Annotated in this window: 46 protein-coding genes (2 of these 46 cut by a window edge); 28 read left to right on the top strand and 18 right to left on the bottom strand. The window is 72.1% G+C overall.

Annotated elements, in window-relative coordinates; genetic code table 11:
• A protein-coding gene (locus WMF26_RS00635) for a class I SAM-dependent methyltransferase (RefSeq protein ID WP_437998707.1) crosses the window boundary here: on the top strand, positions 1-638 show its 3' portion. 223 nt of this gene lie to the left of the window's left edge; only the last 638 of its 861 coding nucleotides appear in the window; the start codon falls outside the window, past its left edge; the stop codon is at positions 636-638.
• Positions 639-917: 279 nt separating this feature from the next.
• On the opposite strand, the gene WMF26_RS00630 is transcribed toward WMF26_RS00635, so the two are convergent.
• The 4 genes from WMF26_RS00630 to WMF26_RS00615 form a co-directional block, all read right to left on the bottom strand.
• Entirely contained in the window at positions 918-1,613 is a 696-nt protein-coding gene (locus WMF26_RS00630; RefSeq protein ID WP_437998706.1) for an acetoacetate decarboxylase family protein, read from the bottom strand.
• A 69-nt stretch (positions 1,614-1,682) separates the two neighbouring features.
• A complete protein-coding gene (locus WMF26_RS00625; protein WP_437335300.1) occupies positions 1,683-3,344 on the bottom strand; it encodes an amidase in 1,662 nt (553 codons plus the stop codon).
• A 230-nt stretch (positions 3,345-3,574) separates the two neighbouring features.
• The gene (locus WMF26_RS00620; RefSeq protein ID WP_437998705.1) at positions 3,575-4,852 is read right to left on the bottom strand and encodes a hypothetical protein; all 1,278 of its coding nucleotides are present in this window, start codon (positions 4,850-4,852) and stop codon (positions 3,575-3,577) included.
• Positions 4,849-8,931, bottom strand: a complete 4,083-nt coding sequence (locus tag WMF26_RS00615) for an RHS repeat-associated core domain-containing protein (protein WP_437998704.1) — start codon at positions 8,929-8,931, stop codon at positions 4,849-4,851. Before WMF26_RS00615 ends, WMF26_RS00620 begins: the two co-directional genes overlap by 4 nt.
• 247 nt (positions 8,932-9,178) lie before the next feature.
• On the opposite strand from WMF26_RS00615, the gene WMF26_RS00610 reads away from it, so the two are divergent.
• The 5 genes from WMF26_RS00610 to WMF26_RS00590 all read left to right on the top strand — a co-directional run bounded on the left by WMF26_RS00610 (position 9,179) and on the right by WMF26_RS00590 (position 13,747).
• Positions 9,179-9,406: a hypothetical protein gene (locus WMF26_RS00610; RefSeq protein ID WP_437998703.1), complete on the top strand. Its 228-nt coding sequence runs from the start codon at positions 9,179-9,181 to the stop codon at positions 9,404-9,406.
• 382 nt (positions 9,407-9,788) lie between these two features.
• A complete protein-coding gene (locus tag WMF26_RS00605; protein ID WP_437998702.1) occupies positions 9,789-10,772 on the top strand; it encodes a TauD/TfdA dioxygenase family protein in 984 nt (327 codons plus the stop codon).
• Positions 10,769-11,626: a dienelactone hydrolase family protein gene (locus tag WMF26_RS00600; RefSeq protein ID WP_437998701.1), complete on the top strand. Its 858-nt coding sequence runs from the start codon at positions 10,769-10,771 to the stop codon at positions 11,624-11,626. The genes WMF26_RS00605 and WMF26_RS00600 overlap by 4 nt, the downstream gene beginning before the upstream one ends.
• A 301-nt stretch (positions 11,627-11,927) precedes the next feature.
• Complete coding sequence (locus WMF26_RS00595) at positions 11,928-12,740, top strand: dienelactone hydrolase family protein (protein WP_437998700.1); 813 nt, start codon at positions 11,928-11,930, stop codon at positions 12,738-12,740.
• 146 nt (positions 12,741-12,886) lie between these two features.
• Complete coding sequence (locus WMF26_RS00590) at positions 12,887-13,747, top strand: alpha/beta fold hydrolase (protein WP_437998699.1); 861 nt, start codon at positions 12,887-12,889, stop codon at positions 13,745-13,747.
• A 30-nt stretch (positions 13,748-13,777) separates the two neighbouring features.
• Here WMF26_RS00590 and WMF26_RS00585 read toward each other — a convergent pair whose 3' ends face one another.
• The 3 genes from WMF26_RS00585 to WMF26_RS00575 all read right to left on the bottom strand — a co-directional run bounded on the left by WMF26_RS00585 (position 13,778) and on the right by WMF26_RS00575 (position 16,375).
• Complete coding sequence (locus tag WMF26_RS00585) at positions 13,778-14,254, bottom strand: DUF2059 domain-containing protein (RefSeq protein WP_437953366.1); 477 nt, start codon at positions 14,252-14,254, stop codon at positions 13,778-13,780.
• Positions 14,255-14,384: 130 nt separating this feature from the next.
• Positions 14,385-15,212 (bottom strand): MOSC domain-containing protein, encoded by an 828-nt coding sequence (locus WMF26_RS00580; protein ID WP_437998698.1) that lies wholly within the window; start codon positions 15,210-15,212, stop codon positions 14,385-14,387.
• Between the two features lie 179 nt (positions 15,213-15,391).
• Positions 15,392-16,375, bottom strand: a complete 984-nt coding sequence (locus tag WMF26_RS00575; protein WP_437998697.1) for a hypothetical protein — start codon at positions 16,373-16,375, stop codon at positions 15,392-15,394.
• Positions 16,376-16,454: 79 nt separating this feature from the next.
• On the opposite strand from WMF26_RS00575, the gene WMF26_RS00570 reads away from it, so the two are divergent.
• The 3 genes from WMF26_RS00570 (at position 16,455) to WMF26_RS00560 (ending at position 19,363) form a co-directional block, all read left to right on the top strand.
• Positions 16,455-17,111, top strand: a complete 657-nt coding sequence (locus WMF26_RS00570) for a ferritin-like domain-containing protein (protein ID WP_437998696.1) — start codon at positions 16,455-16,457, stop codon at positions 17,109-17,111.
• Between the two features lie 396 nt (positions 17,112-17,507).
• Positions 17,508-17,846 (top strand): four-helix bundle copper-binding protein, encoded by a 339-nt coding sequence (locus WMF26_RS00565; protein ID WP_061625178.1) that lies wholly within the window; start codon positions 17,508-17,510, stop codon positions 17,844-17,846.
• Positions 17,847-18,241: 395 nt separating this feature from the next.
• Positions 18,242-19,363, top strand: a complete 1,122-nt coding sequence (locus tag WMF26_RS00560; protein ID WP_437998695.1) for a DUF4185 domain-containing protein — start codon at positions 18,242-18,244, stop codon at positions 19,361-19,363.
• 518 nt (positions 19,364-19,881) lie between these two features.
• Here WMF26_RS00560 and WMF26_RS00555 read toward each other — a convergent pair.
• Positions 19,882-20,802: a transposase gene (locus WMF26_RS00555; RefSeq protein WP_437998694.1), complete on the bottom strand. Its 921-nt coding sequence runs from the start codon at positions 20,800-20,802 to the stop codon at positions 19,882-19,884.
• Positions 20,803-21,378: 576 nt separating this feature from the next.
• Between WMF26_RS00555 and WMF26_RS00550 the strand changes: the two genes are divergently transcribed.
• The 3 genes from WMF26_RS00550 to WMF26_RS00540 all read left to right on the top strand — a co-directional run bounded on the left by WMF26_RS00550 (position 21,379) and on the right by WMF26_RS00540 (position 24,092).
• Positions 21,379-22,092 (top strand): helix-turn-helix domain-containing protein, encoded by a 714-nt coding sequence (locus WMF26_RS00550; RefSeq protein ID WP_437998693.1) that lies wholly within the window; start codon positions 21,379-21,381, stop codon positions 22,090-22,092.
• Positions 21,978-22,346: an AraC family transcriptional regulator gene (locus WMF26_RS00545; protein ID WP_438002502.1), complete on the top strand. Its 369-nt coding sequence runs from the start codon at positions 21,978-21,980 to the stop codon at positions 22,344-22,346. The genes WMF26_RS00550 and WMF26_RS00545 overlap by 115 nt, the downstream gene beginning before the upstream one ends.
• A 201-nt stretch (positions 22,347-22,547) precedes the next feature.
• The gene (locus WMF26_RS00540; RefSeq protein ID WP_437998692.1) at positions 22,548-24,092 is read left to right on the top strand and encodes an IMP dehydrogenase; all 1,545 of its coding nucleotides are present in this window, start codon (positions 22,548-22,550) and stop codon (positions 24,090-24,092) included.
• 92 nt (positions 24,093-24,184) lie between these two features.
• On the opposite strand, the gene WMF26_RS00535 is transcribed toward WMF26_RS00540, so the two are convergent.
• Complete coding sequence (locus WMF26_RS00535) at positions 24,185-25,099, bottom strand: LysR family transcriptional regulator (RefSeq protein WP_437335286.1); 915 nt, start codon at positions 25,097-25,099, stop codon at positions 24,185-24,187.
• Between the two features lie 210 nt (positions 25,100-25,309).
• Here WMF26_RS00535 and leuC point away from each other — a divergent pair, with 210 nt between their 5' ends.
• The 4 genes from leuC to WMF26_RS00515 all read left to right on the top strand — a co-directional run bounded on the left by leuC (position 25,310) and on the right by WMF26_RS00515 (position 30,679).
• Positions 25,310-26,719, top strand: a complete 1,410-nt coding sequence (leuC, locus tag WMF26_RS00530; RefSeq protein ID WP_437998691.1) for a 3-isopropylmalate dehydratase large subunit — start codon at positions 25,310-25,312, stop codon at positions 26,717-26,719.
• Positions 26,720-26,746: 27 nt separating this feature from the next.
• Entirely contained in the window at positions 26,747-27,364 is a 618-nt protein-coding gene (leuD, locus tag WMF26_RS00525; RefSeq protein ID WP_020464811.1) for a 3-isopropylmalate dehydratase small subunit, read from the top strand.
• An 823-nt stretch (positions 27,365-28,187) separates the two neighbouring features.
• The gene (locus WMF26_RS00520; RefSeq protein WP_437998690.1) at positions 28,188-29,468 is read left to right on the top strand and encodes a hypothetical protein; all 1,281 of its coding nucleotides are present in this window, start codon (positions 28,188-28,190) and stop codon (positions 29,466-29,468) included.
• Positions 29,469-29,740: 272 nt separating this feature from the next.
• Complete coding sequence (locus WMF26_RS00515) at positions 29,741-30,679, top strand: fibro-slime domain-containing protein (protein ID WP_437998689.1); 939 nt, start codon at positions 29,741-29,743, stop codon at positions 30,677-30,679.
• 33 nt (positions 30,680-30,712) lie between these two features.
• Here WMF26_RS00515 and WMF26_RS00510 read toward each other — a convergent pair whose 3' ends face one another.
• Genes WMF26_RS00510 through WMF26_RS00495 form a run of 4 tightly spaced genes read right to left on the bottom strand, consistent with a single transcriptional unit; the run spans position 30,713 to position 34,188 of the window.
• Complete coding sequence (locus WMF26_RS00510; protein ID WP_437998688.1) at positions 30,713-31,567, bottom strand: lycopene cyclase domain-containing protein; 855 nt, start codon at positions 31,565-31,567, stop codon at positions 30,713-30,715.
• A gap of 16 nt (positions 31,568-31,583) precedes the next feature.
• Positions 31,584-32,492, bottom strand: a complete 909-nt coding sequence (locus WMF26_RS00505; RefSeq protein ID WP_437998687.1) for a prenyltransferase — start codon at positions 32,490-32,492, stop codon at positions 31,584-31,586.
• Complete coding sequence (locus tag WMF26_RS00500; protein ID WP_437335281.1) at positions 32,489-33,232, bottom strand: ferrochelatase; 744 nt, start codon at positions 33,230-33,232, stop codon at positions 32,489-32,491. The genes WMF26_RS00505 and WMF26_RS00500 overlap by 4 nt, the downstream gene beginning before the upstream one ends.
• The gene (locus tag WMF26_RS00495) at positions 33,229-34,188 is read right to left on the bottom strand and encodes a UbiA family prenyltransferase (RefSeq protein WP_437998686.1); all 960 of its coding nucleotides are present in this window, start codon (positions 34,186-34,188) and stop codon (positions 33,229-33,231) included. Before WMF26_RS00495 ends, WMF26_RS00500 begins: the two co-directional genes overlap by 4 nt.
• A 399-nt stretch (positions 34,189-34,587) precedes the next feature.
• Here WMF26_RS00495 and WMF26_RS00490 point away from each other — a divergent pair, with 399 nt between their 5' ends.
• The 6 genes from WMF26_RS00490 (at position 34,588) to WMF26_RS00465 (ending at position 41,600) form a co-directional block, all read left to right on the top strand.
• The gene (locus tag WMF26_RS00490; RefSeq protein WP_437998685.1) at positions 34,588-38,358 is read left to right on the top strand and encodes a UvrD-helicase domain-containing protein; all 3,771 of its coding nucleotides are present in this window, start codon (positions 34,588-34,590) and stop codon (positions 38,356-38,358) included.
• 181 nt (positions 38,359-38,539) lie between these two features.
• The gene (locus tag WMF26_RS00485; protein ID WP_437998684.1) at positions 38,540-38,734 is read left to right on the top strand and encodes a hypothetical protein; all 195 of its coding nucleotides are present in this window, start codon (positions 38,540-38,542) and stop codon (positions 38,732-38,734) included.
• Positions 38,735-38,743: 9 nt separating this feature from the next.
• Positions 38,744-39,127: a hypothetical protein gene (locus WMF26_RS00480; protein WP_437998683.1), complete on the top strand. Its 384-nt coding sequence runs from the start codon at positions 38,744-38,746 to the stop codon at positions 39,125-39,127.
• Between the two features lie 188 nt (positions 39,128-39,315).
• Positions 39,316-39,870 (top strand): hypothetical protein, encoded by a 555-nt coding sequence (locus WMF26_RS00475; RefSeq protein ID WP_437998682.1) that lies wholly within the window; start codon positions 39,316-39,318, stop codon positions 39,868-39,870.
• Between the two features lie 147 nt (positions 39,871-40,017).
• Complete coding sequence (locus WMF26_RS00470; RefSeq protein ID WP_437998681.1) at positions 40,018-40,761, top strand: hypothetical protein; 744 nt, start codon at positions 40,018-40,020, stop codon at positions 40,759-40,761.
• Entirely contained in the window at positions 40,758-41,600 is an 843-nt protein-coding gene (locus WMF26_RS00465; RefSeq protein ID WP_437998680.1) for a GNAT family N-acetyltransferase, read from the top strand. The genes WMF26_RS00470 and WMF26_RS00465 overlap by 4 nt, the downstream gene beginning before the upstream one ends.
• 52 nt (positions 41,601-41,652) lie before the next feature.
• On the opposite strand, the gene WMF26_RS00460 is transcribed toward WMF26_RS00465, so the two are convergent.
• Entirely contained in the window at positions 41,653-41,970 is a 318-nt protein-coding gene (locus tag WMF26_RS00460; RefSeq protein ID WP_020464800.1) for a hypothetical protein, read from the bottom strand.
• Between the two features lie 591 nt (positions 41,971-42,561).
• Here WMF26_RS00460 and WMF26_RS00455 point away from each other — a divergent pair.
• Both WMF26_RS00455 and WMF26_RS00450 read left to right on the top strand, forming a co-directional pair.
• Entirely contained in the window at positions 42,562-43,563 is a 1,002-nt protein-coding gene (locus WMF26_RS00455; RefSeq protein WP_437953340.1) for an N-acetylornithine carbamoyltransferase, read from the top strand.
• A gap of 5 nt (positions 43,564-43,568) precedes the next feature.
• Positions 43,569-44,909, top strand: coding sequence for an acetylglutamate kinase (locus WMF26_RS00450; RefSeq protein WP_437998679.1), 1,341 nt, complete (start codon positions 43,569-43,571; stop codon positions 44,907-44,909).
• A gap of 76 nt (positions 44,910-44,985) precedes the next feature.
• Here the strand turns inward: WMF26_RS00450 and WMF26_RS00445 are convergent, their stop codons facing one another.
• Together WMF26_RS00445 and WMF26_RS00440 are read right to left on the bottom strand one after the other, a co-directional pair.
• Positions 44,986-45,759 carry a GNAT family N-acetyltransferase gene (locus WMF26_RS00445; RefSeq protein WP_437998678.1) on the bottom strand — a complete coding sequence of 258 codons (774 nt, stop codon included), beginning with the start codon at positions 45,757-45,759 and terminating at the stop codon, positions 44,986-44,988.
• A 351-nt stretch (positions 45,760-46,110) separates the two neighbouring features.
• On the bottom strand, positions 46,111-46,719 hold the full coding sequence (locus tag WMF26_RS00440) for a superoxide dismutase (RefSeq protein ID WP_061626602.1): 609 nt from the start codon (positions 46,717-46,719) through the stop codon (positions 46,111-46,113).
• Between the two features lie 366 nt (positions 46,720-47,085).
• On the opposite strand from WMF26_RS00440, the gene WMF26_RS00435 reads away from it, so the two are divergent.
• The 3 genes from WMF26_RS00435 to WMF26_RS00425 all read left to right on the top strand — a co-directional run bounded on the left by WMF26_RS00435 (position 47,086) and on the right by WMF26_RS00425 (position 54,753).
• The gene (locus WMF26_RS00435; protein WP_437998677.1) at positions 47,086-48,912 is read left to right on the top strand and encodes an OmpA family protein; all 1,827 of its coding nucleotides are present in this window, start codon (positions 47,086-47,088) and stop codon (positions 48,910-48,912) included.
• Positions 48,913-48,926: 14 nt separating this feature from the next.
• Positions 48,927-53,192 carry a hypothetical protein gene (locus tag WMF26_RS00430; protein WP_437998676.1) on the top strand — a complete coding sequence of 1,422 codons (4,266 nt, stop codon included), beginning with the start codon at positions 48,927-48,929 and terminating at the stop codon, positions 53,190-53,192.
• Positions 53,193-53,886: 694 nt separating this feature from the next.
• Positions 53,887-54,753 (top strand): Hsp33 family molecular chaperone HslO, encoded by an 867-nt coding sequence (locus tag WMF26_RS00425; RefSeq protein WP_061629864.1) that lies wholly within the window; start codon positions 53,887-53,889, stop codon positions 54,751-54,753.
• Between the two features lie 43 nt (positions 54,754-54,796).
• Here WMF26_RS00425 and WMF26_RS00420 read toward each other — a convergent pair whose 3' ends face one another.
• Entirely contained in the window at positions 54,797-55,432 is a 636-nt protein-coding gene (locus tag WMF26_RS00420) for a TetR/AcrR family transcriptional regulator (RefSeq protein WP_437998675.1), read from the bottom strand.
• A gap of 155 nt (positions 55,433-55,587) precedes the next feature.
• Positions 55,588-57,213, bottom strand: a complete 1,626-nt coding sequence (locus WMF26_RS00415) for an FAD-dependent monooxygenase (protein ID WP_437998674.1) — start codon at positions 57,211-57,213, stop codon at positions 55,588-55,590.
• A gap of 416 nt (positions 57,214-57,629) precedes the next feature.
• On the opposite strand from WMF26_RS00415, the gene WMF26_RS00410 reads away from it, so the two are divergent.
• Positions 57,630-57,671, top strand: the beginning of a protein-coding gene (locus tag WMF26_RS00410) for an SRPBCC family protein (protein WP_437335266.1). The gene runs 423 nt beyond the window's last position; 42 of the gene's 465 nt are visible here — the first part of the coding sequence; its start codon is at positions 57,630-57,632; its stop codon lies off the right edge, out of view.

The raw sequence follows: 57,671 nt of genomic DNA, 5'->3' as shown, positions 1-57,671 counted from the left end.
GCGCCGTGCTCGGCGTGGACGTCTCGGCGCCGATGCTGGACAGGGCGCGCGCGGCGGCGCAGGCAGCGGGCGCCGCGAACGTGGCCTTCGAGAACGCGGACGCGCAGACCGCGGCGCTGCCCGGGCCGTTCGATGTCCTCTACTCGCGCTTCGGGGTGATGTTCTTCGCCGACCCCGCGGCGGCCTTCGCGAACCTCCGGAAGGCGCTGCGGCGCGGCGCGCGGCTCGCGTTCGTCTGCTGGCGACCGCTCCAGGAGAACCCCTGGCTGCTGGTGCCGACCCTGACCGTGGGCAGGCACCTCCCGCTGCCGCAGCCCGATCCGCACGCGCCCGGCCCGTTCGCGCTCGCCGACGCGGCGCGCGTCGTCGACGTCCTCTCGCGCGCGGGGTTCGTCCGGGTGCATTGCGAGCCGATCGACCAGGAGCTCTCGGTCGCAGGCGGGAGATCGCTCGACGAGACCGTCGATTTCCTCCTGAAGATGGGTCCGGCGTCCGCCGCGCTGCGCGAGGCGAACGCCACGCCGGAGCTCGTCGAGCGCGTGCGCGCCGACCTGCGCGAGGCCATCGCGCCCCACGCGGGCCCCGAGGGCGTGCGCATGGGCAGCGCCGTGTGGGTCGTGACGGCGGCCGCGGAGTGACGGAGCGGCGAGGCGGACATTCCCCTCCTTGCTTCCAACATCCTGTTTTGAGGTGACTATCTCGCTACCGGGGCCGAGTAGTGGTCAAAATTGAACATGAAGGCGGGAAGGCGGGAAGAAAACCTTAATGATCTTCCCGCCTTCCCGCCTTCATGTGGACTCTCTCTGGGCAAAGTTGACCACTACCCCGCCGAGGTGGCGCCGCGCCGGGGCGCTGAGCGCGCCGCGCCGGGGCGCTGAGCGCGCCGCGCCGGGCGCGAACGTCGCGCGGCCTCGGGCTCAGGCGACGTCGGGGAGCTCGACGTCGGCCGCCGGGAACTCGGCCCGGAAGCCGGAGAGCCGGACGGCGAACACGACCCGCCCGGCGTCGATGGGCGGCATGCGCGCCGGGTCGACGCGCGCGTCGAGCAGGCGCGCGCGGCGGACGCGCCCGGACGCGGTCGGCGTGCAGAAGTAATCGTGCCCGTCCCGGTGGTGCACGAGCCCGCGGAGGCGCGCGGGCACGAGCGCGCTCGAGGCGGGCAGGCTCGGGCCCGCGGCCGCGAAGCGCACGTCGGCGAAGACGTCGCCCCCCTGCGACGCCCGGAGCCGCTCGGCGCCGTCGGCCTCGCGCGCGAGATCGAAATCGGCGCGCTCCTTCGGGATACCCCAGTTGACCTGGCCGCCCACCACGCTCTCCCACGAGCTGACGTAGATCTTGCTGATCGACCAGCGCAGGCCGCGGCGCGTGCGGTAGCGCCCGGGGATGAACAGGAGCTCGCGATAAGGCCCCACGTTCGACGACGTGTAGTCGAGCGCCATGAGCAGGCTGTAGCGCCCGTCGAAGCGCGGGCGGAGCGCCTCCGGGATGAAGCACCGCTCCCGGAGCAGGCGCTCCGGGAGCTCGAGCATCGCGATGTAGGCGTCGCCGGTCAGCGTCCACGGCGCCGGAGCACTCTCGACGTCAGGAGGATGACTTCCGGCGCTCTGACCCATTCCAGATCTCCGTGGACTCGATGGAACGAGGCGACACTCTATCACGGTCGAGCAGCGTCAGCGGTGCCGCTACCCGAGCAGGTCGATGCCTCCCGGGGGCCGCGGGGCGACGGCGAGCTCGGACCGCTCGAGGTGGGCGAGGACGGCGAGGACCGCCGCCTCGTCCCAGGCGTCGCCGATGATCTGCAGGCCGATGGGCAGGCGCTCGGCGTCGATGCCGACGGGCGCGGTGCCGGCGGGGAGGCCGGTGAGGTTGGCGAGGAAGGCGAAGCGGCACACCCCGTCGAGGGCCGCGGGATCGAGGAAGGCGCGCCCCTCCTCGGCCTCCTGGTAGCGGGGCGCGGTGATCGCGGTCGTCGGGAGCGCGAGCACGTCGACGCCGGCGAGGGCCCGCGCCACCTCGCGCCGCATCCCCGCGCGGAGCCGCGCGGCGTCGCGCCGCTCGCGCTCGGTGACGCCCGAGAGCACGCTGAAGGTGACGCGCAGGTCCTCGCTGATGAGGTCGCGCTGCTCCCGAAAGGCGCGCTGGTGGGCCTCGAGCGACTCGGGGCCGATGACGAGGTAGCCGATCTGCGCCGCGTACCGGGCGATCGGGATCTGCACGTCCACGAGGACGGCCCCCTCGCGCTCGAGCGCGCGCAGCGCGCCCCGGCACGCGCTCGCGATCGGGACGCTGGCGTCGCGCCACTCCGCCTCGTCCACGCCGATGCGCAGGCCGCGCACGCCGGCGCCGAGGAGCGCGCCGAAGCCGCCGGGCGGCGGCGGGGGCGCCCACGCGGTGAGGTCGTCGTCGGGGTCGGGCTCGCTCGCGACGGCGTCGAGGAAGAGGGCGAGGTCGGCCGCGCTGCAGGCGATCGGGCCGGCGTGGGCGACCGAGCCCTTGAAGCCGTCGCCGGCGCGGCTCACGCGGCCGAAGGTGGGCTTGAGGCCGAAGACGCCGTTCAGCGCGGCGGGCGTCCGGATCGAGCCGCCGCCGTCGCCGCCGGCGGCGAGCGGCGCGAGCCCGAGCGCGACGCCCACGGCGGAGCCGGTGGAGGAGCCGCCGGCGGCGCGCTCGCTGTGGTGCGGGTTGTGGGGCATGCGCTGGTGGACGTTGTTGCCGAGCGGCGACATCCCCCACTCGGTCAGCACCGTCTTGCAGAGGAGCACGGCGCCCGCCTGGCGGAGCCGGGCGACGACGGCGGCGTCGCGCGGCGCGGGCGCGAGCGGGCCGCAGCGCGAGCCGAGCGTGGTCGCGAGGCCCTCGACGTCGAACTCGTCCTTGACGAGGAAGGGCACGCCGTCGAGGGGGCCGCGCGCCCTGCGGGCGGCGTGGCGCGCGGCCGCCGCGTCGGCGTCGCGGAGCGCCGCCTCGCGCGCGGCGGCGACGGCGATGTTCATGCACGGGCGCTGCGCGGCGAGCGCGTCGATCTCGGACAGGGCGCGCTCGACCACGCGGCGCGGGTCGGCGGCGCCCTGGCGGTAGGCCGCCGCGTAGGCGAGCGAGGTCCTGGGCCAGTCGCGGCGCGGGAGCGCGCCGAGCGCGGCGTCGCCCCAGCGCCGCGGCGCCGCGGCCTGGATCGGGCGGGCCTGCGCGGGGATCTCGTCGCGCCATGCTTCCGGGAGCGACGCGAGGCGGTCGATGCCCAGGGTGCGCTTCAGCACCTTCCGGAGCGCGGCGGACGATCCGGGCGCCTCGGCCGCGAGGCGCGCTGCGGTGAGCGCGCGGCCCGTGAGTCGGGGTACCTTCATGCGGCGCAGCTTACTCGACGGACCCCGTCGCGCGGCGGGCCGCGATCGCGGTGCGCGTCGAGATCGCGCCGGGGGCGGCGGGGGCGCGGCGGCGGGGGCGCGGCGGCGGGGGTGCGGCGGCGGGGGTGCGGCGGCGGGCCGGTTCGGCGCGGCTCGTGGCGGCACGTGCACCCAGGTGCGAGGGGGACGTCGTGGGCTCCGGCCGTCCGGCAGGTCCGAGATGTCTGAGGTCATCCCCCGAAGCGTCCTGCGATCGCCAGCACGTCCGAAACGCTGGGCACGCGGCGGGACATCCGCTGAATGCCGCACTCCTCCACGAGCCACACGGCATCCCCGTCCACGAAGACCTGCGCAGCGGCGTCGGAGAGGTCTTCGCGGAGGCTGAGCCCGGGCGGCAGCGCCTCCTCCGATTGGCACGTGGCCTCCGACGCATAGCCGTTCTCGAGGAGGTAGATCTGACGTTCGAACCATCGATCGACGCTCGTGCCCACCAGGCGCACTTGCACTTCGTCGTCGTCTGGCTCCTGCCACGAGGCCCACACCCCGACCGCCTCGTCCACGTAGATGCCCGTGCGCACCGAGGTATTCTCGGTCCAGCCGACGAACCAGGCTCCGTTGTACGGGTGAACCGGCGCAGACCAGATGCCGGACGCGGTCCGTTCACGGATCACGCTCGCCGCCCACGGGGCGAGGATCGAAATCCCTCGCTGCCCGCGGAACCCGCCCACGAGCTCGTCCACGGCGAGCACCGCGTTCGTGAGCGCCTCCGATGCCCGGAATCTCTCGAGCTGGGCGCGTAGGCCATCCTGCTCCCGCAAACCCGGCTGCCACTCGCCGAACGAGCTGGCCCGCGCGAATCGATCGGGGTGGCGCGGCGCCGTGGCGATGCACCCGCCGGGCTTCACCTGGAACTGCGTCTCGAAAGCGCCCTGGAGCACCCCGCGAACCCAGCAGCCGCCCTCCGCCTCGTGAAGCGCGAACGCCTCCGGGAAGTATCGGTCCGTGGAGTCTAACGACCCGAGCGGCGCTCGGGGCTGCGGAAGGCCGGCGATCGCGCCGTAGGAGTACCTCGCCGGCGCGGGCGAGAGCCCAGACGGCAGAGGGTGTGCGAGCAACGCCCGGAGCCGCTCGGTGGTCGCGCACGCCACGGTCAAGGCGTCGGCCAGCAGCAGGACGATCGCGCCGTCGAACCAGAGCAGCTGCTCCGAAGGCCCGATCGCGCGAGCCACGCGCGGCGGCCCCAGCGCCCCTGCGACCCACCCGGTCAGGTGCGCGGCCTGCGCTCCGTGGTTGTGGCGCTGGCGGAGGACGAGCCCTTCGGAGACCAGCCGCGCCGCCTCGCGGAGGGCGGCAGGATCGTCGGCTGGCAGCGGAGGTCGCGGTTCGAACGGGTTTCCGGAGCGCGGAATGCGCACCACCGCTCCCTCGTGCGATGCAAGCGAGCCCAGCGGCCCCAGATCCTCGAGCCCCGGGGCACTCGGCAGATCGTCGCGCATTGCGATGCTCATGGGCGGGGTCCCCAGGTTCCGGACGAGTTGTCGAAGACCCCTGGATTAAGCCCCGCCACCGAGCCCGTCCCGCCGGCTCGTCGGTATGCGTCATCATTGGCCGCCCTCATCGCGGGGTCGTTGATGTTCTGTGCGAGCGGCGAAGCGGGAAGCGTGATCGGCCCGGGCGCGCCGGCCGGGTTCACGACGCGTGGCCCCTCTGGGTTCTGGAGCCCACCCGGCACGTTGGTCGCATCTCTCGTCGACGCGCGGCCTCCCGCGACCGTGGGTGACGGCGGGCGCGGATCGGCGAGCGCCCAGAGCCGGGAGATCGTCTGCGAGCAGTTCGGGCACGCCGCGAGGTCCTTCGTTCCCGCTCGGCTTGAGATGCCACCGATCTCCGAAAGCGCCCTGCTGAGGTTCTGTCGTCCCTGCGGCGTGCCGGGGTCGCAGCTCTGCCCGGGGTTGCGGCCTTCCCAGTTCCGAAGGTGCGACGAGAGCGCCGCAGGCTCCGAGCAGGACGCGGCGTCCGTGTCGCCGCCGCGCGCGTTCCGGATCGGCAACGCCGCCGCCACGGCGGGGTGCAGGTCCGCCTCGCGGGAGGACGTGCCCGTCCCGATCGCGTTGCCATTGCGGTCGGTGAGTGTTGTCACGCTCCGCGCGAGGCCGTCGCGGTCGATCCAGACGAGCGGCCGCCCGTTCACATACCCGTACGCTTCGAGCCCTCCCTCGAGCCCCAGCGGCTCCGGGCTCAGGTATGTCGCACTCGCCGGATCGAAGTACCGCCACCGGTTGTAGTGGAGCCCCGTCTCCGGCTCGTACCAGTGCCCCGGGAATCGGCTCAGCGTGGCGGTAGCGTCGCCCACGATGACCCGGCCGTACGCCCCGGTCTCGAACACTTGGTCGACGGTCCCGTCGGCGTCCACGAGCGCTAGCGGCACAGGCGCCCCGTCCCGGTGCACGAGGTACTTCCACGCGCCGGGGCCGGCCTCGGTATCGATCGCCTGCGCGATCGGCGCCGGCGAGCCCGGCGCGTACGCGTAGCGCCGACGCTCTACCAGCGTGAACGGCGCTGCCGCGCCGGGGGTGCTCGCCGCGCGCTCCACCGTCTCTTCCAGGAGGTCCTCGCCATCCCAGCGGTAGCGGTGCCTCACGAGCGCCGCGTCTCGCCGCACGACGCGCTTCTCCAGGCGCCGCGCGAACCCGTCGTACACGAACTCGACCCGGGTGCCGTCGGGCAACGTCACGCCCGAGAGCAGGCCGAGCACGCTCCATGCGTAGGTGGTCACCGCGGCGCCCTCCACCTTCTTCACGAGCCGGCCGCGCGCGTCGTACGTGAGCATCGCGCCGTTCGCGGTCACGAGCCGACCGCCGCCCACGTGGGACTGCGCGCGGCCGTCGATCCAGCGGACGTCGCCGCGCGGCGAGAGCACGTAGTCCTCGGTCCCGGCCCGCCGCTCGTGCCGTTTCTGCGCGATGCGGCCGCGCGCGTCGTATGCGAACGACTGCGCCCCGCGATCGCGATCCGCGAGCACCAGGAGCTCGCTCGCGGGCGACCATCGGTAGTCGAACCGCAGGGTCTCCGGGCCCCCGAGCTTCCCGACCCACGCGGGCTCACCCGGGCGGACGGCGGCGGCGATGCCACGGCCGACGACGGACGAGCGGACGACGTTGCCGTGCGCGTCCCTCGTGAGCTCGAGCCCGCCCCCGCCCGCGAAGAGGCGCCCCGCCTCGGCGCCCGCCGGGTCGTACGCGAACGCCGCGATCGGCTGATGCGCGCCGCTGGCATCGGAGAAGAAGAGCGCGGAGCACCGCCCCGCAGCGTCGCGCGGCGTGGCGATCGAGAAGCCGCCAGCCACGCTCATCGCCGTGCGGTTCAGCCCGGCGTCGTAGAGGTGCCGGATGGACGTCGCGGACGACGGCTCGCTCACCAGCTCCGTGTCCTCGCGGGTGCAACGCCCTCGCGCGTCGTACGTGTACTGCGTGCGGACCGCCTCCGTCTCGAAGAGCAGGACGCGCCCGCGTTCGTCGTACTCCAGCTTGTGGAACGTGTCGTCCGAGAAGGAGCGGCCGATGACCCGATCGAGCTCGTCGTAGGAGAGCTCGACGAACTCGCCGTCGTCGAAGGTGATCCTCGACAGCCGCCCAGCTTGGTCGTTCCTGTACCGCAGCGTACGGCCGTCGAAGGTACGCTCGGAGCGGATCCGCCCCTCGAGATCCCGCTCGATGGTGTGCACGTCGCCCTCCTCGTTGACGATGCGCACCATGTCGAGCTCGCGATCGTAGGCGTACGACACGCGCGAGCCGTCGCTCCGCTCGACCGCGATCACCTCGCGGAGGCCTGCGTAGACCAGCCGGAACCAACGGCCGTCCGCGTCGCGCTCGCCGTTGAAGCGGCCGGCCTCGTCGTAGCTCATGAACGTGCGAGCACCGAGCGGCGAGCAATGCTCCACCACGCGCCCCATCGCGTCGTAGATCCACCGGTGGACCCCGCCCTTCTCGTCCCGCATCTCCACGAGTCGCCCGAGGAAGTCGTAGCGCAGCGCGCGCGTGCCGCCGTCCGGCTCGACGATCTCGACGCGGTTGCAGAGCGCGTCGTACTTCATCGACGTCGTGCCGCCGCCTTCAGTCCCGGCGTGGATCAGGCAGCCGCGCTCGTCATAGCGGAAGCTCGCGACCAGCCCCATCGCGTCCGAGAGGTAGATCAGGTTGCCGTTCGGATCGCGCGCGTGCTGCGTCTCAAGGCCGTCGGGGCCGCGCGTGGTCACGACGTTGCCGCGATCGTCGTACACGTACTCCGTCGCCCGCCCCAGCGGGTCGACCACGCGGTACACGCCGTCGGCCTCGCCCATCCTCCACGCGCGCCCGAGTCCGTCGCGGTATCCCACGAGCTCGCCCGACTCGTCGAACGCGTTGTCGTGCACCTGCCCCGCCCAGACGATCCGGTCGGCCTTGCCGAAGGCGTTCACCTCGACCCTCCGCAGCGCGCGCGAGGTGATGACGTTGTTCTCGCCCGCGCCGTACTCGACCTTCGCATGCAGGAATCCCTTCGCGCGGCTGCCGTCCGCGAGCACCTCGGGCACGCCCTCGGCCAAGAGCGCGCGCTCGTTGGGATCGTTGCACCACGTCTCCACGCAGCGACCGTGGTTGTCGTAGCAGTAGTGAACCTCGAGGCCGGTGGGCCAGCGCTCCAGCACGAGCCGGTGGTCAGCGTCGTACGCGAAGGTCATCGCGTGGCCCAGGGCGTCGCGCGCGGCCACGAGATCTCCGCGCTCGTCGTATTCATACGTGCGAAAGGACGTCCAGGCGCCCCTCGCGGACGCGTTCTTCACCTCGAACGCGGCGATGCGGCCGTCGCGGTGCCGGCGCACGCGGAGCAGCCGGCCCACGCTGTCGTTCACGAACTGGAGCGGACCGGTCCCGTTCTCGTAGAAGAGTCGGGCCTGGTTGCCGTTGCGATCCAGGAGCGCGCTGAGGCGGAATTCGTTGTCGATGGCAAAGCCGTCCTCGAAGACCCGCGTGATCCCGTCGTCGGCCTTGAGGAAGTAGCCTGCGCGCGTTCGCGTCAGCAGCCCGATCGGGAGCTTCACGGTCTCGCCCTCGTCGGGGCAGCGGCCCTCGCACGCGAGCGCGGTGGCCGTGACGACGCGCACCCGGCGGCGGCGGAGCTCGATGACGCGCCAGCCGAGCGAGTGGTTCCAGCCGTGGCCGAGTCCGTAGTCGAAGTCGCGCTGCGCGGAGCTGTAGGCGCGCTCGATCACGAGCGGAAACGCTCCCGGCAACGCCATGTCGGTGACTGCGAGGGTGTAGACGCGGCCCGTGACCGGATCGATGGGGTGTCCGGCCTGCGTTCCTCCGCCGCCCCCGTGCGCCGGGTTGGGGCAGCCGCCGCCGCTGCCCTGGCCGCAGCTACCCGCGTTGCGGCCGCCGCCCTCGGCGCCGTTGCCGCCGTTCTTGCCCCCTGCGCCCTGATCTCCCCCACGTCCGTTGCCGCCGCGCCCGCCAGGGCCTCCGCCCCCGGCGCCGCCGCCCATGATGAAGACACCGGGGTTCATTCCGGGGATGGCGGGGATGTTGGGGACCGGAGCCGTGCGCGCCATGACGCGATGGTCGCGGATCGAGCCGCGGTGTCAATAGCCGTCGCGAGGAGGGATGATGCTCGGAAGGGGCGGCGCGCGAGGTGGTGACGGGATGGGCGCGGCGAGCGGTGAACGGCGGAATCCGTCCAGCGCGCGACGCCGCATTCGCGACATCTGTACGGAGAGCGTCGAGGACGACGCCGGCCGCGGTGAAGCGTGGTGAGGCCGGAACCGACGTGCGGTGCGCCGTAGGGCGCGCCTCAGCAGCATGTATGTGTTGCGCGGCGAGCTCGACGGAGCTGTCGCGCTGTGCGATCGAGGGCTGCGCGTGTTCCGAGAGCTCGGCGATCGCTCGGGCGAGGCGGAGGCGCGCGGCATCCTGGGGAACGCCCATGCCGGCCTCGGGGATCCCCTGCTGGCCATCGAGCATCACGACCGACAGATGGCGATCGCCTGTGAGATCGGCGATCGGGAGGCGGAAGCTGCGTCGAGCTGAAACATCGGGATCGTGCATGAGGCGCTGGGCAACATCCCTCGAGCCGCCGGTGCGATGCGCAATTACGTGGAGTATCTCCGGTCGATTGGCCACACGGCCCTGCAGCATCATGAGGCTCACTTGAATCGTCTTCGAGCGAGGTTGGGCCGCAGCGCACGGTGAGGGCGAGTCGGTCGCCGCACCTTGAGGACGCGAACGGAGGCGCGGTGGCCTGCGTGAAGCCGCCATCCGCGTCCCGCATCCACACGTTCACGCTGCGCGCTCGGCGCGTGCCCTCGCCTCGCCGTCTCCAGGTGCGTACCCCGCGGATCGCTCCCTGGCACGGCGCGCGCATACCCGACCCCCGTAACCGCGACGGGGGGGGACCACGCGGAGGAGACCCATGAGCCAGAGACCATCCGATTCATCCATCCAGGTGAAGCCGCTCGCAGGGCACATCGGCGCCGAGATCCACGGCGTCGACATCTCCAGGCCGCTGCCTGACGAGTCCGTGGCGGCCATCCGCGCGGCGCTGCTGAAGTGGAAGGTCGTCTTCTTCCGGGACCAGCCGCTCGGCCACGCCGAGCAGATCGCCTTCGCCGCTCGCTTCGGCGAGGTGACCTACGCGCACCCGCACGAGGACGAGCCGTTCGACGAGCACCCGGAGATCCTCGCCATCGACAGCCGCCGCTACGATCGCCGCTACGGCAAGCGCTTCAGCTATGAGAACCGCTGGCACACCGACGTCACCGCGGCCGTGAACCCGCCGGCGGCGTCGATCCTGCGGGCGCACATCCTGCCGCCCTACGGCGGCGACACGACCTGGACCAACCTCGTTGCGGCCTACGAGGGGCTGTCCGCGCCGCTGCGCGCGCTCGTCGACGGCCTGCGCGCCGAGCACCGCTTCGGGCTGAGGTTCGCCCCGCAGGACCAGGACAGCCCGTACCTGCGCAAGGTGCGGGAGAACCCGCTCATCTCGATCCACCCCGTGGTGCGCGTCCACCCCGAGACCGGCGAGCGCGCGCTGTTCGTCAGCCCCGGGTTCACCAGCCACATCGTCGGCCTGTCGCCGCGCGAGAGCAGCGCGATCCTCGACCTGCTCTTCGAGCAGATCAGCCGCCCGGCGTACACCGTGCGGTTCCGGTGGGAGCCGGGCAGCGTCGCGTTCTGGGACAACCGGGCCACCGCGCACCTCGGCCCGCAGGACCTCGGGCACCTCGACGTCGAGCGCGTGCTCTACCGCGTGACGCTGACCGGGGACATCCCGGTCGGGGTCGACGGGGTGCGCTCCGAGATCGTGGCCGGCGAGTCGTTCGGCACGCGGCCCCCGAGCAAGCTGAAGCCCGTCCGAAAGGAGAAGACGCCCGAGGCGGAGGTGCAGGCGTGACCGCCGCGAGCGCGGGCGTCGAGAGGACGTCGTTCCGGGGTCCCCACGGGCCGGTCGAGGCGGTGCAGGTCCGCCCGTCGTCGGCCGGGCGCGCGCCGGCGCCGGCGGTGCTGATCCTCCACGAGGGGCTGGGGCTCACCGCCCACATGGTCGAGCTGGCGAGGCGCTTCGCGCAGGAGGGTTACCTCGCGTTCGCGCCGAACCTGTACTCGCATGACGCGGTTCACCGGACCTTCACCGAGGCGGAGGTGGCCCGCGGCGTCGGGCTGCTGCGCGCTCCGGACCGCGACGAGGTGGTCGCGCGGCTGCCGACGGACGAGCAGGAGCGGCTGAAGGCGGTGTTCGCCTGGTTCAGCGACCGCGATACGTCGACGTACCTGCCTGACGCCAGGGCGGCGGCGGCGCACCTGGCTGGGCGGTTCGACGTGCGCCCGGGGGGCATCGCGGCGGTCGGATTTTCGCTGGGCGGAGGGCTGGTGGGACAGCTCGCGGTTGCGGGCGTGGAGCTCGCGGCGGGCGCGGTCTTCTACGGGCAGGCGCCGCCGCTGGACCAGGTGACGAGCGTGCGCTTTCCGCTGCAAGTGCATTATGCGGAGGAGGATCCGGCGATCACGCCGAAGGCGCGCGCGGTGCAGGAGGCGTTCCGGGCTGCGGGGCGGGAGCTGATCTCGTTCGTGTATCCGGGGACGCGGCACGGGTTCTTCAACGAGACGCGGCCGGCGTACCACGCCGATGCGGCGCAGCTCTCGTGGCGGCGCACGCGGGAGCTCTTCGCCGAGCGTCTCGGCGGCGGCGTCGCCGCGCAGCCGCGGCCGTATGCGGTCGCCGGCGAGGGCGTCCGGGCAGCGGGGTAGCTGCACAGAAGCGCGGCCGCGGGGATATGCCGCCTCGGACGTAAGGCGGCTGTCTCGGTTAGCTAGCTAGCTACCTCAACCTGGGTCGGCTACCTCAACCTGGGTCGGCTACCTCAACCTGGGTCGGCTACCTCAACCTGGGTCGGTCACCTCAACCTGGGTCGGTCACCTCAACCTGGGTCGGTCACCTCAACCTGGGTCGGTCACCTCAACCTGGGTCGGTCACCTCAACCTGGGTCGGTCACCTCAACCTGGGTCGGTCGCTCCCACCTCTGGCACGGCCGCTGCTCAGGCCCAGGCCATGACCGCCTCCACGCCCATCGCCGAGAGCAACGCTCCGAGCCCCATCCGCACCGACGACGCCGGCCTCATCGCCGGCGCCGTCACCGTCCCCGCGCCGGCCGGCGACCTCCCCGGTTACCGCGCCCACCCCGCCTCCGGCGGGCCGTTCCCGCTGGTGCTCGTCATCCAGGAAATCTTCGGCGTCCACGAGCACATCCGCGACGTCGTCCGCCGCTTCGCGAAGCGCGGCTACTACGCCCTCGCCCCGGATCTGTTCGTCCGCCAAGGCGACCCGAGCCGCCTCAGCACCATCGACGAGCTCCGGGCGCTGGCCGGCCGCGTGCCCGACCAGCAGGTGCTCGCCGACCTCGACGCCAGCATCGCCTTCGCCCGCGCCTCCGGCCAGGCCGACGCCACCAAGGCCGCCGCGGTGGGCTTCTGCTGGGGCGGGCGCATCACGTGGCTCTACGCCGCGCACAACCCCGCGCTCAAGGCAGCGGTCGCCTGGTACGGACGCCTCACCGGCGACCGGACCGAGGCGCAGCCGAAGCATCCGATCGACGTGGTGAGCGCGCTGCAAGTCCCCGTCCTTGGCCTCTATGCCGGCCAGGACCAGGGCATTCCCCTGTCGACGGTCACCGAGCTGCAGCAAGCGCTCCGTGCGGCCCCCGAAGCCGGCGGCGCGCCCGGCGCCGCGCGCTCCGACATCCACGTCTACCCCGACGCCCCGCACGCCTTCTACGCCGACTACCGGCCGAGCTACCGTCCCGACGCCGCCGCCGACGGCTGGGAGCGCCAGCTCGACTGGCTGACCCGACACGGCGTCGCCTGACCGCGCGCCAGACGCGACCGCGCCTCGGCGCCCGCTGCTGCCCCGGCACCACGCTGCGCCTCCGCTGTTCCTCCGCACGCACCCGAGCTCCCTCGCTCCGACGCCCCCGCGCCCCCGGCGCGCCGCCGATCGGCTACCCTGACGCCGTGCGCGCGAAGATCCGAGACACCGAGATCTACTTCGACGTCGAGGGAATGGGCCTCGTCCCCGACGGCCCCGAGATGCGCGAACGTCCGGTGATGTTCGTCGTGCACGGCGGGCCGGGCGCCGATCACTCCTCGCACAAGGGCGGGATGACCCCGCTCTCCGACCGGGCGCAGCTCGTCTACTTCGATCACCGCGGCCAGGGGCGCTCGGCGCGCGGCCCGAAGGAGACATATACCCTCGAGAACAACGTCGAGGACATGGAGGCGCTCCGCCAGCACCTCGGCCTCGATCGCATCGTGGTGATGGGCACCTCCTATGGCGGCATGGTGGCCATGGCCTATGCGCTCCGGTACCAGCAGCACATCACGCATCTCATCCTCGTGGCCACGGCGGCCAGCCACCGCCTCATCGACCGATCGAAACAGATCGTGGCGAGCCGCGGCACCGACCAGCAGAGGGACGCATGCGAGCGCCTCTGGGCCGGCAAGCTCGAGAGCGACGAGCAGTTCGCCGAGTTCCTCCGGATCATGGGGCCGCTCTACTCGACCACGTTCGACCCGCCGAAGGCAGCCGAGGCCAGCGCGCGCGCCATCTACAACGTCGAGGCGTGGAACGTGGCCCTGGAGCGGTTCATGCGGACATTCGACTTCACGCCGCGCCTCCCCGAGATCAAGATCCCTACCCTCGTCATCGCCGGCCGGCACGACTGGATCTGCCCGCCCGATCTGTCGGAGGAGATCGCGCGCCTCATCCCGGGCGCCGATCTACGTATCTTCGAGCGCAGCGGCCACTCGGTGCGCGCCGACGAGCCGCGGGCGCTGCTCGACGCCATCGCCGGCTTCCTGGTCTACAGGCGGTAGCACGGTCGATGACGCCGAGCGCGGCGCGCGCTACTGAATCCCAGCCTTCTTCATCGCCGCGGGCATCCGCTGCATGATGACCGACCCGACCTTCTTTCCCACCTCCCCGCTGATTTCGGGGAGGAGCTTCGCGGCCTTCTTGCCGACCGGCGTGCCGTAGAACTTGATGAGCTCCTTCAGCTCATCGGCGGTGAACTTCCCCGCGTAGATGTCGACATTCCACTGGACCAGCTCGTCGTACGGCAGGACCTCGGCGACGACCGCCTTCAGCTTGCCGGTGTCCTTGGCCGAGATCTTCGCGCCCGCTTGCTGCATCGACGCCCCCATGTTGGTCATCAGCTGATCGATGAGGGCGTTGTAGACCTCCCTCGGCATGACGAGGTGCGTGAGCTCCAGGGCGAGCTTCTTCTCGGCCTCACCGGCGTGGGCGTCGCCGAGCGACACGAGGGAGAACAGGGTCACGAAGGCGAGCGAGACGATCCAGGAACGCGACGCGTGCTTTCTCATGATCCATGTCTATCACGGACGCGCCGCGGTCCGCGTCGCCCCGGCGAGCCCGCCGCCTCCCGTCGCTCGAGCCGCCGGGGCGCCCGTGGTGCGGGCGCGCGCGAGCCGCGCGGGCGACCCACGCTCCCCGTCATACGATCGTCACCTCGTCCCCCACCCGCAAGGCGCCGGACTTCGTCTCGTGGATGTAGTTCTGACCGAAGTTCACGTCGCCGGGCTTCTGCGGATCGCGCCGGTACGTGGCGAGCGTGCGGAGCGGCTCCGTGCCGCGCTCCGCGGTGCGCTGATCGGTGGTGGTGACGACGCATCGGGCGCACGGGCCGCCGGCGCGGAGCACGAGCTCGCCGATGCGGACGCGGCCCCACCGGTCCTCGTCGAAGGCGGCGCAGCCGCTCACGACGAGGCTGGGACGGAAGCGATCCATCGGCAACGCCGCGGCGCCCCGGTCCTCGAGGTGAGCGTTCAGGTCGGCGAGGGAGGCCTCCGAGATCACCAGCAACGGGAACTCGTCGGCGAACGACACCACATCTTCCGGGCGCGCCACCGAGTCCTTGAGGACGGGCCGCCGGAACGCCTCGCCGGCCCGGACGAGCCGCGCCGGGTGATCCAGGAAGTCGCTGAGCCACGCGGCGACCTCGTCGCCGCAGTCCTCGGCCAGGAGGCCGGTGCTGCTCCAGACCTCGACGGTGAGCAGGCGCGCGCCTTGCGCCGCCTGCGACGCGCGCGGCACGGAGATCGGCGAGCGGCCGGCGGCGCCGAGCGTGAGCTCGCCCTCGGAGAGCTGCGTCTCGATGAGCGCCATGCGCGGCAGCGGGCGCTGGGTGAGGGGCTTGCCCTCGGGGTCGATGATCATGAACCGCCGGTCGCCGACGAGGCCGAGCTCGTCGACGGCCGCCGCGTCGAGCGCGAGGCCACGGCAGCCTTTGACGGGATAGATGTGGATGGCGGAGAGGCGCATTCAGGACTTATAACACTCCTCGGCTCCGCCGAGGGCTCGGGCGTCGCGCGCCCCCGCGCCGGCGGGCGACGCCCTCCTCGGACGGCGTCGTCGCTCGGCCGGCGCAGCCTCGGCGGCGCTTTCATGGGCCCCCTCCGCGGCGACCGCGCGTCGGGAGCGGCTCCCTCCGCCGCTCCCCCTCACGCCACGCCGCCGTCCTCCGGGATCCCGAGCACCTGCCGCAGGTCCATCCCCACGATGATCTCGGCGTTCTGCCGCACCCAGTCGACGAGCGCCGGGCGCAGGGCGCGCGCGATCTCTTCCTTGACGAGCCCTTCGACGGCGCTGGGCCCGAGGTGCTTCGGGTCGAACGCGACGCCGCCGCCCGCGGCCAGGGCGCTGAACAGGCGCACGAGCGACTCGACGCCCGCCGCCTGACCGGCCGCGCCGAGCGGCTCGACCCGCTCGACGGCGATCTCCCCGCCGCGGCTCACGACGAAGCGGCGGAGGTCGGCCTGCTCGACGCCGCGCTTGAGCAGCACCGCCGAGGAGCAGTCGACCTCGATGCGCTGCACGCGCGGCGCCGTCTCGATCTCCTGCCGGGTGCCCTCGACGTCGACGCTGGCCGCGATGGTGGCGCCCGCCGGGATGCGGAACCCGTCCGAGCCCACCGCGCCCGCGAGCGCCTCGCGCAGCGTCAGCCGCGCGGACACGCGGGCGCCGCGGACGGCGGGGCCGCCGCCGTCGGACTCCAGGTTCAGGAGCACCTGACGCACGGTCACGACGAGATCGGGATCGCTCGTCGGGTCGTACGGGGGTATGGCCATGGGCGTCGAGGTGACGAGTCCGCGCATGAAGGCGCGGGCCTCGTCCTCGGCCGAGTCCTTCCCGACCCGGACGAGCCCTCCCGTGTAGAACACGTTGGGCGTCATGGCGCCTGTGCGGAGGTCGTACTCGACTTGCTGCAACCCCATGTCGCCGAGCGGCGGCGGCAGGTCGATGACGAGGTAGGGCTCGAAGGCGACGCGCAGGAGCGTCGGCGCGAGCGTCAAGCGCAGCGCCGTGGCGCTCGAGGTGGCGAGCGCGGCTATCCCGGTGCGCTTCAGGACGGTGCGCGCGGGGAGGTCGAACGAGATCGAGACCAACTCGAGATCGAGCCACGGGGGCAGGAAGCGCCAGGCCATTCAGGGAGGGTACACCCATCTCGCCCCCGGGAGGGCGGCCTATTGACCTGCCGCCCGGGGCGCGCCCATCATGCCACCCATGAAGCCAGAGGAATTCCTGGGCGAGCTCGACCGCAGGGTGGGAGAGCGCCTCGCCCGCATCGGGGCCGCGGCCGGCGCGGCGGAGCCAGGGAGCGGGATCGGCGTCCCGGAGCTGCTCGCGACCGCGCTCAAGAAGGAGCTCGAGGCGACCGAGGAGGCTGCGCTCTGGCTCACCACCGAGACGGACGTCGAGGTGAAGCTCGCCCTCGCCCGCCAGTGCGGCGATGAGGCGAGGCACTACCGTCTCATCGCCGAGCGCCTCCGCGCGCTCGGCGTCGATCCGACGTCGATCCCGGCCAGGTTCGGGCCGCCCACGCCGATGTTCGGGTACCTGAAGGGGCTCGGCTCGACGGTCGAGCGCGTCGCAGCGGGCCAGTTCACGCGCGAGGCGCTCGCCAAGGTGCACAACCAGGCCTTCATCGAGTACTGCGAGTCGCAGGGGGACGCCGAGACGGCGCGCCTCTACCGCGACGTCATCCAGCCCGACGAGGGTCATCACCACGAGATGGGCCGGCGGCTCCTGGCGCGCCTCGCGACCACCGAGGAGGCCCAGGCGCTCGCGCGCGCCGCCGCGATGCGCACGCTCGAGATCGCCGAGGAGCTCCAGGAGATCGCGCGCATCAAGATGGGGATCTGCCGCGCGCCCGGGTGCTAGCGGCCCAGCCCGCGACGCGGCTCTGGCGGATGACCGCGGGCTCTCGCCGCCCGCGGCGAACTCGCGAACGCGAGGGTGGGCTCAGGCTCTCCCGGTCGACGCCTGGACGTCGTTCGAACGGCGCCGCGTCAGCCATCGCGCGGAGCGGGCGACCAGGGCGGGCGCGGCCGTTCGGTCGCGCGCTCGCATGCGCCCCCTGGGCGTCCGAGCCGTTCGCGCGGCGCGTTCGGGACACGAGGGCTCGCGCGCGTCGGTCGCCGCTCCGAGGCCTATATGCGGGATGGCCCGACGTGCGAAGATCGCTCAATCCATTCAACCTCTGGATACCAAGGTTGCCTCGTTGTCGCGAGATATCCTCGAGGCGAAGAGCGGCCCAGTTGACCGAGGGGGATTGTCATGAGCAGGTTTCCGGGGGACAGATCGTTCCGGGAGGTGGCTCGGTTCACCCAGGATTGTGGCTCGATCTGCACCCATGCAAGCCAGTACTGCCTCGAGATGGGAGGCGGGCACGCCGACGCCACGCACGTGCGGCTGCTCCAGGACTGCGCTGACATCTGCGAAGCGGCCTCGAAGCTCCTCCTGCGCAGCTCGCCGCAGCGCGCCCAGATCACGAGCGTGTGCGCGAGCCTCTGCGACCTGTGCGCGGCGAGCTGCGACAAGTTCGCCGGCGACACGCAGATGAAGACGTGCGCGGACGAGTGCCGCCGCTGCGCCGCTGCGTGCCGGCAGATCTGAGGCGACGGGGCGTCGGATCGCTCTGACCGCGCGGGTCGCGCCTTCCGGCGCATGCGCGCTCGCGCGATGCACTGTCGGGAACAGCAGGGCGGCCAGCGGATACCATCGACTCTTTTGGTGCTGCACCTGAATTAACTTACGGCTCTGATTACCGGAGCGCTTCGACGAAACAGGTTGTTGGATGCTCTTTTCGCCCTGGCGGTCTTTCCCTTGAGACGAGCAGCGTTATCGCTTCCTGGCCTCCCTGCGGCCCCTGTCGTTCCTCATCGCCCCATCCCTTGAGCACGCGGCCTCTGCGCGCGGCGGCCGGGTCGCGCTCGCGGTCGCGTGCGGTCCGGCCGCGGAGCGCGACGCATGTGGCGGCGGCCCTCGGCTGCCGTGATATTCTCTCGCGCATGCGTTATCGAAGGGCGACGGGGGCGGCCGGGGTCGCACTCCTGTGCGTCGGGTGCGGCGCGGACGCGCCCGAGGTTCGGGTGCGCGCGGTGCGCGACCTGGGCGCGCTGACGTTCGAGCCATCGATTCGAGGGCGGGACGGCGGGTACAGCGCGCGGTGGGGTGATCGCTCGGTGTGGGTGTTCGGCGATACGACCCTGGAGGCGCCGGGGGCCGACGGCTCGCTCTGGAGATCGAGCACCTTCTGCTCAACCGACGACCTGGACGCGTCGGACGGGCTCTCGTCGCTGACCGAGCCGCTTGACGCGGCCGGCGCGCCTGGGGAGTTCCTGCCGTTCACGGCGGAGGAGCTCGAGTTCAACTCCGCGCACGTTGGCCCTCAGGCGGAGGAGACGTGCAAGGAGGACTGCGGGGCGCGCTACGCGCTGTGGCCGGGGCCGATCGTCGTCGATGAGGCGACGGGCCGCGCGCTGGTCTTCTACAGCAAGCTGATGGGGCGTGCCGGGGGGTTCAACATCGACGCGCTGGGCTCGTCCATCGCGGTCTGGGAGGGCCTCGACGCGCCGATCGTGCGTCCGGCGGCGCGCCCGGGCGCCGCGGATCCCACGCTGATTTTCGGCGCGGACGAGCCGTCGTTCACGGCGGCGGCGCTCGTACGCGAGGGGCTGCTCTACGCGTATGCCTGTGCGTGCTCGGGGCTCACGTGCCCGTGCCTCATCGCGCGCGTGCCGCTCGCGCAGGCGACGGAGCGCGGGGCGTGGCGGTTCTTCTCGGACGGCAGCTGGGTGGAGGGTCATGACGAGGCGGCGCCGGTCATGGCGGGAGCGCCGATGATGTCGGTGCACTGGAACGAGCACGCCGGCAGGTACGTCGCGATCTACAGCGAGCCGATGTCGTCGGAGATCTCCGTGCGGACGGCCCCGGCGCCGGAGGGCCCGTGGTCGGACAGTGAGGTGGCGTTCACCGCGGAGGCGCCCTCAACCCCGGAGGCATGGCCGTACGCTGGCCTGGGGCACGCGGAGCTCGCTCAGGAAGGAGGCCGGGTGGAGTACGTGACCTATTTCCGGGAGACGGGTTTCTTGGAAGGAGAGCTCCGACTCGTGGAGCTAGAGCTCGAGTGAGGGACCGAACGACCTCGGACGACCTCACCCGGGTTGACTGACCGGACGACCTGACCCGGGTTGACCGCGGCCGACCTGACCCCGGTTGACCGGGACGACCTGACCCCGGTTGACCGGGACGACCTAACCCGGGTTAGCCGAGAAGACGACCTGGCCCCGGTTGACCGACAAGACGACTTAACCCAGCTGACCGGGCCGCCACCCGGGAAACCTGAGACGATCCGGCCCTGGTTGACGGCCAGCAGCGAACCCGACCCGGGTTGTCCGAGCGCCACCCCATCTGCGCCACTCCACGCGCGTCGGGCTGCTCCCCGGTTGGCGGAGCGGCCCAATCCGGGTCGATCTGGCGATTGGACCCAGCTACCCGTAGGTACGCTCCTGTTCGGTCAAGCCGATCCTGCAACAACCTGCGTCTTGAGTCGCCTCGCTCCGCCATCTTGAGACGCACGTGCCCTCCGGCGACGTGTCGCCCCCGGTGGCCTCTCCGACCTACTCACCGTGCGCCGCCGGCGCAGCAACTACACCGTGAGCACGGCGTCCGTCACGGCGACCCCGTGAAACGCGCGCATCCACCACGTCCCCGCGGGGAATACGGCGCTGCGCACCCCGCTGCGCCACCGTTCGAGCGCCGCGCGGTACGACGCACGAAACGCGCGCACGGCGGCAGCAGCGATTCGCCATGCATCACCCTGCTCGCGCCCGACCGCAAACGTCGGACTGCAGCCGCGCAGCGGCTCGAAGCTCGTGGCACGCTCGTAGGGGGACACCCGGCTGGCGCCCTCCGCGCCAAGGACGTGTTGCCCTCGCCGCCCCACCTCCTCACGGGCCTGCGCTTCCTGGCGCTCCAGCTCGGCGGCGACCTCGCCGCGAAAGCCGTCGCCGCCATCCTGTTCGATGACAGGCGGCAGCGCGAGCGCGAGCGTTACTTCTTCTGGCCACTGCGGATTTTTCGGATCGAGATATGCCGCGGGTCGCGTCGCGCGCAGCACGCCGCAGCCGAGCTCGTTCACATCCACCTTGGCGCCCGGCCACTCGCGCGCATGTCGGACCAGGCCGGCGGCCACAGGATTCGCGAGCACGTAGGCGATCTTCTCCACCACCGCCGTCCGCGTCAGCAGCCGCACCACGCTCGTAGCCTCGTGGTCCCACACTGGCCCTTCCCACGTGCGGAGCACCTTGGTCCCGAGCGCGACGAGGCGATGGAAGAATTGCAAAAAACGCGGCAGGACGCCCATCGTATCGGTCACGACGAGGTGCAGGTGCGACGACATCGCGCAGAGCGCGTGGACCTCGATGCCGAAGCGGCGCGTCGAGACGGTGAGGGTGTAGACCAAGAGCTGGGTGATGGCAGCGTCAGGGCGGAAGAGCAGATGCCTGCGCAGGACGCGACGGGTGATGAGGTAGGTGGCGCCTGCGGCAATTTCGCGGGGCTGGCTCATGGCTGGCGTGCAATGGCAAACGCCGTGCCGGCTGGTGGGGTGAATGATTTCAAGGCATTGGCTCGCTCCTTGGGGTGGCGCCGCCAGGGCGCCAGGTGGTCCGCCACCTGGATAGTCCTTGAATCCACCTCAACCTGAATCCACCCCAACCTGAGTCGGGTCCCTTGAGCCACCCCAACCTGATCCATGATCCTGATCCAGCTCCACCCCAACCTGGGTGATCCACCCCAACGTGGGTCGCAGATCCACCCCAACCTGGGTCGAGTCGCTTAACCTGGGTCCGGTCGCGCCCAACGTGGGTCCGGTCTCAACCTGGGATCCGATCGCATCCAACCCGGGTCCGGTCGGCATCGGCGTCGGCATGCCAACCCGGGACCGGTCGCGAACCTGGGTCCGGTCGCGCGAACCTGGGTCCGGTCTCAACCTGGGTCCGAACCTGGGTCCGGTCGCGCGAACCTGGGTCCGGTCGGCACCCAACCTGGGTCCGGTCGCGGTCGAGCGCGCGAACCTGGGTCCGGTCTCAACCTGGGTCCGGTCGCGGTTCTTCTCAAACCGGCCATCAGGTAACCTCCCCCTGTGGCGACCAGCGACAGGAGCCGAGCCGAGTACCAGAAGCGGGTCAACCGCGTCATCGACTACATCCAGGCCCACCCCGGCGAGGAGCTCTCCCTCGAGACGTTGGCCGCGGTGGCGGCGTTCTCGCCGTTTCACTTCCACCGCGTCTTCAAGTCCATGACCGGCGAGAACCTCCGCGAGTTCATCCAGCGGACACGCCTCGAGACCGCGGCCAGCCATCTCACGTTGCGGCCGCGCGCCGACGTCCTCGAGATCGCGCTCGAGAACGGCTTCAGCTCGGCCAGCGCCTTCGCCCGCGCGTTCAAGGAGCGCTTCGGCATGAGCGCCTCCGCCTGGCGCAACGGAGGCGCCGCGGCCGCGCGCAAGGCGCGGCAAGCGGATCGCAAGCCGGGTGAAGTCGACCGCAACCCCGGCAAAGCAGCGGCGTGCGCGGTCGCCCAGGATGACGCCTCGTCGGGCACGGACGCCCGCCAAGACGAGGAGAAGATCATGAACGTGACCGTGAAGACGCTGCCGAGCTACCACGTGGCCTACGTCAGGAGCGTCGGCCCCTACGGCCCCGGAAGGAGCGTCGCCGAGGCCTGGCAGCGCCTCGTCCGCTGGGCGAGCGCGCGCGCGATCTGTGGACCCCGGACCGCATCTGCCTCGGCATCGCGCACGACAACCCCAAGGTCACCGACCCTTCCAAGTGCCGCCACGACGCCTCGATCGTGATCCCGGACGGCTTCAAGGCGGACGGCGAGGTCAACGTGACCGACATCGCCGGCGGGAAGTACGCCGCGAGCCTGTTCGTCGACGAGGCGAGCACGATCGGCGCCGCGTGGGACCGGCTCTTCGCCGAGTGGCTCCCGCAGAGCGGCTATCAGCCTGACCACCGGCCCTGCTTCGAGCTCTACCAGGGCGAGTTCCACGATCCCAAGACCAACACCTACCGCTGCGAGCTCTGCCTGCCCGTGCGCCCGCTCTAGCTGTGCTCGCCCGACGCCCGGCGCTCCCTGGCCGGACCTCTGCGCCGCGCCACGCGCGCCGGGCGCGGGCGCCGACGGCCCTGCCCGGTCGGGGCGCGCCGCCCCTCCGCGCACCCATAACTGCCCGATTTTGCTCACTTTTCACCCGGCTCCCGCCCCGGCTGCATTTGACAGCGCGAAACGCGTGCACTACGAGCCGACATGGCATTCATCTACGATGAGCCGAGCAGGACCTTTGGCGAGTACCTGCTCGTCCCGAATCTGACGACGAAGGACTGCGTCCCTGCGAACGTCGACCTCACGGCCCCCGTCGTCCGGTTCAAGGCCGATCGGGGCGCGGGGCCGCCGGACCCGAAGCTCGCGCCGCTCACGATCAACGTGCCCATCACCAGCGCGATGATGCAGTCGGTCTCGGGCGCCGATCTCGCGATCGCGCTCGCGCGCTGCGGCGGCCTGTCGTTCGTGTACGGCTCGCAGGGCATCGAGGAGGAAGCCGCCATGGTGCGGCGCGTGAAGAACTACAAGGCCGGGTTCGTCGTGAGCGACTCGAACCTGCGCCCCGACGCCACGCTGGGCGACGTCCTCGCGCTGACCGATCGCACGGGCCACTCCACCATCGCCATCACCGAGGACGGCACCCCCACGGGTCGGTTCGTCGGCATCATCACGAGCCGCGACTACCGGCTCGGCAAGACGCCGCTCAGCACGCCGGTGCGCGAGATCATGACGCCGTTCAAGTCGATCCACTGCGGCAAGGTCGGCATCGATCTCCAGGAGGCGAACGAGCTCATCTGGCGCCACAAGCTCAACACCCTCCCGGTCATCGACGAGCGGCAGCACCTGCAATACCTGGTGTTTCGGAAGGACTACGAGTCGCACCAGGCGCACCCGCTCGAGAACGTCGACCACGAGAAGCGGCTGATCGTCGGGGCCGGCATCAACTCGCGCGATTACCGGGACCGCGTGCCGGCGCTGGTGGAGGCGGGCGCCGACGTGCTCTGCATCGACTCGTCGGACGGCTACTCCGAGTGGCAGCGCGACACCATCGCCTTCGTGAAGTCGCAGGGCAAGCCGATCTACATCGGCGCCGGCAACGTCGTCGATCGCGAGGGGTTCCTCTACCTCGTCGAGTCCGGCGCCGACTTCGTCAAGGTCGGCATCGGCGGCGGCTCGATCTGCATCACGCGCGAGCAGAAGGGGATCGGCCGGGGCCAGGCGTCGGCCGTGATCGAGGTGGCCAAAGCGCGCGACGAGTACTTCCAGCGCACCGGCGTCTACGTGCCGATCTGCTCCGACGGCGGCATCAGCCAGGACTACCACATCACGATCGCGCTCGCGATGGGCGCCGACTTCGTGATGATGGGCCGCTACTTCGCGCGCTTCGACGAGGCGCCCGGGCGCAAGGTCCGCGTGAACAACCAGTTCATGAAGGAGTACTGGGGCGAAGGGAGCAACCGCGCGCGCAACTGGCAACGCTACGATCACGGCGACTCCAGCAAGAAGAAGGACCAGCTGGAGTTCGAGGAGGGGGTCGACAGCTACGTTCCCTATGCCGGCAAGCTCAAGGACAACCTCGACGTCACGCTCGCCAAGGTGCGCTCGACGATGTGCAACTGCGGCGCCATCTCGCTGCGCGATCTGTACATGCGCGCGCGCCTGACCGTCGCCTCGGCGGTCAGCATCCACGAGGGCGGCGTCCACGACGTGATGCTGAAGGACACGCGCAGCAGCCCGCGCGAGGCCTGACCTCCGGAACGTCGCTGAGCCCGGCGGCGCTCGGCGGACAAGCTGTGCCCCCGGGCGGGCCGCGGCGACGCTCGCCGCGCGCTGCGATCTCGCTACGCCCGGAGGAGCGCCCGCGTCCGCTGCTCCGCGCGGCGCCCCTCGGCCGTAAGGCGCTCGATGAAGCGCTCGATGATCGGATTGCGTCGGAAGTTCTCGCGCATCATCAGCTCGACGGGCAGCGGCTCGACCTCCTCGGCGACCTCGACGTCCAGCCGCGAGCGCGCGACCTCGGTCAGCGCGAGCGCCGGCGCGAGGCCGACGCCGAGCCCACCCGAGACGTACGAGACGAGGAGCGACACGCTCGACACGTCGATCGTCGAGATCGGCCGGATCCGCTCGCGATCCAGGTAGGCGTCGAGCAGCCGCCGCCCCACGCTGCCGGGCGCCAGCCGGAGCAGCGGCTCGTGCCGGAGCCGCTCGCGCAGCGCCGGCGCCTTGCCCTTGAGCCGCGGCCCCACCCAGAGGAACGGCTGCACGAACAGCGGCTGCTTCACGAGATCGCCGCCCGCCGAGGACGCCGACGCGAGGCCCAGGTCCACCTCCCCGCGCTCGACCCACCGCGCGGCGTCGATCGAGTTCGCCGTCGTGATCGCGAACCGCACCGGCGCGCGCTGCTCGAGCATCTGCCGGATGACCGGCACGAGCAGCCCCTTGCCGAGGTAGTCGCTCGCCGCGAGGCGCAGCGTCGTCGACGGCTCCCCCGCCAGCTCCGAGAGCAGCTCGAACACCCCTTCCGCCTGATCGAACAGGCGCGTGATCGCGCCGAGCGCCGCCTCGCCGGCCGGGCTGAGCCGCACGCCGCGCCCGTCGCGCTCGAACAGCGCCACCCCGAAGTGCTCCTCCACCCGGCGCACCTGCTGGCTGATCGCCGACGGCGTCTTGTGCAGCCGCCGCGCCGCCTCGGCGACCGAGCCCGACCGGGCCACCAGGAGGACATCCTCGAGCGCGGGGAGGAGCGACGCGTCCATGTAGCGTTACTTAACCCATCGTGAAAAAAGTTTCATTCGACTTAATGCTCGCGGACCCGCATAGTTCTACCGCCGCCCGACGCCGGACCGCCGGATCGGGGGCGCGCCGGCCGCCTCCCTGGAGCCAGCTGGCGCGCCCCGGCGCTCGGGCCGGTCCGCTTCGCACGCCGTCCCCTTCAGCCGCGTTCAGTTGCACCGCGAGAGGCCATCATGGGTAAGAGTCTCTATGACAAGGTTTGGGACCTCCACAAAGTCCGCACGTTGCCGAACGGCGAGGATCAGCTCTTCATCGGCCTTCACCTGATCCACGAGGTGACGAGCCCGCAGGCGTTCGGGATGCTCCGCGATCTCGGCCTGCGCGTGCGCATGCCCGATCGGACGTTCGCGACGCTCGACCACATCGTCCCCACCGACAACCGCAAGCGGCCGTTCAAGGACTCGCTGGCCGAGGGGATGGTCGACGCGCTCAAGAAGGCGTGCACCGAGCAGGGGGTCACCTTCTTCGATCTCGAGTCCGGGCGGCAGGGCATCGTGCACATCATCGGCCCCGAGCTCGGCCTGACCCAGCCTGGCATGACGATCGCGTGCGGCGACTCGCACACGTCGACGCACGGCGCGTTCGGCGCGATCGCGTTCGGGATCGGGACGACGCAGGTGCGCGACGTCCTCGCCACGCAGACGCTGAGCCTCCAGCGGCTCAAGGTCCGGCGCATCCAGGTCGAGGGCAAGCTCGGCCCGGGCGTCTACGCGAAGGACATCATCCTCGAGATCATCCGCCGGCTCGGCGTGTCGGGCGGCACGGGCTACGCGTACGAGTACGGCGGCTCGACCATCGAGGGGTTCTCGATGGAGGAGCGGATGACCCTGTGCAACATGTCGATCGAGGGCGGCGCCCGGGTCGGGTACGTCAACCCGGACCAGACGACGTTCGATTACATCAAGGGTCGTCCGTACGCCCCGAAGGGCGAGGCGTGGGAGAAGGCGCTCGAGTACTGGCGCTCGATCGCGTCGGACGAGGACGCGCGGTACGACGATGTCGTGCGGATCGACGCGAGCGCGATCGCGCCGACGGTCACGTGGGGCATCACGCCGGGCCAGGCGATCTCGGTGAAGGAGAAGGTGCCGGCGGCCGAGGACGTGGCGAACGAGTCCGAGCGGGCGCTGATCCGCGAGGCGCTCGAGTACATGCGGCTCGAGGGGGGCAAGCCGATCGAGGGGACGAAGATCAACGTGGCGTTCATCGGCAGCTGCACGAACGGCCGCCTCTCGGATTTCCGGGAGGTGGCGCAGCGCCTGAAGGGGCACAAGGTCGCGCCGCACGTGCGCGCGCTGGCGGTCCCGGGATCGATGGATGTGGCGCGGGCGGCCGAGGCCGAGGGGCTGGATCGGATCTTCCGCGAGGCGGGCTTCGAGTGGCGCGAGCCGGGCTGCTCGATGTGCCTGGCGATGAACCCGGACAAGCTCATCGGCGATGAGCTGTGCGCGTCCTCGTCGAACCGCAATTTCAAGGGCAGGCAGGGGAGTCCCACGGGCCGCACCGTGCTCATGAGCCCGGTGATGGTGGCCGCCGCCGCGGTCCGCGGCGAGATCGCGGATGCTCGTGACGTGTTCGGACTCTGACGACGCTCGCACCCGAGGGAGATTTCCATGGCACTCGACTTGATCCAAACCGTCACCGGTCGCGCCGTTCATGTTCCGGGGGACGACATCGATACGGACCGCATCATCCCGGCGCGCTTTCTCAAGTGCGTCACCTTCGACGGCATCGGCGAGCACCTCTTCCGGGACGTGCGCTTCGACGAGCGCGGCGAGAAGCGGGAGCACCCGCTGAACGACCCGCGGTTCGCGGGGGCCACGATCCTGATCGCCGACCGCAACTTCGGCTGCGGGTCGTCGCGCGAGCACGCGCCGCAGTCGATCGCCAAGGCGGGGTTCAAGGCGGTCGTCGCTGAGAGCTTCGCCGAGATCTTCTTCGGCAACTCGACGACGCTGGGCATCCCCTGCGTGTCGGTGAGCCGCGAGCACCGCGCCGCGCTCGCGGCGCGCGTGAACGCGGATCCGTCGACGCTCGTCACGGTGGACCTGCAGGAGCAGGTCGTGCGGGCGGGGGGCGATCTCGCGGTGCCGTTCACCATCAAGCCGGGGGCGCGCGAGTCGCTGCTCCGGGGCACGTGGGATCCGATCGCGCAGCTGCTCGAGGGCGCCGAGGAGGTCCAGAAGGTGGCGGCACGGCTGCCGTACGTGCAGCGCGCCGCCGCGCAGTAGCCCGCGCTCGACCGGCGCCGCCGCGCTGGCGGCTCGCCGGCAAAGCACCTCAAGCTGAAAGCAGGTCGAGCACCTCAACCTGCGGGCACCTCGACCCGAGCACCTCAACCTGGGTCGAGCACCTCAACCTGGGTCGAGCACCTCAACCTGGGTCGAGCACCTCAACCTGGGTCGAGCACCTCAACCTGGGTCGAGCACCTCAACCTGGGTCGGGTCGCTGGGCCAGGTTGCCGCCGAGCACCTCAACCTCGAGCACCTCAACCTGGGTCGGGCACCTCACAGGTTGCCGCCGCAACCTGGGTCGGGTCGCCGGGGTCGGGTCGCCGCAACCTGGGTCGGGTCGCCGCAACCTGGGTCGGGTCGCCGGGGTCGGGTCGCCGCCGCAACCTGGGTCGGGTCGCCGCAACCTGGTCGCCGCAACCTGGGTCGGGTCGCCCCGCAACCTGGGTCGGGTCGCATCGCCGGGTCGCCACCGCAACCTGGGTCGGGTCGCTCCGCAGAATGCCCACCGGCGCATCTGGCCCAACATGGCACGCTTCCAGCTCCGTCCGTCACACTGTGGCCCTACCGCGCTCGGCGTTGACACACAGGCCAGCCCACCCCTCTCGCAGCCCCAGAACTCCCCGCCTCACGCCGCGCTCCGGCTGGCAGGAGGTGTCGCCGAGCAGCCGAACGGGCGTGGCATGTCCAGTGCTCTGTCTCCCCTCGAGCTCTCGGACTGGCGCTGAGGAGCCGCGGAGCAGCAGCGCTCCGCATGCCGCGGCGCAGCGCCATCGTTCCTTGATCGCGTGTCTCTCACAGGCGCGCAGGACGGAGTATCCCCATGCGATTCGCATTCTTCTCTTCTCTTATCTTGCGTTCGTCGACCGCTCGCTCCTCGCTCCAGGGGCTCGTCGCGCTCTCTGCGCTGGTGGTGCTCACCGGCGCAAAGGGGCAGGGCTGTGGCTCCGCGGACGTGCCAACGACGCCGCCCGAGCCTGACTGTGGGCCTGGCTTCCACTGGGAGACGGTCTGTTCCCCGTGCGAGATCGGCGATGTGTGCGAAGACCAGTGTGTGCCCGATAAAGTCTGTCCTCCTGGATGGGGCCAGCAGACCTTTTGCGGCGCCAGCAGCACCAGCATCACCACCTCCGCGGGCCAGGGCGGCATGGACGGCGGCGTCGCCATGCCGATGCCTCCCGATGAGTGCTGGACCGACTGCGTGCCGCCGCAGCCGCTCTGCCCGCCCGGCACCATCGAGCAGACCGCGTGCAGCGGCGGCGTCACCCCCACGACTGCCACCGTCGGCTCCGGAGGCTGGACCGGCAGCAGCGTCGGTGTCGGCGGCACTGGCGGCACGGACGGCGGCGTCGCCATGCCGATGCCTCCCGGTGAGTGCTGGACCGACTGCGTGCCCGTCGAGCCCTACTGCCCGCCGGGCACGCAGGCGCAGACCGTCTGCGGTGGCACCACCGTCGCCGTCAGCAGCAGCGTCGGCGTCGGCGGCTCCGGCGGCTATGCTGGCGCTGGCGACGCTGGCGCCTGGGAGGGCACCGGCGGGTCCGGCGGGGTCACAACCCCGCCGGACCCCGGCGATTGCAGGACCGACTGCGTGCCCGTCGAGCCCTACTGCCCGCCGGGCACGCAAGCGCAGGAGATCTGCTACGACGGCATCCCCGAGACGACCGTCAGCGCCGGCACGGGTTACGGCAGCGGCGGCGCCTGGGGCGGCTGCTTCATCGAGTGCGTGCCCGCGGAGCCCCCCTGCCCGCCGGACACCATCCCGCAGACCGTCTGCGAGGACAGCTTCCCCGGCACGAGCGGCAGCAGCGGCACCGGCTACGGCGGCGGCGCCAGCCCGTACCCCGGTGGCGGCTGCCGGACCGAGTGCATCCCGGTGGAGCCCTACTGCCCGCCGGGCACCCTCGAGCAGAAGGTCTGCTCCGGCGCAGGCAGCACCGGCACCGGCATGGACGATGCCGCGTACCCCGGCGAGTGCTGGACCACGTGCGTGGAGGGCTCCATCTGCCCCCCCGAGGCGATCAAGCGGACCATCTGCGAGGAGCCGGCCGGCGGCGGCTCACCCCCGGTCTGCCGGACCGAGTGTGTCCTGATGCTGCCGTGACGCGGCGGGCGCGAGCGCCCCCTCGCGGCCACGGGAGGTGTCAGCAACGCGTCAACATCGCCCGCCCCCTGGAGCGTCATCGCTCCGTTGAAGAAAAGCGCCAAAAACGCCCTGGGAGATTCCACCCCTGCGACGCTTTTGGCGCATCAGCGGTCCGAGCGGGCGCCGCGGCGGCCTGGCGCGGCCGCGCCCTCTTGGAATGACGCCGGCCGGTGCGATTTCGCGAAGGGCAACCAGGCCCGACCGCATCCAGGGGAGCAGGAGGCGGCTCCATGACCCTGGCCCACCCAGAAGCATCTTTCTGCCCGGCCTTTCGACGGCCCCTGGCCCTGGTGCTCCTCTCGTGCGCGGCGCTGCCGCTCGCGGGGTGCCCCCTCCAGACCGCGTCCATCGGCCGTCGCAACGAGGATGCCTCGCACGTCGCGACGCCCGATCCATCGGACCAGGAGATCGGCAGCGAGACGCCGAACGTCGGCGGCGGTCCGCCCGAGGACGACGACGGCGGCGGCGGCAGCGCCGGTGCCGACGCCTTCATCGACGACGGCGACGGCGGCAGCGCCTCGGCCAAACCGCCTCCCCGCGACGCGAGCCTCTGCACGGCGAGCTTCCCCATGACCGTGCGCGACTTCTCCGAAAAACATCAAGATTTCGGCCCTTCTCAGACCACCGGCGGGAAGAAATTCGAGCCCGAGACCGAGCTCCAGAACGGCAAGCCGGTCGTCGCGGACCCGCCCGAGCAAGGCGCCAGCGCGGGCGACAGCTTCGACGAGTGGTTCCAGGACGATCCGGCCGTCAACAAGACGCTCCACCAGCTCATCCACCTCGATATCCGGAACGGCCGCGGACAGCTGGGCAACCGGAGCTTCTATTACGTCGATGGCCGCGGCTTCGGCAACGAGGGTTACGCGCACAACTTCGGCTTCACCGTCGAGTTCGAGGTGCCGTTCATCTACGCGCAGGGGAGCTCGTTCTCCTACGAATCGAGCGACGACGTCTGGATATCCGTCGACGACACGATCGTGGCCGAGCACTCCGTGAGCGACGGGGTGAACGGGGGAATCGTCCGTCTGGACGCGTGGGCCGATGCGCTCCACCTGAAGCCCGGGTCGTCCCACAAGCTCAAGGTCTTCTACGCCGAGCGAAACTTCGTGGCCTCGGTCTTCCTGCTGGAGACCGCGCTCAACGTCGAGTGCGTCGAAGCCATCGATTGAGCCGCCCGCGGCGCGGAGGGGCGCGTCTCCGGGTCAGCCCGCTGGTCGGTCGGGGCGCGGCGCCTTTGCGTACCTGAGCTCGAAGGCCCACGCCGGGAACACCGTGGCCGCGAGGCCCGCGCCGAGCCCGTAGAGGATCTCGTCGACCGGCACGCCGAGGAGCGTCCGGCCCGGCAGCAGCACGCTGGGCCGCCAGGTGCGCTCGAACACGCCGGGCACGAGCGCCGCGAAGGCGAGGCACAGGCCGAGGTAGAGGGCCGCCGACAGGAGAGCTCCGAGCAGGCCTGGCACGAGCAGATCGCGGCGCGCTCCGACGAGCGCGGCGGTGACCGCGATCATCGCCGCCACCGCGGCGTAGAGGACGGGCACCCCGGCCGCGAGGAGCGCCCCGGCCGTCGCGAGCGCGAGCGCGACCCCCGCCGCCGCCCGCAACCACGGTCGCGCCGCCGCCAACCCAGGTCGGGCCTGCGCCGCCGCCAACCCCGGTCGGGTCCGCGCCGCCGCCCGCAACCCCGGTCGGTTCTGCGCCGCCGCCAACCCCGGTCGGGCCTGCGCCGCCGCCAACCCCGGTCGGGTCCGCCGCGGCGCGCCCGGCGCGGCGCAGGGCACCAGCGCGCGGCGGAACGCCACGGCGTACGCGGTGGAGGAGAACGCGCTGAGCCCGACGATGAACAGCACGTCCTCGACGCCGAACCCGACCCGATCGGCCAGGTCGAACAGGAACTTGGGCGTCCAGTACGTCGGATAGAACAGCCGCTCGGTCGCCGCGAACGGCAGCGAGGCGACCGCCGCGCGCTTCATCAGCGAGCGCAGATCCGGGCGCGCCACCCAGATGGCGATCCCCGGCAGGAGAAAGAGGAGCGAGAGCAGCAGGAACTCGTGGGTCACCGCCCCGCCCTCCTCCTCAGCGCGCGGCGAGCGCGACGGCGGTTGCGGCCAACAGCGACAGCGTCGCCGCCCCCGCGGCCGCGACCCGGACCAGGAGCAGGCGCGAGCCCGGCGGCGCCGGGCGGGCCAGCAGCACGACGAGCGTCGCCGCCGCCGGCACGAGCAGACCCGGCGCCGGCCGCAGGCCCACCGCGCCCAGGCCGATCGGCGCGAGCAGCAGCGAGAGCCCGTTCAGGAGCGCCACGCACAGCGCGGCCCGCTCTCCGCCCACGCGCACGGCCAGCGTCCGCTTCTCGCTCTCCCGGTCCGACGGCTCGTCGGGGAGCGCGGTGGCGATCGCGCAGCCGAGGTGGCTCGGCAGCAAGCACGCGAGCAGCGCGAACGGGAACCGCCCGAGGTCGCCCCCCTGCGCCAGATACCCGTAGAGCGGCAGCACCACGCCGACCCCGACCATCTGGAGCAGCGCCCCGCCCCCGCGGTACGAGAGGCGGAGCGGCGGGTAGCTGTAGGCCCAGAGGAGCACGAGCGCCGCGATCGCGAGGAACACGAGGAGCGGCGCGCCGACCGCAGCGGCGAGCGCCGCCGAGACGGCCACGAGCGCCGCGGCGCAGGCCACGGCCGCGGCGCCGAGCGCGCGGGGCGAGAGGCGCCGCTCCACCAGCACGCGCGAGCCGCCCGAGAACGGCGTGGCGGTCCGGTTGAGGCGATCCGTCTCCTGATCCGCGACGTCGTTCGCGTAGACGATGAAGAGCTGGTCGAGGAGGCCGAAGAGCTGGACCGCCGCGAGCGTCCCGAGATCGAGCGGGCGGCCCGCCGCCCGCGCGCCGAGCAGTTGCCCGAGCAGCAGCGGGAGCGCGATGGTCGGCTGCGAGGCGAGCCGCGACGCCGCGAGCCAGGCCCGGAGCGCCCCCGGCCGGGCGCTCATCGCCCGCCGCCCCGCGACAGGCCGAGGCGCTCGGCCAGCTTGGCGCGCAGGTCGGTGAACGGCAGGTCCCAGCGGCGCTCGCCGTCGAAGCGCCACGCCTTGAGCGGGAGGAGGTCCACCTGGGCGAGCAGGTAATGGAGCTGCGACTCCTCGCGCGGCTCACGGATGAAGCTGAACGGGTTGCGGTACTCCCGGCCGTTCAGCTGCGAGTACTTGCGATCGTTGCTGGCCACGAGCTCGACGAGCGCCTTCTGCCGGCCGTCGAGGTAGTCGAAGAAGGCGAGATCGAACGGCCCGACGCCCGCCCGCTCGTCCGGCTTGCGCGTCACCCAGCGGGCCCAGTCGTAGCCGTAGAGGAAGTCGTGCGCGTAGCGGAAGCGCAGCTTCGACTTGTTGCCGAAGCCCACGCAGAGCGACACCACGCGGCACGCGAAATCGCCGATCGCGGGCGCGCTCCCGGCCTGCCACAGGCAGCACGCCAGGTAATCGAGGTCCCAGAAGATGTTGTCGGGGAAGTTGTCGACGATCGCGCGGATCACCTCGCCGAGCCCGCGGGCGAACGCCTGCGCGCGCTCGGCGTCCTCGCTGCCGCCCACGATCTGCTCGACCAGCGCGACCGGGGCGGGCGCGCTCGGCCGACCCGGCGCGACCGAGGCACGCGCGCCGAGCAGCGGCGTGAGCTGCGCGAGCTCGTCGCGCGCTTCGGCGGGGATCGCGCACGCAACGGGGGCGCCGGTCACCTCGGCCTCCCGCCGGCGCACAGCCCGGCGGCGAGCACGCCCGCCGACAGGACGACCGTCCCCCACCAGATCGCGCGGTGCAGCTCGAGCTTGTAGGCCGCCTGCGCGGCGAAGGCGTTCGTCACGGCGCCCGCGCTCTTCCCGACGAGCCGCGCCCGGAAGTAGAGCGCGACGGCCGCCGCCGGCGCGACCGACCCGATCGGCGGGGCGCCCGCGGCGAGGAGCGGCGCCGCGAGCCAGAGGAGCGGGCCGAGGCCGGCGAGGGCCTCCGTGGCCCGACGCGTGATCGCGTTGCCGAACAGCGCCGTCACGGTGCGCTTCCCCCCGGCGCGATCGCTCTGCTCGTCGGAGAGCCCGCTGGCCAGGGCGCTCGCCAGCGCGAGCGCGAGCAGGCCCGGCAGGAGCGCCGCGAGCCACGCCGGCGCCCACGCGCCGCACTGGGCATACGCGTGCATCACGGGGAGCACGCCGCCCACGCCGATCATCTCCAGGAGCTCGCCGCCGCCGCGGTAGTTCAGCCGGAGCGGCGGCAGCGTGTACGCGGCGAAGACGAGCAGGCCCAGCGCGGCCAGGGGGAGCAGCAGCGGGCGATCGAGCGCGTCGCCGGCCCCCCAGGCGACGAGCAGCGCGGCGGCGCCGGCGCCGAGGCCGGCGAGGAGCAGGGCACGCGCCGGGAGGATGCCGTCCGGGATGGTCTTCGGCGAGCAGCCCTCCGGGAACATGCGCCGCTTGAGGGCGTCGACCTCGCGATCGCCCCAGTCGTTCAGGAGCACGACGAACGCGACGTCCGCGACCATCCACAGCGCGCCGAAGGCGAGCGCGCCCGCCGACAGCCGGCCCGCGACGGCCGCGCCCACGGCCTGCCCGCATACGGCCGGGACGAGCACCTTGGGCCAGCTCGCGGGCTTGAGCGCGTACCACCACCGCGCTCCAGGGCTCATCGACTCGACGCGCATGGCTCAGGTCTTTCTGCTGCTAGCACAAGAACATGCGCGCTCATCGGCCCCACGAGGTCGCCCGGGCTCGGCACCCTCGCCGCTCGGGCGCGCCGGGGCAACGCCGCGGCGTGTCGGCCGCGCGCCGTGCGGCGTTTCCTTCCACGCCGATCTGAGCCACCTTATGCCCCGGCGGCCTCGCCGCACGACCTCGCGCGGCGGCGGCGCGGAGGCGGGAAGACACGAAGAAAGCCCAATGATTTTCATGCTTTCCCGCTTTCATGGGCGACCTCTCCGGTCCGAGGGCGGCGCCGCCGCGCAGCGCGTCGTCTCCCCCTCGCCCCGCCGCTCCCCGGGCCCGGCCGGCGCGCCCCGCCGGCGCGGCCCCGGCGAGCGCCCGGATCCCCGGCGGGGGCGCCCATGAGCGCCGACGCGGCCCGGGCGCGCGGCGCGCGGGAGCTCGCGGACGAGCCCGCCCGCCGCCGCATCCGCGAGGACCTCCGGACGACGCTCGTCGTCGAGGCGGCCGCGGGCACCGGCAAGACGACCGCGCTCGTGTCGCGGATCGTCGCCGTGCTGCGGAAGGCGCCCGAGGAGGGCGGCGGGACGCTCGATCGCATCGTCGCGGTGACCTTCACCGAGAAGGCGGCCGGCGAGATGAAGCTGCGCCTCCGCGCCGAGATCGAGCGGGCGCGCGGCGACGCGGCGTCCGGTCCGGCGGAGCGCGCGCGGCTCGACGAGGCGCTCGCGCACCTCGAGGCGGCGCGCATCGGCACCATCCACTCGTTCTGCGCCGATCTCCTGCGCGAGTGGCCGGTCGAGGCGCGCGTCGACCCGCTGTTCCAGGTCGCCGCCGCGGACCAGGCCGAGGCGCTCTTCGACCAGGCCTTCGACGCCTGGTTCCAGCGCACCCTGAACGACCCGCCCGAGGGCGTGCGCCGGATCCTCCGCCGGCGCCCGCGCGACGGCGCGCAGGGCCCGCGCGACCTGCTCCGGAGCGCGGCGTGGCGGCTCGCCGAGCACCGCGACTTCACGCGCCCCTGGCGCCGCGATCCGTTCGATCGCGAGCGCGCCATCGACGAGCTCCTCGACCGCCTCGCGGCCCTCGCGGACCTCGGCGCCGAGGCCGACCGGGAGGGCGACTACCTCGCGCAGAGCCTCCGGAACATCGACCGGTACCTCGCGGAGCTCCGGCGCCGCGAGGAGGTCACGGGCGGGCGCGATCACGACGGGCTCGAGGCCGAGCTCGGCGAGCTCGCGCGCTGGAAGGAGTGGCGCTGGAAGGGCTCGGGCAAGGCGTTCGGCGGGGACCTCTCGCGCGCCGAGGTGCTCGCGCAGCGCGACCGGGTGAAGGTCGAGCTCGACGCCGTGCTCACGGCCGCGAGCGCCGACCTCGCGGCCTGCCTCTCGCGCGAGCTCCGGCCTCCGATCGAGGCGTACGACGCGCTCAAGGCGCGCGCGGGCAAGCTCGACTTCCTCGACCTGCTCCTCTGCGCCCGGAACCTCCTCCGCTCGAGCCGCGCCGTGCGCGAGGAGCTGAACCTCCGCTTCTCGCACCTCTTCGTCGACGAATTCCAGGACACCGACCCGCTCCAGGCGGAGATCCTGCTCCTGCTCGCGGCGGACGACCCGGCCGAGACCGACTGGATGCGGGCGCGCCCGGTGCCCGGCAAGCTCTTCGTCGTCGGCGATCCGAAGCAGTCGATCTACCGCTTCCGCCGCGCCGAGGTCGCGCTCTACGAGGCGACGAAGGCCCGGCTCGTCGCGTGCGGCGCGAGCGTGCTGTACCTGTCGACGAGCTTCCGCAGCGCCCCGTCGATCCAGGAGGCCGTCAACGCGGCGTTCGCGCCGCTGATGCAGGGGGGATCGGGCGAGGGCGCGGCGAGCCAGGCGCGGTACGTCGCGCTCGAGCCGTTCCGGGACGACCCCGTCGGGCAGCCGACGGTGATCGCGCTGCCGGTGCCGCGGCCTTACGGCGACTTCGGGAAGATCTCCGATTTCCGGGTGCGGCAGTCGATCCCGGACGCGGTGGGCGCCTTCGTCCACCACCTCATCCACGGCGGCCGGGGCGCCGCGGGCGGGCGGCGGTGGACGGTGACCGAGCGCGAGCGCCCGGGCCAGCGGGTGCCGCTCGAGGCGCGGCACATCTGCCTCTTGTTCAAGCGGTTCCAGACGTTCGGCGAGGACGCGACCCGCGCCTACGTGCGGGCGCTCGAGGCGCGGCGGATCCCGCACGTGCTCGTGGGCGGGCGGTCGTTCCACGATCGCGAGGAGGTGATGGCGGTGCGGAGCGCGCTGCTCGCGATCGAGTGGCCGGACGACGAGCTCAGCGTCTACGCGACGCTGCGCGGGCCGCTGTTCGCGCTGACGGACGACGTGCTCCTCCTCTACCGCGACCGGTTCCATCGCCTGCACCCGCTGGCTCAGCCCGACGAGGCGGCGCTCGATCTCGCGGTCGAGGGCGGATCGCGGCCGCTGTCGGAGGTCGCGGAGGCGCTCGCGGTGCTCGGGCGGCTGCACCGCGAGCGCAACCGGCGGCCGATCGCGGACACGATCGGCGGGCTGCTCGACGAGACGCGCGCGCACGCTGGCATCGCGATCTGGCCGACGGGGGAGCAGGCGCTCGCGAACGTGCTGCGGGTGATGGATCTCGGGCGGCGGTTCGAGGCGGGCGGCGCGACGTCGTTCCGGGCGTTCGTGGAGCGGCTCGAGGCGGACGCGGAGCGGGGGGAGGTCGCGGAGGCGCCGGTCGTCGAGGAGGGGACCGAGGGGGTGCGGATCATGACGGTGCACCGGGCCAAGGGGCTCGAGTTCCCGGTGGTGATCCTGGCGGATCCGGCGTCGCCGGCGGTGCACCAGCACCCGTCGCGTCACGTGGATCCGGAGCTCGGGCTGTGGGCGGAGCCGCTCGCGGGCTGCGTGCCCGCGGAGCTCGTCGAGCGCCGCGACGAGGTGCTGCGGCGCGATCGCGAGGAGGCGGTGCGGCTCGCGTACGTGGCGGCGACGCGGGCGCGCGAGCTGCTGGTGGTGCCGGCGGTGGGCGACGCGCGCCCGGGGGACGGCTCGAGCGACGGCTGGCTGGACGTGCTGCACCCGGTGCTCTACCCGGCGCCGCGCGACCGGCGCAGCGCGCGGCGCTGCGAGGACCTCGGCTGCCCGCCGTTCGGGACCGACACGGTGCTGGAGCGCCCGGCGCGGTGCGAGGCCGACGAGCGCGACGCGGTGGCGCCCGGGGAGCACGCGCCGATGGCGGGGTCGCACCGCGTGGTGTGGTGGGATCCGAGCACGCTCGACCTGGATCGCGAGCCGGAGGCGGGGCTCCGGCAGCAGCGGATCCTGCAGGCGGACGCGAGCGGGGCCGGCGCGACGGCGGGCGCGGGCGCGACCGCGGGCGCGGGCGCGACGGCGGTGGGCGCGGGCGCGACGGCGGGCGCGGGCGCGACGGTGGGCGCGGGCGCGACGGCGGGCGCGGGCGCCGCGGCGGGGGAGATCGGGCAGCGCGGGTACGAGGTGTGGCTGGAGGCGCGGCAGCGGGCGATCCGGGACGGCGCGGTGGCGGCGATCCGCGTGAAGACGGCGACGCAGATCAGCCACGAGGCGGCGGCGGCAGCGGCGGCAGCGGCGGCGGCCGGCGCGGCGGGGCCGGCCCAGCAGCGGAGCGGCGCGGCCGGCGCGGCGCGCGCGGACGCGCTGCCGGTGATCTCGTTCGAGCAGACCGCGATCGCGCGCGAGGGCCGGCCCTACGGCAAGCGGTTCGGGACGCTGGTGCACGCCGTGCTCGCCGAGGTCGATCTCCGGGCGGGCGAGGACGAGGTGAGGACGGTGGCCGCGGCGCAGGCGCGGCTCCTCGGGGCGCCGGCCGAGGAGGTCGACGCGGCGGTCGCGGCGGCGATCGCGGCGCTCGAGCACCCGCTGCTCCGGCGCGCGGCGGAGAGCGCGGCGCGCGGCGCGTGCGAGCGGGAGACGCCGCTGCTGCTGCGGCTCGAGGACGGGACGATCGCCGAGGGCGTGGTCGATCTCTCGTTCCGGGAGAGCGCGGGCGACGTGGGCGTCTGGACCGTGGTCGATTTCAAGACCGGCTCGGACGCGGGCACGGCGCACGCGGCCCAGGAGGCGCAGGTGCGGCTTTACGTGCAGGCGATCGCCGAGGCGACGGGTGAGCGGGCGAGAGGGGTGGTGCTCCGGGTGTGAGGGGACGCCGCGGGTGGCGCATCGCGGGAAGGCCGTGGGTGGTACGATGGGCGGCATGGGTTGATGCGGCTCTACCCGCGAGCCCTGCGAAAGCTTTCCGCGGATCACGGCGGGGCGATCGCGCGGGCTTGGTGCTCAACTTCGCATCAAGGTCGCAGACGCGCTGCGATATGCGCGCTCGATGAATCTCATCCACCGCGATCGCAGCCCCGAGGACATCCTGTTGACCGACGTCCACGAACCCGTCATTGCGGGCTGGAGCCTCGGTCAGCTCATCCATCCGCATTCGAAGGTGCTGGATGGTCATGCACGCGCTGGAGCCGGGGGCCTCACCTCGACGCGCCCTGAGCGCGCGCTCCGGGCGCGGCTGCGCTAGGATGGCGCCATGCTCGACCGATGGCGGCAATTCCGTACCAACGCAGGGAAGTGGGGTGTGGTGCGCACCGTCGTGGCGCTCGCCCTCGCGCTCACGGGCGCCGCGATACTCACCGCGTACGCGCAGTCCTACTGGCCCACCGTGCCCGGCGTGGCGCTCGGGTTCTTGATCCCGTACCTGGCCCGGGACGCGCTCGTCGAGCATGCGCAGAAAGTGCGGCAATTTCAGTCATATTCCATGATCGGCGTCGGGCTGATCGCCGCGGTGGGGCGCGACGTCTTCAAGGAGGTCGGGCCCATCGGGCTCGCGGTGGCGCTCGCCTTCGCCGCGGCTCAGGTGGGCACGTACTTCTGGCTGCTCTCGGATCCCCGGATCTCGATCGTTCGCAGCTGAGGCGCTCACCGGGGTTGCCCCGGGGACGTCGAGGCGCGCGCTCGGCGGCGGCACGTCGGAGGAGCCATCGCGCGCAGTCGGCGGAGCGAGAGCCATCGCGGCCCCTCGGCAGAGCGACGTCGAGAAGCGGCGATGTCCGCGAGGAGGCGATCGTTCCTGGTACGATGCGCGCCGGCGCGGAGGCCGGCATGGGGACGAGCGACGAGGGCGGGAAGAAGCTGGGGGTCATCGGTGCCGCCATTGCGGCCATCGGGATGATGGTGGCGCGCGGCGCCGACGACTGTGGGCGCCTTGGGCTCAAGGGCCTCGGGGCGGCGGAGCATGCCGCGCCAGCGGCCGCGGGGGATGCGCTGCTCGGCGCGGGCAAGGCGGCGGCCCTCGGCGACGACGCGCTGCTCGGCGCGGGCAAGGCGGCGGCCCTCGGCGATCCTGCGCGCGCCGCGGCGCACGCGGGCGATGGCGCTCACGCGCCGAAGGTGCTCGAGGTGCAGCCCGGCACCGCCACCGAAGACATGGCCGGGAAGCTTGCAGAGCAGGGGCTGGGGCTGGGGGTGGAGATGCTCCCTGGCGCAACCGACGAGCAGGAAGCGGACGAGCCTGCGCGGGAGGCGGCCGCCGCTCCCGGCGTGCAGGGAGCACGGCCGGCGCCGATGCCGCCCGGCGCCGGCAGCGCCGATGCGGGCGCTGGCGCCACGGGCGCGCCGGCGCCCCGGACCGTGGAGCGCCGGTCCCCCGCGAAGTGATGCAGCGCGCGTATGTCAGCCTGTTCGGTCGATGTCGGGCGGGGCGTCGAACAGGCTGCCGCCCACATCCTCTACACCTGACAGGACGGATGACGGTCAGCGGCGCGGCGCCGTAAGATACAGCAGCTTCCCGTGGTCCATGCCCCCATGAACGCACCTGCCCTGCTCCTCTGCCCGCTGCTGCTCCTCGTGATGGGCTGCGTCACCGGCGAGCCGGCCCCCGCAGCTCCCTCTCGCGCGGCGGCCGACAACCCCTGCGCGCCAGGTGGAACGCCGCGGCCTCCCCGCCGGAACATCGTGGCCACGACGGTCACGCCGAGCGGACAGGTCATCGACTGGATCCCGATCGAATCCCAGACCCCCGACGGCAAGATCGCGTCCCCTCCCCCACCGCCGACGAGCCAGGGCGACGCCGCACCGATGCCTCCGAGCGGCGCCGCGCCGGCGCCGTCCCCGGAGGAGACCGGGGTCGAGCTCGGGCCGAGAGGTCCGGCCGGCACGGTGCCGGTGCTGCGCCCGCGACAGCCGCAGTGCGATTGCCTGCCTGGCTACGTCCAGCAAGCCGATGGCTCGTGCGCGGAGCTCGCCACGCACTGCTCGGGTGAGGGAGCGATGGCATCCAGCAAATCGTTCACCGTCTGCTGTCCGGAGCTCGCGCGCATTCCCCTGATGGAGCGCATCGATGGCAAGTGCGTGACCATGGGGCTCGGCGCGCACCTCTGCACGAAGTGCGGCGACGGCGCCTGCGGCGCGGGGGAGAACGACTGCAACTGTCCGAGCGACTGCCACGCTGCCAGTCCGAGCCCTGCCAGCGGCCCCGACGGACGCCTCCAGGAACGCCCCGCGGAGGCGTCCACCCCGGCAGCCGCGGTGGCATCATCCGGCCCATGAGCACCCTTGCCGAGATCGAGCGGTTCTACGACGCCGTCCCTCGCCGTCGTGCCGACGCCGAGGATCACGGACCGCTGACCCTCTTCATTCGCCGCGGCGACGGCTGGCCCTACTATGCCCGCCCCGCCCTCGGCGTTCGAGGCGCCGTGTCGGCCGAGGACGTGGCCGCGGTGCGCGCGCGTCAGCGGCAGCTCTCGATTCCGGAGGCGTTCGAGTGGGTGCTGGAGACGACCCCCGGGCTCGACGCGGCCGCCGAGGCGGCGGGCCTGCACGTCCGCCGCTGCCCGCTGCTCGTGCTCCGCGGCGAGCCCGTCCCGGCCGCCTTGCCCGAGGACATCGCGCTCTCGATCGTCGCCGCGCACGACCCGGATCTCGCCGCCGTGCAGGCCGTCGCGCACGTCGCCTTCGGCGCGCTCAGCACCGCGGCGGGCCCTGCTGGCCCGGCCGAGCGCGACGCCGCCGCAGCGACGCTCCAGGCCGGGCTCGCGGCGGCCTGGCACACGTCGCTGATCGAGGGAACGATGGTGCACGCCGCTGCCCGGGGCGGCGGCGTGCTCACCGGGCCGCTCTGCGTGGGCAGCTACCAGCACGCGCTGGACGTCGCCGAGATCGTGGGCGTCGGGACGCTGCCCGCGGCCCGGCGCCGGGGCCTCGCCGCCGCCGTCACCGCGGTCCTGGCCCGGCACGCCCTGGACGCCGGGATGCGCACCGTGTTCCTGTCTGCGCAGAACGACGATGTCGCGCGCGTCTACGAACGGGTCGGATTCCGGCGCGTCGCCACCGCGTGCATCGCCGAGCCGCCCGAGCAGGCGGAGCGCGTCGAGGACCTCGCCCCGTGACCGGTGCGAGGCCGGCGAGCTCGGTTCACCGAGTCATCGACGGCAAGAGGGGTCAGCCGGAAACGGCGTGATAGTCCGGCCCCTCTTCCCCGCGCAGGATCTCGGTCTGAACGACCGATGCGTCCCGCAGGTGCGCCACCGCTCCGAGCTCGCCGTCGCGACGGTACGCCGAGAAGGCGTGTTCGTCGGGAAAGGTGACGATGTGAATCTCCTTCAGGCTCAGCCCAGCGCTGTCGGGCGCCGTCACCACGGTTCGCTCGATCGCGCCGCCGTACCGGGCCATCACGGCCGCGGCCTTCCTCTCATACGCGCGGAATGCGTCGAGCGCCTCGCATCGCACCGTGAGGATCACAACCAGCGTCACCGGCACGTCGCCTCATCCACGCCACGCCGCCGCAGAAGCACAAAAAAAAAGAGCGCCCATTCGACGGTGGGGGGGGGAAACCGTCACGGGCGCTCTGCCTCCAGGTTTAGCAGGATGCGGACCAAGCGCTGCACCCTGGTTTTCCGCGCATTTTCCTTAAGGGGACTGCGTACCCCTTTCGATCCTGAAACCGGCGCATGCAATCCTGACATCCTCCGGTCGCTGCTGGCGACGGGGGCGGTGCGGCGCCACACCTGACGCCGGCGCCCGCCGACCGAAGCGAGACGCTCGACGCCGGCGGGCCCCGCCGCCAGCTCGGGCGGAGGACGTCGTCGCGCGCATCACACCTTAGCCGAGGCGACCACGTCGCTTGAGGCGGCGGGGCCACGTTGCTTGGGCCGCCGGAACCACGTTGCTTGACGCCGCGGGGACCACGGTCGCCGCCGCGCCAGGGAGCGCGGCCGCCGCGCGCGGAGCGGCCGCTCGACTCCGTCCGACGGAGCGCGCCGCGCCGGCACGCGCGCATCGTTGACATCGCCGCCAGGATTGCTCCAATGCGAGCGCCCGCTCCGCGCTGATCCAACGAGGAGGCATTCGATGCGGCACTTTCTGACCACGATGGACTATACCCGCGCCGAGATCGAGGGCCTCCTCGAGCGCGCGCAGCGCTTCAAGCGCCGGCCGATCGAGCCGCGCCTCAAGGATCGCACCATCGCGCTCGTGTTCTTCAACCCCTCGCTGCGGACGCGCACCTCCTTCGACGTCGGCATCCGGGAGCTCGGCGGACACGCCGTGGTCCTGGAGCCCGGCCGGGGCGCATGGCCCATCGAGTTCGAGGAAGGCGCCGTGATGGACGGTGAGCCGGAGGAGCACATCCAGGAGGTCGCTCGCGTGCTCTCGCGCTACGCCGACCTCATCGGCGTGCGCGCGTTCCCCAAGTTCCAGCGCTGGGAGGACGATCGCCAGGACAAGGTGCTCCAGGGGTTCGCCCGCCACGCGACCGTGCCGGTGGTGAACCTCGAGACCATCACCCACCCTTGCCAGGAGCTCGCCCTCGCGCTCGCCATGAAGGAGCGCCTCGGCCGCCTCGACGGCAAGAAGTTCGTGCTCACCTGGACGTACCACCCGCGCCCGCTCAACACGGCGGTCGCCAACTCGGCGGTCCTCATCGCCTCCAAGCTCGGCATGGACGTCACCCTCCTCTGCCCCACCGAGGAGTACCACCTCGACGAGCGCTACCTCGACGCCGCCAGGAAGAGCGCGGCCGACAACGGGCGGAAGCTCTCGATCACCTACGACATCGAGTCCGCCTACCGGGGCGCGCACGTCGTCTACGCGAAGAGCTGGGGCGCGATTCCCTACTTCGGGCGCTGGGAGCAGGAGAAGCCCATCCGCGACCGGCACAAGCACTTCATCGTCGACGAGCAGAAGATGGCGCTCACCGCGGGTGGGCTCTTCTCCCACTGCCTGCCGGTCCGGCGCAACGTGAAGGTCACGGACGCGGTGATCGACTCGCCCGCCTCCATGGTCATCGACGAGGCTGAGAATCGGTTGCATGTTCAGAAGGCCGTGATGGACGTGCTGGCCAACGGGTGGTGACCGCGATGGGCTCGACACAAGACGTCATCGTCCGCCTGCTCAGGAACCTCGGCAGCCGCAAGGAGGTCGAGCAGTACCTGAAGCAGTACGCGGCCGTCGATCAGCAGAAGTTCGCCGTCATCAAGGTCGGCGGCGCCATCCTCGACGAGGACCTGGAGGCGCTCGCGACCTCGCTCGTGTTCCTGAACCAGGTCGGCCTGTATCCCATCGTGATCCACGGCGCCGGGCCGCAGCTCGATCGGGCGCTCGCCGAGGCGGGCATCCAGACCGAGCGCGTCAACGGGCTGCGCGTCACGACGCCCCGCGTCCTGGAGATCGCTCGCCGCGTCTTCCTGCGCGAGAACCTGCGGCTCGTCGAGGCGCTCGAGGAGATGGGCACGCGCACGCGGCCGATCACCGCGGGCGTCTTCGAGGCGTCGCTGATGGACGAGGGCCGCCTCGGGCTCGTCGGCAGGGTGGAGCGCGTCCACGTCGACGCGGTGAGGTCCAGCCTGCGCGCGGGGCACCTGCCGATCCTCGCCTGCCTCGGCGAGACGCCGGGCGGGCAGATCGTCAACATCAACGCCGACGTGGCCGCGCGCGAGCTCGCGCTCGCGACGCAGCCGTTCAAGATGATCTTCCTGACGAGCGCGGGCGGCCTCCTCGACGAGCACGGGCGCATCATCTCGGCCATCAACCTCGAGGAGGACTACGCGGGGCTCATCGCCCAGCCCTGGTTGACCGGGGGCATGCGGCTCAAGCTGCAGGAGATCAAGCTCCTGCTCGACGGGCTGCCGCCGACCTCCTCGGTGTCGATCACGGCGCCGGATCACCTGGCGAAGGAGCTGTTCACGCACACGGGCTCTGGCACGCTCGTCCGACGCGGCGAGCGCATCGTGCGGCACGACACGCTCGACGGCATCGATCGCGGCCGGCTGCGCGATCTGCTCGAGGCGTGCTTCCAGCGGAAGCTCGACGAGCACTACTTCGACAAGAAGCCGTTCTACCGCATCTACCTGTCCGACTCGTACCGGGCGACGGCGATCCTCACGCTCGACTCGGGCGACAAGGCGCCGTTGACTCCGTACCTCGACAAGTTCGCGGTGACCACGGAGGCGCAGGGCGTGGGCATCGGCGGCTCGCTCTGGACGCGGATGAAGAACGAGAACCCGAAGCTGTTCTGGCGCGCCCGGAACGGCAACGAGATCAACCCCTGGTATTTCCAGCAGGCCGAGGGCAGCTACCGCAACGAGACCTGGACGGTGTTCTGGTACGGCCTGTCCAGCTTCGACGACATCCGCGCCTGCATCGATCACGCGCTGTCGCTGCCGGCGACCCTGCGCCAGCACGGCACGGTCGAGCTCTGACCCCGCGCCGCCGAGCCCGGCGCGCCCGCCGCCGCGCCGCGCCCGGGCTCGCGGCGGGTCGCGCCTCGGTCCGGGCTCACAGCGGGTCGTCGTCGCCGTCGGCGTCCGCCCGTGCGAGGGGCGCGCGCTCCCGGTCGGCCGCAGCGTCCGGCGGGAGCGACGCCGGCGGCGGGGCGCTCGTCCGCTTCTCGGCGGTGCGCGCCTTCGGCGCTCGCCGCGGCGAGCGCTTCGGCTTGGCGGACGCGGAGGACGCCTCCGGAGGGCGCGGCTTCTTGAGCGCCCGGGGCGGCAGGAGCTCCGAGTCGACAGCGACCTTCTTCGCCATGAAGATCGCGGCGTCGAGCCGGTAAAAGCTGCGCTTCCGGTAGAACTTGAGGGCGCCGATGTTGTTCTCGGCCACCTCCAGCACGAGGTGGGTGCAGCCGTGGATGCGCGCGAGGTGCTCGAGCTGCTCGAGCATGAAGGCGCCGACGCCGCGACCCTGGTAATCGGGGTGGACCGCGAGCTCCTCGACGAAGAGCGGGCGCATGTCGTGCTTCGTGAAGTACCGCTCGTTCATCCAGTTGTCGGTCCCGGTGATCTCGAACGCGCACTCCGCGTAGCCGACGATCTCCTGCCCATCGCCCTGGCGGACCTCGAAGAGGAGCTGCTCGACGCCTTCCTCTTCGTAGACCTCCAGGAACCGCTTCTTGGAGCGAGGACGCTGGTACTCGACCGTTTCCCGGTTCACGTCGCGGAACACCTTTTTGAGAAATTCCCAAACTCGGTTCAGGTCGCGGCGGTGGATCCGGCGGACGTAGATGAGGCTCTCCTCCCCGGCGCCGGGGGAGCTCGACTCGGCCTTGGTCATTGTCGCGCCCAGTCTACAGGACGAACGCGGAGCGGGCACATCGCGGCGAGCACGATGCTCGCTCCTCCGGGGAGCGCGCGGCTGGTGAGGGCGTGAGCGCGAGTACGGAGGATGGGAAGGCGCACACCTCAGGCAGGCATCACGCCATCGAAGGCGCTCGTCTCAGACGTCGACCAACGTCAGGCCCGCAGCGGCAGCACGCCCGAGGCGGCACAAATGGATCGCGGGGTGGTGGGGCCCCACCGAGCTCCGCTCGGTGGGGCGGCGGGGGCGCGTGCCCCCGCCGTGTAACTGCGGCGCGTGCCCCCGCCGTGAGACTGCGGCGCGTGCCCCCGCCGTGAGACCGCGAGACTACGCCGCGGTGTGCGGGCCGATCTGCTGGAGGCGCGCGTTGATCACGTCCCAGTTCAGGCCGGAGAGCACGTTGGCCACGTAGTCCGCCTTCTTGGTCTGGTAGTCCGCGAAGTACGCGTGCTCCCAGGCGTCGATCGCGACCATGATATGCGTGTTCGCGAACAGGCCGACATCGTGCTCGGTCCGGATGAGGTTGTTGAAGAGCTTCTTCTCCTGGTAGTCGTACACGAGCACCGTCCAGCCGTGCGCGCTCAGGAGCGCCGCCTTGGCGTCCGCCAGCCAGTTGTCGAAGCTGCCGAAGGAGGCCTCGATGAGCTGCTTCGACTGGGCGCTCGGCTGCGTCGAGCCGTTGCCGATGTTCTCGAAGTACAGCTCGTGCAGCACCGTGCCGTTGAACGCGACAGGCTCGCGGCGCTTGAGCTCGCTGTACGCGTTGTACGAGTAGTTCGGCGCGCTGCGATCCGCCTTACCGAGCTGCTCCCAGATCTCGTTGAGCTTCTTCACGTAGCCCTGGTACAGCGTGAAATGCGCCTTGAGCTGCAAATCACTCAAGCCCTTGGCGTTGCCGCCGAGGAGATGATCGAAGTTCTTCGGTTCGCGGGCCATGGTGCCTCCTAACGAGTGCCGCAAGCAACGCGTGCCGCGGGGTCAGGGCGCCGCTCTACCGCTGCCGCACTCCGGTAGCAACCCTGGCGTGCGAGGCTCCACAGCGCGACCTCGCGACGCAAGCGGACCTGCCCCGGACCCGACCGCCCTTGCAGGAAACTCCGTACAGGCGCGCGAGGCGCACCGTGAATGCGCGTCGGAACCGCGGCGACCAGGCCCGCGCCGCCACGCGCACAGCGCCTCCCTCGAGCGGGCCCGATGGCCCGCCTCGCCGGGAAAAACCTCGTGAAACGTTGAACGCCGCGGGCATTTCGGTCGATACTCCGGGGGCTTGCTGTTCCTTCGCGCAAGGAGGCGACCTCGTTCATGCCGGCTCGTACACAGGGGACCCATCCGACGGCCGCGCTCGCGGCGGCGCTGTGCCTGCTCGGGGCAGCGGCTCAGGCCGAAGCGCAGGAGCCCGCGAGACCCGAGGGCTTCGCGCTCGACAGGTTCCAGCCCGCGCCGGCCGGCGACCGGATGTTCGGTGTCCAGTCCGCCTACGCAGCAGGAGACGCGTCGCCCCACATCATGATCCTCGGCGACTACGCCCAGGACCCGCTCGTGTTGCGGAGGCTCCGAGGGAACGAGGATATCGGCGACGGCAAGGTCGTCGGCAGCCAGCTCCTGCTCCACCTGAGCGCCTCGCTCTCGCTCTGGGAGCGCCTCACGGTGAACGTCGATCTGCCGCTCGCGTTCCAGTCCGGCGACGGCGGGGTCGCCTCGGGGGCCGTGCTCCCGCAGCCGGCCACGAGCGCGCTCGGGGACCTCCGGCTCGGCGCGCGCGCGACCCTCTTCGGCGACTACTTCGATCCGTTCCAGATCGCCCTCGGCGGCTACGTGTGGCTGCCGACCGGCGACCCCGAGGCGTACTCCGGCGACGGCGACGTGCGCGGCAGCCCGCAGCTCATCCTCGGCGGCCACCTGGATCGCGCGGTGTGGTCGCTCGCCGCGGGGCCTGAGTTCCGGTCGACCAGGCAGTTCGCCAACGTCGAGCAGGGGATGATGGTGCACTGGGGCGCCGGCGTCGGCCTGCTGCTCGACGACGAGCGGCGGCTGCAGATCGGGCCGGAGATCACCGGCTCGATCACGATCTCCGACGTCCAGCAGCGCACGACCAACCTGGAGGCCCTGCTCGGCGGGCGCTACCGCTTCGCCAGCGACTTCGAGGCCGGGCTCGGCGTGGGCCCTGGCCTCACCGCCGGCGTCGGCACGCCCTCGTTCCGCGCGGTCGCCATGGTCGCCTACTCGCCCGAGGTGAAGCCGCCCGTGAAGGACCGGGACGGCGACGGCATCCCCGACGACGCCGACGCGTGCCCGGACGTCGCCGGCGTGGGGAGCACGGACCGCGCAAAGAACGGGTGTCCGCCGCCCAAGGACGCGGATCGCGACGGCATCCTCGACGCGGTCGACGCCTGCCCCGCCGTGGCCGGCATCGCCTCGCCGGACCCGAAGAAGAACGGCTGCCCGCCGCCCGGGGACCGCGACAAGGACGGCATCACCGACGACGTCGACGCGTGCCCGGACCAGGCCGGCCCGAGCAACGAGGACCCGAAGCAGCACGGCTGCCCGCCGCCGCCCGATCGCGACAGCGACAAGATCCCCGATCCGTCGGACGCGTGCCCGGATCTGCCCGGCATCGCCACGACCGACCCCGCCACGAACGGCTGCCCGGGCGACACCGACGGCGACGGCATCCGCGACGATCAGGACGCCTGCCCGAACGAGAAGGGCAAGCCGAACGAGGATCCGAAGCAGCACGGGTGCCCGGCCTCGGTCCGGGTGACCGAGACCGAGATCGTCATCCTGCAGCAGGTGCAGTTCGACACCGGCAAGGCGACCATCCGGCCGGTCAGCCACGAGCTGCTCGAGGAGGTCGCCGGCGTGCTCAAGGACCATCCGGAGATCCTCAAGATCGAGGTCCAAGGCCACACGGACGACCGCGGAGCGCGCCAGTTCAACACGAAGCTGAGCCAGGCGCGCGCGGAGTCGGTGCTGATGGCGCTCGTCGAGCGCGGCATCGCGCCCGAGCGCATGCAGGCGAAGGGCTACGGCCCCGACGTCCCGATCGCGGACAACAAGACCGAGGCGGGGCGCCAGAAGAACCGGCGCGTCCAGTTCAACATCATCGAGAAGGCAAAGAAGCAGCCATAGGGCTGGAGGCGTCGATGGCAAAGCGATTGGCAATCACGGGGCTGACCGGCGCCGCGCTGCTCGGGGCGCTCTCGGGGACCGCGGGCGCGGATCCGGTGCGCCGGGTCCAGGTGGCGCAGCGCGGCGACTTCGTGCTCATCGGCAACACGCTCGCGCACGAGTGCGGGCCGTCCGAGGTCGCGCCCATGGTGGGCACGGTCGCCGCGAACTGCGGCGTGGAGGGGACGCTCGTGGACACGGCGCCCGACGTCTACTGGCGGGCCGACAGCCCGCTCGCGGGGCAGGCCGAGGCGAGCCCCACGGTAGCCCCCTCGGCGGCCCGAACCACCGCGGTCCTCAACCTCCCCACGGGCGCGCGGGTGACCCACGCCTATCTCTACTGGGCGGCGAGCCGCGCCTCCGGCTCGGCCGATCTCACCGTGACCCTGGATCGGCCCGGCACCTTCAGCAGCAACGTGACCGGCACGCTCTCCGGCGAGGTGTCCTCCAGCGACATCCACGCCCAGGCGGTGGCCGACGTCACCGAGATCGTGCGGACGCGCGGCGCGGGCGCCTACCGCCTGGGCGGCATCTCCAACGCGATCGCCCTCAACGACGTGAACAAGTCCTTCGTGTTCGCCGGCTGGTGGATGGTCGTGCTCTACGAGCTGACCACCGCGCCCGCCCGCAACCTCGCCATCTTCGACGGGCTCGACATGGTGTTCGACGGCGAGGCGGTGGAGTGGACCATCTCGGGGTTCGTCGTCCCCTCGGGCGCGGGCCTCGCGAAGCTCGGCGTCATCGGCTACGACGGCGACAGCACGACCGGCGACGGCATCGAGTGGAACGGGACCGGGCTCTTCGACGCGGTGAACCCGGTGAACGACTTCTTCAACAGCTCCCGGTCGTTCCTCGGCGCGCCGGCGTCGGCGGCGGGCGATCTGCCGCGGCTCACCGGCGGGCCGCTGAGCATGAGCGGCATCGACGTCGACGTGGTCCAGGTCCCGTCCAACTTGCTCAGGCCGGGCGACACGTCGGCGGAGGTCGGGGCGGTGGTCCTGGGCAACGACAGCTACTTGCTCGGCGGCCTCATCACGTCGGTGCCGACGCGCCTGCCGGATCTGACCAGATCGACAAAGTCGGTCCTGGACCTCAACGGCGGCGGCGTCGCGCCGGGCGACACGCTCGAATACACGATCATCGTCGCGAACACCGGGGACGACAGCGCCGCGAACGTCGTGCTGAGCGATCCGCTGCCGCCCGGGGTCACCTACGTGCCGGGCTCGCTCGAGATCACCGCGGGCCCGAACATGGGCGGCGTGACCGACGCGGCCGGCGACGACGAGGGCGAGTACATCGCCGGCACGAGGACGGTCCGCATCCGGCTCGGCAGCGACGCCAGCGCGGCCCAGGGCGGGTCGCTCGGCGTCGACGAGACCACGACGGTGCGGTTCCGCGTCACCATCGACCCGGGCACGAACGGCGAGATCGCGAACCAGGCGACCGTCGCGGCGCAGAGCCCGGCGGGCGGATCTTCGCAGAACTACCCGACGGACGGCAACGGCACGGACCAGCCGGGCGCGCCGCCGACGTCGATCCTCGTCGACAGCGACAGCGACGGGCTGAGCGACGGCGACGAGATCGCCGCCGGCACGGACCCGAACGACGCCGACACCGACGACGACGGCATCAGCGACGGCGACGAGGAGCTCTGGGATCGCGACACCGACGGCGACGGGCTCGTCAACGCGCGGGACGTCGACAGCGACAACGACGGCCTGTTCGACGGGACCGAGGTGGGGCTGACGGCCTGCGACGGCCCGGGGACGGACGCGCTCGCGAGGCACTGCGTGCCCGACGGCGACGCCGGGGCGACGACGACCGATCCGCTGGACGCCGACACCGACAACGGCGGCGCGCTCGACGGCTCCGAGGACGCGAACCTGAACGGCGTGCTCGACGAGGGCGAGACGGACCCCACGACGGGGCACGGCGCGGACGACAGGCAGGTCGCCGACACCGACGGCGACGGGCTCGGCGACGCTCTCGAGGGGCATATCGGCACCGATCCGAACGACGCCGACTCGGACGACGACGGCGTGCGCGATGGGCATGAGCCGAACCCGACGGATGATCACGACGGCGACGGGCTCGTCAACGCGCTCGACATCGACAGTGACAACGACGGCCTCTTCGACGGGACCGAGCTCGGCCTCGGCTGCGACGGTCCGGGCACCGACGCGACGGTGGGCAACTGCACCCCCGACGGCGACGCGGGCGCCACGAAGACGTCGCCGCTCGACGCGGACACCGATCGCGGCGGCGTGACCGACGGCTCCGAGGACGCGAACCTGAACGGCGCGGTCGACGCGGGCGAGACCGCTCCTCAGGCCGGCCACGGGGACGACGATCGGCAGAACACCGACAGCGACGACGACGGGCTGAGCGACGATCTCGAGGAGACGCTGGGCACCGATCCGAGCGACGCCGACTCCGACGACGACGGGGTGCGCGACGGGCTCGAGCCGAACCCGGCGGACGACACCGACGGCGACGGGCTCATCAACGCGCTCGACGTCGACAGCGACAACGACGGCCTCTTCGACGGGACCGAGCTCGGCCTCGACTGCGACGGCGCCGGCACGGACGCGCCGTCGCGTCGCTGCACCCCGGACGCGGACGCCGGCGCCACGAAGACGTCGCCGCTCGACGCGGACACGGACGACGGCGGCGTGAGCGATGGCTCCGAGGACGCGAACCTGAACGGGGTCGCGGACAACGGCGAGAGCAACCCGACCCGCGGGCACGGCGACGACGACAGCGAAAACGACGACAGCGACGACGACGGGCTGAGCGACGATCTCGAGGAGACGCTGGGCACGGATCCCGGCGACGCGGACTCGGACGACGACGGCGTGCAGGACGGGCAGGAGCCGAACCCATCGGACGACACGGACGGCGACCGGCTGATCAACGTGCGCGACGTGGACAGCGACGACGACGGGCTCTTCGACGGCACGGAGCTGGGCCTCGCCTGCGACGGCCTCGGCACCGACGCGGAGGCTGGGCACTGCACGGCGGACGCCGACGGCGGGGCGACGAGGACGTCGGCGGTGCGCCGTGACAGCGATCGGGGTGGCGCGAGCGACGGCTCCGAGGACGCGAACCTGAACGGCGCGATCGAGGCCGGCGAGACCGACCCGACCGCGGGCCACGGCGACGACGACGACCAGAACGTCGACAGCGACGGCGATGGGCTGGGCGACGACCTCGAGGCGTACCTCGGATCGGATCCGGGAGATCGCGACAGCGACGACGACGGTCTGTTCGACGGCGACGAGCCGAACCCCAGCGACGACGGCGACGGCGACGGGCAGCCGGGCGTCCTGGATGCGGACAGCGACGGCGATGGGCTCTTCGACGGCACTGAGGCGGGGAAGGACTGCGCGGACGAAGACACCGCCGGCGACGCCGGGACGTGCACGCCGGACGCCGATGGCGGGGCCTCGACGACGAGCGTCGTGGACCCCGACACCGATCGGGGCGGCGCGAGCGACGGCGAGGAGGACCAGAACCACAACGGCATGGTCGACGAGGGGAGCGACGAGACCGATCCGAACGACGCCGGGGATGACCGCGGCGACCGTGACGGCGACGGCCTCTCGAACGCCGAGGAGACGGCGCTCGGCACCGATCCGGACGACGCGGACAGCGACGACGACGGGGTGATCGACGGCGAGGAGCGCGAGCCCGGCGCCGACACGGACGACGACGGGAAGATCAACGCGCTCGATCCCGACAGCGACGGGGACGGGCTCTTTGATGGGACCGAGCTGGGCAAGGACTGCTCGCACGCGGACACCGAGGCCGACGCGGCGACCTGCGTGCCCGACGGCGACAACGGGGACACGACGACGGATCCGACGAAGGCCGACACCGACGGCGGCGGCGCCATCGACGGCGAGGAGGACGAGGATCACGACGGCGTGGTCGACGCGGGCGAGCGCGATCCGAACGATCCTGCGGACGACCGGCCCATGACGTGCGAGCAGGACAGCGATTGCGACGCCGGCATGGTGTGCGATGAGGCGACGAAGCAGTGCGTCCCGGGTTGCCGCAACGAGGACGACAGCATCGGTCCGTGCCCCACGGCGCCGCCCGGCGACGGGATCGTGGTGCAGGGCGGCGGCTGCGCCTGCACGGCGGGCGCGGACGATCACGGCAGCCCCTCGGTGCCGTGGGCCTTGCTCGCGGTCGGCACCTGCGCCGCGGCGCTGCACCGGCGCCGTCGGCGCGGATGAGCCCCTCCACGACGGCGCCCCCGCCCGGAGCAGGTGGAGCGGATCCGACCCAGCGGGTCCGACCCAGGTTGCGGCGGCCAGCGGCCAGCCGACCTGACGCGGGCGGCCAGCAGCTGGCCTGACCCAGGTCGCCTACCCGACGCAGGTTGCGGCCGCCGACCCGACCGAGGTTGCGGCTGCCCGCTGCCGCCGACCCGACCGAGGTTGCGGCTGCCCGCTGCCGCCGACCCGACCGAGGTTGCGGCTGCCCGCCCCCGCCCGACCCGACCCAGGTTGCGGCTGCCCGCCCCCGCCCCGACCCAGGTTGCGGCTGCCCGCCCTCGACCCGACCCAGGTTGCGGCTGCCCGCCCCGCCCCGCCCCCGACCGAGGTTGCGGCTGCCCGCCCCCGACCCGACCCAGGTTGCGGCTGCCCGCCCCGCCCCGCCCCGCCCCCGACCGAGGTTGCGGCTGCCCGCCCCCGACCCGACCCAGGTTGCGGCCGCCCCGACGTTGCGCCGCCCCCGACCCGACCCAGGTTGCGGCCGCCCCGACCCGCCCCACCCCGCGGACCCGACCCACGTTGCGCTGGATCCGCGGGCTGCCGACGGGCCAGCAGGTCCGCCGATCGCCACCTCTCCGCCCGGGTCGCATGCGCCGCGGGTTGCCATCTGCCGTCCGTGGCTTAACGATATTTCCTCACGGGAGAGTCCATCTTGCTCCGACCTTCTGATTCCGTCGTCCGCGCCATCACGATCGATGGCGCTTTTCGCGTCATCACGGCGCTGACCACCGACACCGTGCGCGGAGCCATCGCGGTGCAATCGGCCACCGGCTCGACCGCGCAGCGGCTGGGGGAGCTGATCACCGGCGCCATCCTCGTGCGCGAGGCGATGGCGCCGAACCTGCGCGTCCAGGCGATCGTCAAGGGCGCGACCGGCCACGGGACCCTCGTGGCCGACTCGCACCCGGACGGCACGAGCCGCGGCCTGGTCAACCTGGGCAAGGGCGCCGCCGAGAAGAGCGCGGTGGAGATCGGCGAAGGCTCGCTGCTGCAGGTCATGCGCACGCTGCCGAACGGCATGCTCCACCAAGGCGTCGTCGAGGTCCCGGCCGAGGGCGGCATCTCCGGCGGCCTGATGACATACATGCAGGAGTCGGAGCAGGTCGTCTCGATGATCGCGGTGGCCACGCTGATCGGCGAGGACGGCGTCGGCGCCTCCGGCGGATATCTGGTGCAGCTGCTCCCGGAGGTCGAGCGCGGCCCGCTCATGGTGATGACCGAGCGGCTCAAGGATTTCGAGCGCCTCGACGACGTGCTCGCGCATGAGGGCGCCTCGGCGGACGTGCTGCTCGAGGAGCTGCTCTACGGCATGCCGTTCTCGCGGCTCGACGACTCACCGCTCAGCTTCAGCTGTCGCTGCAGCGAGCTCCGGGTCATGACCACGCTGGCGAGCCTGCCGCGGACCGACATCGAGGAGATGGTCGAAGACGGGAAGGTCCTCGACATCCGCTGCGACTACTGCGGCAAGGACTACCAGGTGTCGCCGTCGCAGCTCCGCTCGCTGTTGACGACGAGCTGATCGCCGCCCATGGCGCGCGGCCGGCGCGCCGGGCCGCGCGAGGTCACGCTGGCTGGTCGGGCGAGAGGCCGCGGAGCACGAAGGCGATGACCCGCTCGATCTCGGCCTCGTCGTCCCACGCCGCGTCGGGCGCGATGAACACGCGGTGGAGGATGTACCCCGCGAACGTCGAGGCGATGCAGCGGAGGACGAGGGCGGGCGGCCAGCCGACGATCTGCCCCTCGCGCTGAAAGTGCTCGATCTGGGCGATCCCCTTCGCGAGGAACGGCGCGTACACCCGGCTGGCGATGCCGATCCGCAGCTCGGCGTCGAACGGCAGCTCCTGCGCGAGGATGCGCACGAGCTGCGGGTGCGCGCGCACGAACGCGGTGCGCTCGGCGAGGAGCGCCCGCAGGAAAGCCTCGAAGGTCGGGTACGTCGCGTTGAAGAGCGGGTCCATCGAGCGCGCCAGCGCGGGCCCCACGAGCTGCTCCATGGCGGGACCGATCACCCCGAGCAGGAGGTCCCTCTTGGTGGGGAAGTACTTGAAGATCGTCGCCTCTGCGACCCCTGCGCGCCGGGCGATGTCCCTGGTCGCGGTCCCGCGGAAGCCATGCTCTGCGAAGGCAGCCACCGCGGCCTCGACGATCTTTCTTTGCGCCTCGGTCAAGGTGTCGTTCGAGCGCGGTCGTCGGCTCATCGGCGTTCCCTCGGCTCATCTCTAGTACCGCCCGGCCGCGATCCCGACGGATTTCGGCCGCCGCCGCGGGACGGACCGCGAGCGGCGCCCGCCGTCGCGCGCGAGGCGCTGCGCGCTCCAGCGGCGCGCGCCTCGTTCCGCGAGCGGCCGGCGCGCTAGGCGGCTTCGGCCCTGCGCGTGAAGAGCCGGCCGAGGGCCTGCGGGAGCGCGCCCTCGTCGAGCGGGTCGCTGCGCACGCCGACGTAGCCGTCCGGCCTGACGAGGACGGCGGCCGAGGACGCGACGCCGTACGCCGCGTGGGCGTGCCCGTCGGGATCTGCGAAGCCTCCGCCTTCGAGCGCGCCGATGACGAGGACCTTGAGGTCTGGCCTGCCGAGCTGCGCTGCAAGCTTTCGGGCGTGCTCGCGCGCCCCTCCGTCCGCCTGCGGGCCGGTGAAGAACAGCAGCGTGAACTCGGCGTCGCGCATCAGGTCGAAGAGGTGGACGTGCTCTCCCGCCGCGCTGCGGACCACGGCGTCCGGCGCGCGATCCCCCGCGCGGGGCCCGTGCTCCGGCGGGTTCCCGATCTGCACCGACAGCGGGCTCTTCCGGTAACGGATCTTGAGCTGCGAGAGGAATCCCAGGATCCGGCGCTGCACGGCGGAGATGCCGAGGGCGCGGGACGCGAGGCGCGGCGCGATCGCGCGCAGGGTCCGGCCCACCGGCCCGTGTCCGGCCATGAGGCCGAAGAGTCGGTCAGTGAAGTCGATCAGCTTGCGCGCCACGGGGAGCCGCTCCACCTCGTAGGTGTCCAGCAGCCACGCGGGCATCCGGCCCTGCTCGACGGCCGCGAGCTTCCACGCCAGGTTGTAGGCGTCCTGGATCCCGGTGTTCATGCCCTGCCCGCCGGCCGGGCTGTGGATATGCGCCGCGTCGCCGGCGAGGAACACGCGTCCTTTGCGCAGCCGCGCGGCCACGCGGTGGTGGAGCCGGTAGCGCGAGAGGACGATCGACTGCTGGACCTTGAAGGGTACCGGGATCATCTCGCGCATGGCGGCCTCGAACTCCTCGAGCGAGACCTGCGCGCCGTGCATCGGCGGAGGTTCGGGCCGGATGAGGATGACCCGGAACCGGTGGCTGCCGGGCACGGGAAACGCTGCGGCGACGCCCCGACGCGAGGGGCTGATGTAGATGTCGCCGTCGGGCAGCGGCCAATCGACGATGAGGTCGCCGAGCATGCAGTGTTCGTCGTAGGTATCGCCCTCGAAGGCGATGTCGGCGCCCTTGCGGACAGCGCTGTGCGCGCCGTCGCAGCCGAGCAGCCATCTGGCGCGCACCTCTTCGCTGCTCCCGTCGGCTCGGCGGAGCGAGCACGCGACGCCGGCGCTGTCCTGCGTGTAGGAGGCGAGCTCGATGCCGCGCTCGAGCGTCACGCCCAGCCCGGAGAGTCGGGAAGCCAGGACGCGCTCGGTATCGAACTGCTGGAGGATGAAGATGCCCGGGATCGGCGTGGACAGCTCCGGGAAGTCGAAGATCGGCAGCCGGGCGCGCTGCCCGTCGGAGAGGAGGACGTTGATGCCGCCCACGCGCACGGCGCGCTCCATGGCGAGATCGACGATCCCCATCCTGCGGAAGAGCTCCATCGTCCGTGTCTGAACTGCGAGCGCTCGCGAGTGATCCGAGGGCGGCTCCGGTGCTCTGTCCACGATCCGCACCGTGAGCCCCCGCCGGGCGAGCTCCCCGGCCATCGTCAACCCGGTCGGCCCTCCGCCGACCACCAGCGCGTCCAGTGCTCCCGCCATGACCCGCCTCCGATTTGGTGAGTGAGTACTCACTCACTAAGACAGGGCGAGCGGGTTGGCAAGGCAGCCGTCGCTGATGTCCACCGCAAGGCGTCGACCACAACGTGGGTTGGGGTGGCATCGGCCCGACCCACGTTGAGGCAGCCGAGCAGCCGACCGACCCAGGTTGCGCTCTGCCCCGGCGCTCTGCCGACCGACCCAGGTTGCGCTCTGCCGACCGACCCAGGTTGCGCTCTGCCGACCGACCCAGGTTGCGCTCTGCCGACCGACCCAGGTTGCGCTCGCCCCCCCCGCCCCCACCAATCCCGTCAAGGACGGATCCTCCACCCGCAAGCTCTCTCTCCTCTTCCCCTAGCCCCTCTCCCCCCACCCCTCCCCGCGTGCTTGCTCCGCGGGATCCATGCGATGGTCGCCGCATGGCAGAGGTCCACGTCAACGTCTACATCCACGCCCCGCTC

Source organism: Sorangium sp. So ce185 (assembly GCF_051526825.1).
In the GTDB taxonomy this organism is placed as follows: Bacteria; Myxococcota_A; Polyangia; order Polyangiales; family Polyangiaceae; genus Sorangium; species Sorangium cellulosum_D.
This window is presented reverse-complemented; position numbering and strand designations above follow the sequence as displayed.

Excerpts from the sequence above, each read along its gene's own strand:
- WMF26_RS00515 (WP_437998689.1), top strand. The coding sequence starts at position 29,741 with ATGACCCTGGCCCACCCAGAAGCATCTTTCTGCCCGGCCTTTCGACGG.
- WMF26_RS00615 (WP_437998704.1), bottom strand. The coding sequence starts at position 8,931 with ATGGCGCGCACGGCTCCGGTCCCCAACATCCCCGCCATCCCCGGAATG.
- WMF26_RS00455 (WP_437953340.1), top strand. The coding sequence starts at position 42,562 with ATGCGGCACTTTCTGACCACGATGGACTATACCCGCGCCGAGATCGAG.
- WMF26_RS00540 (WP_437998692.1), top strand. The coding sequence starts at position 22,548 with ATGGCATTCATCTACGATGAGCCGAGCAGGACCTTTGGCGAGTACCTG.
- WMF26_RS00435 (WP_437998677.1), top strand. The coding sequence starts at position 47,086 with ATGCCGGCTCGTACACAGGGGACCCATCCGACGGCCGCGCTCGCGGCG.
- WMF26_RS00415 (WP_437998674.1), bottom strand. The coding sequence starts at position 57,213 with ATGGCGGGAGCACTGGACGCGCTGGTGGTCGGCGGAGGGCCGACCGGG.
- WMF26_RS00485 (WP_437998684.1), top strand. The coding sequence starts at position 38,540 with ATGAATCTCATCCACCGCGATCGCAGCCCCGAGGACATCCTGTTGACC.
- WMF26_RS00480 (WP_437998683.1), top strand. The coding sequence starts at position 38,744 with ATGCTCGACCGATGGCGGCAATTCCGTACCAACGCAGGGAAGTGGGGT.
- WMF26_RS00505 (WP_437998687.1), bottom strand. The coding sequence starts at position 32,492 with ATGAGCGCCCGGCCGGGGGCGCTCCGGGCCTGGCTCGCGGCGTCGCGG.
- WMF26_RS00620 (WP_437998705.1), bottom strand. The coding sequence starts at position 4,852 with ATGAGCATCGCAATGCGCGACGATCTGCCGAGTGCCCCGGGGCTCGAG.
- WMF26_RS00475 (WP_437998682.1), top strand. The coding sequence starts at position 39,316 with ATGGGGACGAGCGACGAGGGCGGGAAGAAGCTGGGGGTCATCGGTGCC.
- WMF26_RS00565 (WP_061625178.1), top strand. The coding sequence starts at position 17,508 with ATGAGCAGGTTTCCGGGGGACAGATCGTTCCGGGAGGTGGCTCGGTTC.
- WMF26_RS00605 (WP_437998702.1), top strand. The coding sequence starts at position 9,789 with ATGAGCCAGAGACCATCCGATTCATCCATCCAGGTGAAGCCGCTCGCA.
- WMF26_RS00595 (WP_437998700.1), top strand. The coding sequence starts at position 11,928 with ATGACCGCCTCCACGCCCATCGCCGAGAGCAACGCTCCGAGCCCCATC.
- WMF26_RS00560 (WP_437998695.1), top strand. The coding sequence starts at position 18,242 with ATGCGTTATCGAAGGGCGACGGGGGCGGCCGGGGTCGCACTCCTGTGC.
- WMF26_RS00440 (WP_061626602.1), bottom strand. The coding sequence starts at position 46,719 with ATGGCCCGCGAACCGAAGAACTTCGATCATCTCCTCGGCGGCAACGCC.
- leuD (WP_020464811.1), top strand. The coding sequence starts at position 26,747 with ATGGCACTCGACTTGATCCAAACCGTCACCGGTCGCGCCGTTCATGTT.
- WMF26_RS00470 (WP_437998681.1), top strand. The coding sequence starts at position 40,018 with ATGAACGCACCTGCCCTGCTCCTCTGCCCGCTGCTGCTCCTCGTGATG.
- WMF26_RS00430 (WP_437998676.1), top strand. The coding sequence starts at position 48,927 with ATGGCAAAGCGATTGGCAATCACGGGGCTGACCGGCGCCGCGCTGCTC.
- WMF26_RS00555 (WP_437998694.1), bottom strand. The coding sequence starts at position 20,802 with ATGAGCCAGCCCCGCGAAATTGCCGCAGGCGCCACCTACCTCATCACC.
- WMF26_RS00490 (WP_437998685.1), top strand. The coding sequence starts at position 34,588 with ATGAGCGCCGACGCGGCCCGGGCGCGCGGCGCGCGGGAGCTCGCGGAC.
- WMF26_RS00610 (WP_437998703.1), top strand. The coding sequence starts at position 9,179 with ATGTATGTGTTGCGCGGCGAGCTCGACGGAGCTGTCGCGCTGTGCGAT.
- WMF26_RS00535 (WP_437335286.1), bottom strand. The coding sequence starts at position 25,099 with ATGGACGCGTCGCTCCTCCCCGCGCTCGAGGATGTCCTCCTGGTGGCC.
- WMF26_RS00570 (WP_437998696.1), top strand. The coding sequence starts at position 16,455 with ATGAAGCCAGAGGAATTCCTGGGCGAGCTCGACCGCAGGGTGGGAGAG.
- WMF26_RS00575 (WP_437998697.1), bottom strand. The coding sequence starts at position 16,375 with ATGGCCTGGCGCTTCCTGCCCCCGTGGCTCGATCTCGAGTTGGTCTCG.
- WMF26_RS00420 (WP_437998675.1), bottom strand. The coding sequence starts at position 55,432 with ATGAGCCGACGACCGCGCTCGAACGACACCTTGACCGAGGCGCAAAGA.
- WMF26_RS00625 (WP_437335300.1), bottom strand. The coding sequence starts at position 3,344 with ATGAAGGTACCCCGACTCACGGGCCGCGCGCTCACCGCAGCGCGCCTC.
- WMF26_RS00445 (WP_437998678.1), bottom strand. The coding sequence starts at position 45,759 with ATGACCAAGGCCGAGTCGAGCTCCCCCGGCGCCGGGGAGGAGAGCCTC.
- WMF26_RS00630 (WP_437998706.1), bottom strand. The coding sequence starts at position 1,613 with ATGGGTCAGAGCGCCGGAAGTCATCCTCCTGACGTCGAGAGTGCTCCG.
- WMF26_RS00520 (WP_437998690.1), top strand. The coding sequence starts at position 28,188 with ATGCGATTCGCATTCTTCTCTTCTCTTATCTTGCGTTCGTCGACCGCT.
- WMF26_RS00585 (WP_437953366.1), bottom strand. The coding sequence starts at position 14,254 with ATGAGAAAGCACGCGTCGCGTTCCTGGATCGTCTCGCTCGCCTTCGTG.
- leuC (WP_437998691.1), top strand. The coding sequence starts at position 25,310 with ATGGGTAAGAGTCTCTATGACAAGGTTTGGGACCTCCACAAAGTCCGC.
- WMF26_RS00495 (WP_437998686.1), bottom strand. The coding sequence starts at position 34,188 with ATGCGCGTCGAGTCGATGAGCCCTGGAGCGCGGTGGTGGTACGCGCTC.
- WMF26_RS00450 (WP_437998679.1), top strand. The coding sequence starts at position 43,569 with ATGGGCTCGACACAAGACGTCATCGTCCGCCTGCTCAGGAACCTCGGC.
- WMF26_RS00580 (WP_437998698.1), bottom strand. The coding sequence starts at position 15,212 with ATGCGCCTCTCCGCCATCCACATCTATCCCGTCAAAGGCTGCCGTGGC.
- WMF26_RS00465 (WP_437998680.1), top strand. The coding sequence starts at position 40,758 with ATGAGCACCCTTGCCGAGATCGAGCGGTTCTACGACGCCGTCCCTCGC.